A 56087-nucleotide genomic window follows, 5' to 3' on the forward strand; every position below is an offset into this window, starting at 1 on the left:
TGGGAGTACGCACGGCAGGCCGGGCCGCGTCGCGCCCGGATTTCTCCCGCTTGTTCAGGATCCCACCCGGCACTGACAATCCGGCTGCCGACTCATGCGCGGCCTATCAGCACAGCGAGCCGTCAATCCGTAAGCTGTGCCACGTCAGACGGGACCGGGCAGCGGGGATGGACATGGCGATGATGCGGCTCCGGCGCGAGGACCCGCGTGTCGTCGGTTCGTACCGGCTGCACCGGCGGCTCGGCGCGGGCGGGATGGGTGTGGTCTACCTCGGCTCCGACAAGCGCGGGCAGCGGGTGGCCCTGAAGGTCATCCGGCCGGACCTCGCCGAGGACCAGGAATTCCGCTCGCGGTTCGCGCGCGAGGTGTCGGCCGCGCGGCGCATCCGCGGCGGCTGTACGGCGCGGCTGGTGGCCGCCGACCTCGACGCGGACCGGCCGTGGTTCGCCACCCAGTACGTCCCCGGTCCCTCGCTGCACGACAAGGTCAACGACGAAGGCCCCCTCTACCCGGCGCAGGTCGCCTCGATCGGCGCCGCGCTCTCCGAGGGCCTGCTGGCGGTGCACGACGCTGGCGTGGTCCACCGCGACCTGAAGCCGTCCAACATCCTGCTCTCCCCCAAGGGCCCGCGCATCATCGACTTCGGCATCGCGTGGGCCACCGGCGCGAGCACGCTCACGCACGTCGGTACGGCGGTCGGCTCGCCCGGCTTCCTCGCGCCGGAGCAGGTGCGGGGCGCCGCGGTGACACCGGCGACGGACATCTTCGCGCTCGGCGCGACGCTCGCGTACGCCTGTACGGCGGACTCGCCCTTCGGCCAGGGCAGTTCGGAGGTCATGCTCTACCGCGTCGTCCATGAGGAGGCGCACCTGGCCGGGGTACCGGACGCGTTGGCGCCACTGCTGGCGGCGTGCCTGGCGAAGGATCCGGCCGACCGGCCCTCCACGCTGTCGCTGTCGCTGCGGCTGAAGGAGATCGCCGCGCGGGAGGCCCAGGGGCTGTCACTGTCGGGTGGGGCCGGTGGTGAGGCACTGCCGAGCGCCGGTGGGCGCGGGCGGGGCGGGCGTGGGCCGGCGGCCGAGCGGCCGTCCTCCGAGCGGGGGCCGTCCGATCGTGCGGCGTCGTCCGAGCGGAGCACTCCGGCCCGGGGCAGGTCCGTGCGGCCGCAGGCGGACCGGCCGACCGGGAAGCGGGCGGAGGAGTACGCGCGGCAGCGGACGGAGCGGCGGGCGGCCAACACGCCTGCACCGCGGCCGCAGGCGCCGCGGGGGGCTCCGGGGGGCTCGAACGCGGGGGCGCCTGGGGGTGCTGCGCCGAAGCCGCGTGGTGGGCGGCCGTCCGTACCGGGAGCGCGTACCTCGGGACGAAACGGTTCGCGTCCGGTGCGGGGGGCTCGTACGGGACCCCGCACCGGGGCGCGGACGTCGTCCGGGGGGCGGCGGCCCGGGCCTGACCGGCGGTTGCTGCGGCAGCGGATCATCGTGTTCATCACGGTGACGTTGCTGGTCGCGTTGGGGATCGCGGCGGCGCAGGGGTGTCAGGGACCGGCTCGGGGGCTGGGGGCTGAGCCGTCTGTGGTGACGTCGTCGGCTGTGGGGTCGGTGGGCCCGTCCCGCTAGGCGGATTCGTCAGCCCTGCCCCCGGCTGCCTCGGGCAGACCCCGGAGTCTCCCGAGCCCGGACCGTACGCGGCTTTCCCGGCGTCGTGGCCGGGCCGCAGAAGGGGCCTGGGGTCTGTGGTGAAAGCAGATCTTGATCGTGGGTGATCTCTTCCTGCGGTGCATACGGACTGGCGAACAGCCGGCACCGCCACGCGACAGACACCGTCCGAGCCGTCGTGCCGCCGGATACTCCGATTCCCAACGGCATCGGTGCTGTGCGAGGGTCGGCCGGTGTCTGCCTCCCGAAACGAACTCGCCTCGCGGTCCCCGCTCGACCTGCTGCGCTGGCAGTTCGACCTGACTTGGTCGCTGTTCGAGTACCACCTGGAGAGGCTCGAACCCGACGACTTCCTGTGGGAGCCCGCCACGAGCTGCTGGACGATACGCCGGGCCGACGACGGGACGTGGGTGCCGGACTGGGCCGAGAGTGAGCCCGACCCCGTTCCTGTGCCGACTGTCGGCTGGCTGAGCTGGCACATCGGCTGGTGGTGGAGCGTGGCCATCGACCACGCTCAGAGCAGAGCGCCTCGGGAGCGGAGCGACATCACCTGGCCGGGCGCGGGCAAGCCGGCCATTGAGTGGTTGCAGGGTCTACGTGCGGACTGGCTGGAGGCACTGGACCGGTTTACCGGTGCCGACCTGGCCTCGATCACCCCGTTCCCGTGGCAGGACGACCCCCGACACACGGTCGCGCACATGGTCGCCTGGGTGAATGCCGAACTGATGAAGAACGCCGCGGAAATCGGCCAACTCCGCCTCCAGCGGGCTGCCGGCCATCCGTCGGCCATCACGGGCTGATGGCTCAGGGCCTGTGGAAAAGTGCCGGTCATAGTCACTCGTCGAGGACTGCGACCAGCACGGTTGCCTCGTAGCGGACGGCGAGCTTGTCGTACGGGAGCCGGGTGACGGTCCTGGCCCAGGTGCCGTCTCGCTGCCGGCGGCGAAACAGGTCATGAACCCGGTCCCAGGGCCCGTAGCGTTCCGGCACATCGCGCCAGGGAGCACCGGCCCGGGTCCGCCACCGTATGCCGTCCATCCGTTGCCGCCGCGTCCACACTGGTCGACGGCCCGGCTCGATCCCCTTCGGCAGCAACGGCTCCAGTCGGGCCCACTGCCCGTTCGTCAGATCACCACGCCCGACGGGACGTGATCATCCACGACCAAGGCCCACTTTCGCAGCGGACCCCAGGGCGTTTCTGATGGATCTCCGTGGAGGGCACCGAGCGGCGTTCGGTGCGTGCGCTCGGGGGTGCCCCCTGCTCGAAGAGCTTGGGGGAGTGCGGTGTGAAGGGTCATGTGGCGGAGCCACCTGTCCCTTCACACCGTGCGGCGAGGGTGCGTGCCGGGCGTCGCGAGGCCACGGAGATCCATCAGAAGCGCCCTAGTCCCCCCGCCCCGCCGTCACCGCATAGAACGCCACCGCCGCCGCGGCTCCCACGTTGAGGGAGTCGACGTCGTGGGCCATGGGGATGCGGACCCAGGTGTCGGCGGCCCGGAGTGCCTGGGGCGTCAGGCCGTCCCCCTCGGCGCCGAGCATCAGGGCCGCGCGGTCCATGCGGTGGGGAGCCACCCCGTCCAGAGGGGCGGCCTGGGCGTCGGGGGTGAGGGCCAGGAGGGGGAAGCCTGCCTCGCGTACGGTTTCGAGGTCACGGGGCCAGTTTTCCAGGCGGGCGTACGGGACGGCGAAGACGGCGCCCATGGAGACCTTCACCGAGCGGCGGTAGAGGGGGTCGGCGCAGTCCGGGGAGAGCAGGACGGCGTCCATGCCGAGGGCGGCGGCGCTGCGGAAGATGGCGCCGATGTTGGTGTGGTCGTTGACCGCCTCCATCACCGCGATACGACGGGTCCCGGGCCGGGCGAGGATTTCGGCGGCCGTCGGCAGCGGCTTGCGGGCCATCGACGCCAGGGCGCCGCGGTGCACGTGATAGCCCGTCACGCGTTCGGCGAGGGCGGGGTGGACCACGTACACCGGGGCCTCGGCCTCGTCGATGACGTCGCGCATGACGTCGACCCACTTGGCGGACAGGAGCATCGAGCGCATCGCGTAACCGGCCTGCCGGGCGCGCCGGATGACCTTCTCGCCCTCCGCGATGAACAGGCCCTCGGCCGGTTCGCGGCGGCGGCGCAGTTCGACGTCGGTCAGGCCCGTGTAGTCGCTCAGGCGGGGGTCGTCCGGATCGTCGACGGTGATGATGTCAGCCACGGGGTGGGTGCCTTGTCGGTGGTGGTTCGGCGGGGTCAGGGGGTGGGGTGCACGGCTACGACGTCGCCGATGACGATGACGGCGGGCGGGCGGATGCCTTCGGCCCGTACCGTCTCGCCGAGGGTGGCGAGGGTGGCGTCCACGCGGCGCTGGGCGGCGGTGGTGCCTTCCTGGACGACGGCCACGGGGGTGTCGGCGCCACGCCCGTGGGCGATGAGTGTGGCGGCGATGGCGCCGCTGTTCTCGACGCCCATGAGGACGACGAGGGTGCCGCGCAGGCGGGCGAGGGCGGACCAGTCGACGGTGGAGCGCTCGTCGTCGGGGGCGACGTGGCCGCTGACGACGGTGAACTCCTGGGCGACACCGCGGTGGGTGACGGGGATGCCGGCGGCGGAGGGCACGCTGATGGAGCTGGAGATGCCGGGCACGACGGTGCAGGGGATGCCGGCCTCGGCGAGGGCCTGGAGTTCTTCCATGCCGCGGCCGAAGACGTACGGGTCGCCGCCCTTGAGGCGGACCACGGTCTTTCCCGCGCGGGCGTGCTCGATCAGGGCGTTGTTGATGGCTTCCTGGGCCATGAAACGGCCGTACGGGATCTTCGCGGCGTCGATGACCTCGACGTGCGGCGGGAGTTCGGCGAGCAGGTCGCGGGGGCCGAGCCGGTCGGCGATGACCACGTCGGCCTCGGCGAGCAGCCGGCGGCCGCGGACGGTGATCAGGTCGGGGTCGCCGGGGCCGCCGCCGACCAGGGCGACGCCGGTGGCGCGGGCGCGGTGGTGCGGGGCGGCGAGGGTGCCGTCGCGCAGGCCCTCGACGATGGCGTCCCGTACGGCGGCGGAGCGGCGCGGGTCGCGGCCGGTGAGGACCGCGACGGTGACGCCCTCGCTGCGGCCGGTGGCCGGGGTCCAGGCGGTGGCGGCCTCGGCGTCGTCGGAACGTACGCACCACACACGGCGGTCCTCGGCCTCCTGGGAGGCGGCCGCGTTGGCCTCGGGGTCGTCGGTGGAGATCAGCGCGTACCAGGCGTCGGCGAGGTCGCCGGGCACGTACCGGCGGCGTTCCCAGCGGATCTCGCCGGTGTCGGCCATGGCCTCGACGGACGGCTTGGCGGACGGGGAGATCAGCAGGACGTCGGCGCCGGCGGCGACCAGGGAAGGCAGGCGGCGCTGGGCGACCTGACCGCCGCCGAGGACGACCACGCGGCGGCCGGACAGGCGCAGTCCGACGGGGTAGGCGGCGTGTTCGGCGTGCTCGGCCATGGCGGTACGGCTCCTTGTGCGGGTGGCGCTGTGCGTGCGGGCAGCGCTCGCGGGCGGGGGAACGGGGACGCGTTCGCCGCTGCGGCGCTGGAGCGGCTGGTGGGCGGGGCGGCTGCCGCCCCGGGGGCGTACCTGGTGAGAGGGTACGGGCCCGGCCCACAGCCTATGTGGCTGCGGGCCGGGGGTCATGCTCAGGGCCGGTGGCCGGGTGGTCAGCTCTTCTCGGTGACTCCGGCGGAGTCGAAGGTGGCGACCTCGTGCATGGCGCGGGCGGCGCTCTGCACGACGGGCAGCGCCAGCAGGGCGCCGGTGCCCTCGCCGAGCCGCAGGTCCAGGTCGACCAGCGGGCGCAGTCCGAGCTTGTTGAGCGCGGCGACGTGGCCGGGCTCGGCGCTGCGGTGGCCGGCGATGCAGGCGGCCAGCGCCTCGGGGGCGATGGCGCGGGCCACCAGGGCGGAGGCTCCGGCGCTGACGCCGTCCAGGATGACCGGCGTACGCAGCGAGGCGCCGCCGAGGATCAGGCCGGCCATCGCCGCGTGCTCCAGGCCGCCGACCGCGGCGAGGACGCCGATGGGGTCGCCGGGGTCGGGGCGGTGCAGCTCCAGGGCGCGGCGGACGACGTCGACCTTGCGGGCGTGCGTCTCGTCGTTGATGCCGGTGCCGCGGCCGGTGACCTCGCCGGGGTCGGTCTCGGTGTAGACGGAGATCAGGGCGGCCGAGGTGGTGGTGTTGGCGATGCCCATCTCGCCGGTGATCAGCGCCTTGTTGCCGGCGGCCACCAGGTCGCGGGCGGTCTCGATGCCCACTTCGAGGGCGCGCAGCACCTCGTCGTGGCTCATCGCGGGGCCGACGGTGAAGTCGGCGGTGCCCGGCCGGATCTTGCGCGGCAGCAGGCCGGGGGTGGCCGGCAGGTCGGCGGCCACGCCCACGTCCACGACGCAGACCTCGGCGCCCACCTGGTTGGCGAAGGCGTTGCAGACCGCGCCGCCGCCCAGGAAGTTGGCGACCATCTGGGCCGTGACCTCCTGCGGCCAGGGGGTGACGCCCTGGGCGTGCACGCCGTGGTCGCCCGCGAAGACGGCGACGGCGGCCGGCTCCGGGATCGGCGGCGGGCACTTGCGGGACAGCCCGCACAGCTGTGCGGAGATGATCTCCAGCATGCCGAGGGCGCCGGCCGGCTTGGTCATCCGCTTCTGCCGCTCCCACGCCTCGCCGAGCGCCTTGGCGTCCAGCGGGCGGATGCCCTGGAGGGTCTCCTGGAGGAGGTTGGCGGGCGCCTCGCCGGGCAGGGCCCGGCGGCCGTACGTCTCCTCGTGGACGACCCAGGACAGCGGGCGGCGCTTGGCCCAGCCGGCCTGCATCAGCTCGGGCTCGTCGGGGAACTCGTCGACGTACCCGACGCAGAGGTACGCGACGACCTCCAGGTGGTCGGGCAGACCCAGCTCACGGACCATCTCCCGCTCGTCGAAGAAGCTGACCCAGCCGACGCCCAGGCCCTCGGCGCGGGCCGCCAGCCACAGGTTCTCCACCGCGAGGGCGGAGCTGTACGGGGCCATCTGGGGCTGGGTGTGCCGTCCCAGGGTGTGCCGGCCGCCGCGGGTGGAGTCGGCGGTCACCACGATGTTGACCGGCGTCTCCAGGATGGCTTCGATCTTCAGCTCGCGGAACTGCTTGGCGCGGGCCTTGGGCAGCGACTTCGCGTACGCGTCGCGCTGCGCCGCCGCCAGCTGGTGCATCCGCTCGCGGGTCTCCTGCGAGCGGATGACGACGAAGTCCCAGGGCTGGGAGTGGCCGACGCTGGGAGCGGTGTGGGCCGCCTCCAGGACGCGCAGCAGCACCTCGTTGGGGATGGGGTCGGGGCGGAAGCCGTTGCGGATGTCGCGGCGCTCGCGCATGACGCGGTGCACGGCGGCACGCTCGGAGTCGTCGTAGCCGGTGGCGGGAGGGGTGGTCGGGGGGGCCGGTGCGGCCGGGGCGGCTTCCGTGGCGGGCTGCGTGACGGCTTCCGTCACGGGCTCCTCGACGGCGGGCTCGGTCTGCGCGTCCGGGGCCGGGGCCTCGGCAGCGGCAGCCGCGGCGGGCTGCTCCTGGGGGGCTTCGGCCGGGGTGGCTTCGCTCGGGGTGGCCTCGGCGTCCGGGGCGCCCTGGGTCTCCGGTGCGTCCGTGGGGTCCGGGGCGTCGCCGAGCTGGACGAGTTCGGAGGCGTCCTGCTCCGGGACCGGCCGGCCGGCCTCCTCCGGCGCTTCGGCCGGTACGGCCTCGGCGGCGGGGGCCTGGGCCTGGGCGTCCTCGGCCACCGGGGCGGCCTGGGCCGGCTCGCCGTCGGCCTCCGCGGCCTCCTCGGCGCCCGTCTCCGGAGCGGTCTGCTCCGCTTCGGCCGCCTGGGGCTGCGGCTGCCCGGCCTGAGCGGCCGCTTCCTGCGGTACGTCGGTCACGGGCGCGGCGGCCTGATCCTGCTCCGGTACGGGCGTGACGGCCTCGCCCTCCACGGGAGCCGCGGGCTGCTCGGCGTCGGCGGCGGCCTCGGGGACCTCGGCCGGTGCGTCCTGGGCCTCGGCAGCGGCCTCCTCCGGCCCGGCGGCCGGTGCGGCCGCTTCCGGGGTCGCCGCGGGCGCCTCGGCCGGTGCCTCCTCGGCGGGCTGTATGGGCTGCGGTACCTGGGCCGGTTCCACGGGCTGCGCCTGCTGTGCGCCCTCGGCCGTACCCGTGACGTGCGTCGTCTCGCCGGCGCCCGGCTCGTCCTGGGCCGGTTCCACCGGCTGCGTGCCCTCGGCTTCCGGAACCGGCCGGTCGGCCGGTACGGGCTGCTCGGACGCTACGGGCTGGTCAGCAGGCACGGACTCGCCCGCAGCCGGGGCCTGGTCGGCCGGTACAGGCTGCTGTTCGGCTTCCACGGTCTGCTCGGTCTGCTCTGCCTGCTCGGTCTGTACTGGCTGCTCGGTCTGTACCGCCTGCTCGGTCTGTACCGCCTGCTCGGCGCCGTCGCTGACCGGCTGTGGCGCGGCGCCCTCCGGAGCCGCCTCCGGGGCGGGCTCCGGGGCGGCCTCGGCGCCTTCCGGCGCGGGCTCCGGCTGTGCTGCCGGGGCAGCGGCTCCGGGCGTCCCGGCGGTCGGGGCCTCGGCCGTCTCCGTCGTCACATCAGTCACCGCAGCCTCCTCGGCACCGCGATCGACCGTTTCTGCAACCGGAGCGGTGGCAGCCTCGGGGGCGGTGGCAGCCTCGGGAGCGGCCACCGTCCCGGCGGCAGACGCGGCCTCCGGGGAAGTCTGCGTCGCGGCGGCGGTCTGGGCGGCGACCGGCGCCACCGGAGCCGCCTGCGCCGGGGCGCTGTCCCACGACGGCACCTGCGCGGGGATCTCGCCGAGCTGCGGCCCGGGCAGCGGTGCCGCGCCGGAGGCCGCGTACGCCTCGGCGGGCGCCTGCTGCGCGGCGGGAGCGGCGGCGGGAGCTTCCGCCTGCTGCGCGCCCTCCTCGACGTCCAGGTACTCGGGGCCGGTCGTCGGCGGGCCGGGGGTGCCGCGCACCGGGGTGTTCGGCGGCGCGCCGGCCGGGCCGCGGTCGGCGAGCGAGCGGACCACGCCGCCGGTCGCGTCGGGGACCGGCGGGCCCATGTGCAGGGGGCGGCGCGGCGGCGCGGGGGCCTGCTGCGGCGCGGCGGGCGGCGCCGCGCGTACGCCGCCCAGGTCGACGGAGGCCGAGTCGCGGCCGCCGCTCTCGTGGTCGCCGGCCTCCTGCGGCGCGGGCTCGTACGCCAGGGCGCCGTGCGGCGCGGAGTCATACGGGCCCGCCTGCTCGGGCACGGTCTGCTGGGGCTGCGCCTGCGGCGGCTGGGTCTGCTGCGGGAACTGCGGCTGGTGGTGCTGCGGCTCGCTCCCCCACGCGCCCTGTGCCCCCGGCATCAGCAGCAGGTCGTCGTCCTCGGCGCCCGCGTCCGCGGGGTCCGAGAAGGTGTACGCGTCGGGCGCCTGGGGCATCCCCGGCGGCTGCGTCGGGCCGGCATCGGCAGGGGAGGGGACGGCCGCCGACTGCGGCTGTCCGGGCTGTCCGCCTGCGTTCTCCGGCAGTCCCTCGCCCGGGACCTGGCCGGTGTCGGTCATGCGTACCCCTCGCCCATTGGTAGTGCTCCTTCCAACCGCTCGTGCGACGCGCTCCACCGCGGCGCGCCGACCGCCCCTATAGCTAGAACGAGCGAGCGCGCCTCGCGGCACGTCCGCCCTTGAGTGCTTCATTTACGGCCAAAACCACAGCATGTTCCGGATATTGGCGTACGAAACCGAACGTGGGGCGGCGGCGCAACGATCCGCCAGCCTACCCCGCGCCGGTTGCGGGCCCGGTCACGGGTGAGCAACCCGGTAGCCGCTGAGCAGGAAGACGACGGCGCGTTCCCGCTCCACCCAGGCGGAGGTGTCCAGTTCGACGGACTGGAGCAGCACGCACTCGGTCTCGTAGCCCCCGTCGGCCAGCGCGCGGCCGATCGCCTCGGCCTCGTCGCGGGTCGACGCGTGCGTGACGATGCGCTCGGGCCGGCGGGCGGCGCAGGCGGTGACCACGGCCGCTCCCCCGCCGCCGACCCGGACGACGTCCGGTTCCGGCAGGTCCTCCAGCACCTGGGGCGCACGGCCCTGTACGACCTGGAGCTGGACGCCGTACCGGCGGGCGACCGCGGCGGTGCGGTCGCAGGCGTCCGGGTCGGCATCGACGGCGATGACGGCGGCCCCGAAGCGTGCTGCCTCCACTGAGGCGGCGCCGCTGCCTGCGCCGATGTCCCAGACGAGGTCGCCGGGCCGGGGCCCGAGGCGGGCGAGCTGGGCGCTGCGCAGCTGGACGGACTCCCCTTCGTCCAGAACGCCGCCGTACGCCTGGGCGGGCAGCCCCCAGCCGCGCGGCGGCGCGGGGTAGACGACGTCGCGCCCGGCCAGCCAGCCGCTGCCCTGGGTTGCGGCGTTGGCCCCGCCGACGACGATGACGACGTTGGGGTCGCGCCAGACGTGGTCGGCGGCCTTGTCGGAGGTGAGGACCGTCACCTGCTCGCGGGCGGTGCCCAGTTCCTCGCAGATGACGAAGGTGCGGTGGACGCCGTCCAGCAGGAGGGCGAGTTCGGCGGGGCCGGCGCCGGGTGCGGTGAGCACCGCGACCTTGGTGTGCGCGCGGCAGACGTTGACGGCCCGCCGCAGGTCGCGGCTGTGGGCGACGACGATCTGGGCGTCGTCCCAGGGCATCCCGGCGCGGGCGAAGGCGGCCGCGACGGACGAGACGGCGGGTACCACCTCGACCTCCAGGCCGTGCTCGGGTGCCCGCAGGGTCCGTACGACGCCGAAGAACCCGGGGTCGCCGTCGGCGAGCACCACGGCGGTGCCACGGTGCTGGGCGATGCGGCGGGCGGCCAGGCCCACGCTGCCCAGCCGGATGTGTTCGGCGTGCGGGGGGACTTCGGGGAGGGCGAGGTGGTGGGCGGCGCCGGCCACGAGTGTCGCCGCGCCGAGGGCGGAGCGGGCGGCGGCGGTCAACGGCGAACCGTCCCACCCGATCACCGTGACCCGGTCGGCCATCGTCGTCAGTCTCCTGGGCTTCGCTGGACGGAACAGGGCTGGGCAGTACGGGACAGAGCCGGAACGCGCGGGCACGTGCCGGACGGCTCACGCGGCAGCGGTCAGCCGGTCGCGGAGTGCCGCGGGCAGGCCGAGACTACCCCGAGAGGTCCGGACCACAGCGAAGCGGGCCGGTGCTTCCGGCCGGGACCGTCCAGGTCCGGCGCGGTCTCAGTTCCACTCGGGATAGGCGAAGCCGTTGGCGTCGGCCATCCGTCCCGGTACGCCGTCGAGGTCCTCGGGCAGCAGGCTCCAGACGATCAGGTCCGTACGGATGTCCGTCCAGCCGCCGTCCTCGGTGCGTGAGCGGGCTATCCAGGCGTTGCGCAGCACGCCCTCGCTGATGCAGCCGACCTTCTGGGCCACCTGCTGGGCGGCGGTGTTGTCGGCGGCGGTACGCAGCTCGACCCGTTCGAACTTCTGGTCCCTGAAGAGCCACTGCGCGACGGCGAGGACGGATTCGCTGGCGTAGCCCTCGCCGCGGGCCCAGGGGGCGGTGACGTAGGCGGCCTCGGTGCTCAGAATCCGCCAGTCGGTGTGGTCGAGCGTGATGGTGCCGACCAGGCGCTGGGTGAGGAACTCGGTGACGGCGAAGGCGATGCCGCGGCCTTCGGTGCGTACCGCGCCGGCCCGGCGGGTGGCCCACTCGCGGGCGGTGTCGGTGGTGTACGGCTGCGGCAGCGCGGTCCAGGACGCGGTCAGCTCGTCGTTCATCATCTCGGTGAGCGCGGGCACGTCGGCCTCTTCGAACGGGCGAAGCACCAACCGATCCGTGCTGATGGAGATGTCCGGAAAGGTGGATGTCATGCCGCTGCTCCAACGCCGTTGACCGTGCTGCTCCGAAGTTCGGGCCCTGTTGACCGTCTTGAGTGCACCAGGATGCAGCATCCGACCGGGGATGTGCCACGCACGCGGGCCCCGGTGACGCGCGCTGCGCTCCCGGGGCCCGTCGTCCGCCCGGCTGGGCCGTGCGTACGGTGCTGACCTGCGGTGACGGGGATCAGCTCTGCGGGGTGCCGAAGGCGGGGATGACCGAGCCGTCCTGGTACTTGTCCTGGATGAACTTCTTGACCTCGGGCGAGTTCAGCAACTTCGCCAGCTTCTTGACCCGGGGGTCGTCCTCGTTGCCCTTCTTGACGGCCAGGAAGTTGGCGTACGGGTTGTCCGCCGCCTTCTCCAGGGCGAGCGCGTCGGTGGAAGGTTTGAGCTGGGCGCCGATGGCGAAGTTGCCGTTGATCACGGCGGCGTCCACGTCGGCGAGGCGCGGCGCGATCTGGCCGGCCTCCAGCTCGGTGAGCTTGATGCCCTTGTCGTCCTCGACGTCGGTCAGCTTCGCGTCGGAGCCGACGCCCTTCTTGAGGGTGATGACGCCGCTGTCGGCGAGCAGCTTGAGCGCGCGGCCCTCGTTGGACGGGTCGTTGGGCACGGACACGGTGTTGCCGGGCTTCAGCTCGGAGAGCTTGCCGACCTTCTTGGAGTAGACGCCGAGCGGCTCGATGGCGACGTTGACGACCGGCACGATGTGGGTGCCGTTCTTCTTGTTGTACGTGTCCAGGAACGGCTTGTGCTGGAAGAAGTTCGCGTCGACCTGGCCGTCCTCGGTGACCTTGTTCGGCAGGTTGTAGTCGTTGAACTCCTTCACCTCCAGCGTGAGCCCTTCCTTCGCCGCGAGCTTGTCGCGGACGAAGTTGAGGATCGCCCCGTGCGGGGTCGGGCTGGCGGCGACGGTCAGCGGCGCGCTGCTGTCCTCCTTCCCGCCTCCGGAGGAGGAGACGTCGGAGGGCGCGCTGCAGGCGCTCGCGCCGAGGGCGACGGCTGCCGCGGCCACGGCGGCCACGGTGATGTTGCGGGTGGTACGCACGAAGAGTGCCCCTATCTCGGTTTCTCGGACGCCCGGGACCGGCGGTCCCCGGGCGGGTGCGCCCGGCAAAGGGTCCGGGCTCCAGAGGGTCCGCCGAAGGACCCGGTCTCAGGCGCCGACGCTCTCCTTGGGGGCGTCGGTGGTGGCGGCCGCCACGGGCTGCCCGTCAGCAGCGGCGGGGGCGGGCGCCTTGCGCAGTCCGGCCCGTACGGAGGAGGAGCCGCGGCTGCCACGGCCGGCCAGCCGGCGCACGATCAGATCGCCGAGCAGCTGGACGGCGATGACCAGGACGATCAGCAGCACGATCGTGATGATCATCAAGTTGGTCTCGTACTGGAGGTACCCGTAGGTGTACGCCAGGTTGCCCAGGCCGCCGCCGCCCACCGCGCCGGCGATGGCGGAGTAGCCGATCAGCGTGATGACGGTGGTGGTGACGGCCGCGACCAGCGCGGGCAGGGCCTGCGGGAGCAGCACCTTGAAGACGATGGTCCAGGTGCCGCCGCCCATGGACTGGACGGCCTCGACCAGGCCGTGGTCCACCTCGCGCAGTGCGGCCTCGACGAGCCGGGCGAAGAACGGGATGGCGGCGATGACCAGGGGGACGACCGCGCCGGTGGGGCCGATGGAGACGCCGACGACCAGGCGCGTGAAGGGGATCAGCGCGACCATCAGGATCAGGAAGGGGAAGGACCGGCCGATGTTCACCACCGCGCCGATGATCTTGTTGACCACGACGTTCTGCAGGACGCCGCCGCGGTCGGTCAGGATCAGCAGGACACCGAGCGGGATGCCGAACAGGACGGCGTAGAACGTCGACCACCACACCATGAAGAGCGTGTCGAGCGTGTTGTTGTACAGCAGTGGCTGCATCTGTGACCAGGTCACTTGGCACCTTCCTTCACCAGCGCGCCGGCGGGCGCCGTCGTCGCGGTCTCGGCCGGCTCGCCGGCGACGTCGACCTGGAGGCCCTGCTCGCGCAGGAAGCCGATGGGCACGACGTTCTCCTCGAAGCGGCCGGGCAGCTCGATGCGCATCCGGCCGATCTGCTTGCCGCCGACGGTGTCCATGGCGGCGCCGAGGATGGAGATGTCCACGTTGTACGTACGGGACAGCTCGGAGATCACCGGGCGGGTGGCGGCCTCACCGTGGAAGGTGACGTCCACGACCGTGCGGTCCGGGCCTGAGGGCTCGCCGCCGACCGGGAACAGCTCGCGGGCCAGCTCGGAGCCGGGGGTGGCGAGCAGTTCCGAGACGGTGCCCTGCTCGACGACGCGGCCGTTCTTCATCAGCGCGGCCGAGTCGCAGATCGTCTTGACGACGTCCATCTCGTGCGTGATGAGCAGCACGGTCAGGCCGAGCTGGCGGTTGAGGTCGCGCAGCAGCGTCAGGATGGAGCGGGTGGTCTCCGGGTCAAGGGCGCTGGTGGCCTCGTCGGAGAGCAGCACCTTGGGGTCGCCGGCCAGGGCGCGGGCGATGCCGACGCGCTGCTTCTGGCCGCCGGAGAGCTGGGCGGGGTACGCCTTGGCCTTGTCGGCGAGGCCGACCAGGTCGAGCAGTTCCAGCGCCTTGCGGGAGCGTTCGCGGCGGTCGACCTTGAGGATCTCGAGCGGCAGCTCGATGTTGTCCTGGACGGTGCGCGAGGACAGCAGGTTGAAGTGCTGGAAGACCATGCCGATGTGGCTGCGGGCGGCACGCAGCGCGGCGTTGGCGCGCTGTCCCTTGCCGGCCAGCGAGGTCAGCTCCTGCCCGGCGACGGTGACCGTGCCGGAGGTGGGGCGCTCCAGGAGGTTGACGCAGCGGATGAGGGTGGACTTGCCGGCGCCGCTCTGGCCGATGACGCCGTACACCTCGCCCTCGCGGACGTGCAGATCGACGCCGTCCAGGGCGGTGACTTCGCGGTCTCCTGAGCGGTAGACCTTGGTCAGGCCCGTTGTGGTGATCACAGGGAATTCCGTCACTGTCGTGTGCCGGGCGGCTCGCCCGCCGGGCACGGGGCATTCATTGCGGAGTGCGGCATGGGGGACCCGGAGGGCGCGGTGGCCCGGCTTCGGGTTCCGGTGACGCGGGGCGGCCAGGGCCGTGGCGTACGGACGGGCGTACGGCTCGCGCGGCGCAAGGCGGCGGGTCTCGCTTCGGGGCGCGAGGCTCGGCGGGGGCCCTCAGCGGTCACACATTCGACACATGCAACGAGCACCGGGCGTCATGGTCGCCTCGGTCGCAGGGGTGCGGTTGCTCGTCGTGGTCATGTTCGCCAGTAAACCAGACAGGCGTGCGGACCGATCAAGCCTGTCCGTATGGCGGACAGGCCCGACCGAGGGGTGGACGGCGGTCAGTCCGCCGTGCCGATTTCCAGGCCGTCGGCCGTGGCCTGCACGGACACCGCCGACAGGTCCGGTACGAGCACGTCGGCGGACAGCTCGTCGGCCCGGTGCGTTGTGGTCAACGCCACGGTCGTCATGCCGGCCGCACGGCCGGATTCCAGCCCGGCCGGTGCGTCCTCGAAGACCACGCAGCGGGCCGGGTCCACACCCAGCCGACGGGCGGCCAGCAGGAACGGCTCGGGGTCCGGCTTGCCGCGGGTGATGTCGTCGGCGGCTATCAGGGTCTTCGGGCGGATGCCGACCTCGGCGAGCCGGGCCTCCGCCAGGCGGGCCGTGGCGGAGGTGACCACCGCCCAGCGCTCCGGCGGCAGCTGGGACAGCAGCTCCAGGGTGCCGGGCAGCGCCACCACGCCGCCCGGGACGTCCTCGACCTCCAGCTGCTCGATGCGGGCCAGTGCCTCGGGTGTCCGGGCGGCGGGCAGCAGATCGGCGATGATCTCGGCGGCCGGGCGTCCGTGCAGCTCGACGCGGGCGAAGTCCTCGGGCGCGATCCCGTACTCCTCGGCCCACCGGGTCCAGCAGCGGTACACCGATTCCAGGGAGGAGACGAGGGTGCCGTCGTTGTCGAAAAGCAGCGCGGCTGCGGAGATCTTCATGCTGGGCCAGCGTACGTGACAGCGGGTGACCGCCAGGAGCAGCCCCGGGCGTGACCGCCTGGAGCGACGGCCGGTGACCGTACGGAGCGGCGCCGCCGGCCCGGGAGGGCGACCGCGGCGAGCGGCCGCGCACCACCGGCGGGCCCGCGCGCACCCGCGCCCCGGCCGCCGATTAGAGTCACCTCATGCCCCTTTTCTCCACTGCGCGCAGCCGCGCCGCGCGGAGGTCCCGGTGATCGACGCGCTGACGGTCGCCATCGGCGTGACCGCGCTCGCCCTGGCCGCCTGGTGCGGCTTCGCCGCGTACCGCGACGAGCCGACGAAGGACTGGCACTTCATCGGCATGGCCGTGGTCTCGCTGCTCGGTGTGGTCCAACTCGTCGTCGGGCTGGTGCAGTTGGGGGGCGGCCAGACACCGCGGGACGGTACGGCGATCTTCGTCGCCTATCTGATCGGGGCGGCGGCCTGCGTACCGGCCACCGGCTTCATGTCGCTCTCGGAGCGGACGCGCTGGGGCTCGGCGACCGTCGCCGCGGGCGCGGTGGTCCTCGCCGTACTGGAAGTGCGGCTGTTCGACATCTGGGGAGGCGGCCATGGCTGAGACATCCGCGGGAGCCCGGTCCACCGAGGCCGTACCGGAGGGCGCTGCCGGGAAGCGGCGCTCCCTGGGCACCGGACCCGGGCGGCTGCTGGTCGCCCTGTACGGCGTCTTCACCGTCGCCGCCGCGTCGCGCGCGGCCTACCAGCTGATCGCGCAGTTCGACCGGGCGCCGCTGGCGTACATCCTGTCCGCGGTGTCCGCGGTGGTCTACGCCTTCATCCTGTTCTCGCTGGTGCGCGGCGGCGAGGGGGCCCGCAGGGCCGCGGTCGTGTGCTGCGCGCTGGAGCTGATCGGCGTGCTCGGCGTCGGGACGTGGACGCTGGTGGACCGCTCCGCCTTCCCGGACGCGACCGTCTGGTCGGACTTCGGGATGGGATACCTCTTCATCCCGGTCTTCCTGCCGGTGACCGGCCTGCTGTGGCTGCGGCGGGCCCGCCGGGCGTGACGCGTTCCCCGGCGGGCCCCCACTGTGCGGATCCGGCCGGTCAGGCGCTCGCCACGTAGGCCTGCGGCGTGCCGTCCGCGGGGGTCTTGGCGGCGGCCGCTTCCTTCTCCAGGGTGACCAGGCTGAGCCGGGTGCTCAGCTGCTCGGTGCCGACGGACGCGTAGCCGTGGCTGCGGTACAGGCGCAGGTTGCCCTCGCTGCGGTGGCCGGTGGACAGGCGGTAGCGCTTGGCCGAGCGTTCGGCGGTCAGCCGCTCCTCGACGGCGGTGAGCAGCCGCCCGCCGAGGCCGTGGCGCTGCATCCGCGGGTGCACGACGAGCTTGCCGATGGCGGCGGTGCCGTCCGCGTCGACCGTGCCGCGCACCGCCCCGACGACCTCCGTGCCGAGCCGGGCCACCACCACGCAGGCGTCGCTCAGTTCGGCGCGCAGGTCATCCAGGGTCTGGGTGAGCGGCTGGATCGCGTAGTCGTCGTACAGCGCGGCCTCCGGCTGGTAGCAGAGGTACTGGAGTTTGAGGATCTGCTCGGCGTCCTGGTCGGTCGCCTCCGAGATGGTCACGCTCATGCCCATGCGCGTATGCCTCCCCTTATTCGGTTCGGTGCGCCCGGGCGTGCAGAGGGTGAGAGGGTACGCCCGGACCGGTTGCCCTGACTGACGGAGCCGTGTGGTGCACGCCGCCGTCGTGGCGCGGCTGACGCTGCTGCTTCCGGGCTCCCCGGTTTTGCGCAGCGGCAACCTCCGCCGTGAGCATTCTGCGCAGGCATCCCAGGCAACGGGAACGGACCGGCCCCAAGCTCCCCTGTGACATTCCCAACTCAGATGAGAGCTCGCGGTAGGTGAAATCGGAGCGCGACAGCAGGGCGCGCACCAGGGCGGGGCAGCGTCCGGGGAGCCGTTCGACGGCGGCGAGCAGCCTGTGCCGCTCTTCTCTTTCCAGCGCCGCGCGTTCGGCGACGGCCGCGATCAGCGGCTGCGGTCCGGTGGGGTCGTACGGGACCTCCCGCAGTGCCAGCCGCCGAGCGCCGCGGGCTTCGGCGCGGACCGCGCGGCGCAGCCAGCGGGCGGGTTCGGCGGGCGGCCCGGCCGCGCGGGTGTGCTCCAGCAGCCGGGTCCACACGCCCTGTTCGAGGTCCTCGGCGTCGGCTCCCGCGGCGGCCGCCTCGGCCGCGACTTCGGCGGTCAGCAGGGGGCGCAGCGTACGAATGAGGTCGTTGTCCGTGGTGGCGTGCCGCATGGCCTGCGAGACGTGGCGGCGCGGCCGGGTGGTTTCGCCGGTGCCCGGACCTCATTCGTCCGTGGCACCGGCGGTGCCGGGTTGACGCCCTTCGGCGCCGTCCGGTGTACCAGCGGATCAGCGCTCGCGGAACTCCGCCGCGGCCAGCAGCGCGGTGTCGCAGTTGTCGGAGAAGAGGCCGTCGATGCCGGTGGCCAGGCACTTCTTGAAGTAGCCCAGTGCGTCGCCGTACGCCGCCGGGTCGGTGCCGCGGCGGAAGTCGGCGGGCAGGAAGGTGTTCTCGTTGCGCCCGGTGTACGGGTGCAGGACCAGCCCGGCGGCGTGCGCGTCCTTGACGACGGAGCTGGGCTCGCCCAGCTTGTCGTCCTTGGTGCGCGGGAGGATGACGGTCAGGTCCGGGCCGATGCCCTGCGCGAAACCGGAGATCCACTTCAGGCCGGCCGGCTTGACCAGGTCGGCGGTGGTACGCGGGTCACCCGCCACCTCGAAGTCCCAGGGGCGGTCCTTGAGGGTGCCCAGCAGGAGGACCTTGGGGCAGTCGACGAGCTTGTCGAGCCGCTGGAGGCTGCTGGGTTCGAAGGACTGCAGGAAGTTGGGCGCGTGCTTCTTGTGGCGGCCGTACTTGCGCAGCAGCCGGGCGAGACGTTCCTCCAGGCCCAGGCCGAGCTTGCGGAAGTAGGTGGGGTGCTTGGTCTCGATGTGCAGCCAGATGCGGCGGCCACGCTTGCGGCCTTCGCGGTCGGCCCACTTCAGCACCTCTTCGAAGGTGGGTACGTCCCACACGCCGTCATAAAGGGTGTTGTGCTGCCGGGTGCCCGGAATGCGCTCCTTCGCCCGGAGCGTCTTCAGCTCGGCGAGCGTGAAGTCCTCGGTGAACCAGCCGGTGAGCTTGACCCCGTCGACCGTCTTCGTCGTCCTGCGGGCCGCGAACTCCGGGTGCGCCGAGACGTCGGTGGTGGCCGTGATGTCGTTTTCGTGCCGGCAGACGAGGTGGCCGTCCTTGGTGGGTACGACGTCCTGCTCGATGATGTCGGCGCCCATGTCCAGCGCGAGCTGGTACGAGCCGAAGGTGTGCTCGGGGCGGTAGCCGCTGGCGCCGCGGTGGCCCACGATCAGCGGTACGGGCAGCTTGTCGTGCGCGCCGTGGCCGCGCCCGCGGGAACTCGCGGCGCTCGCCGTGCCGGTGCCGCCCCAGACCGCCGCACCCGCGCCGAGGGCCGCCGCGCCCAGTACCGTCCGGCGTCCCGGCTGCTGCCGTTCCTGCATGATCGCGCTCCTCGCTCCACGGCGCCGGTGAGGGTGTCCGGCACCTGACAATGGGGTCGGGGCGATCCTAGGCGCGTACAGCTTTCGAACGGGAGACCTGGCCCCCAACGCGCGGGAAACCCACGTCAACTCTGCGTATCGCTCCCGTGAACCCGATGTGCGATCGAGGCCGGCCGACGAGTATCGTCCTGGGCTGCATACTCTTGCACGCTCGCGGCGGCCGCCGCAGACCACCCACGACCGGAGGGCCCGTTGTCCCGCATTCTGCTGAAGGCGTTTCTCGGATTCGTCATGCGTGTCCTGTTCCGCCCGAAGGTCGAGGGCGCGGAGCGCATTCCCGGCAGCGGACCGGTGATCCTGGCCGGCAACCACGTCACGTTCATCGACTCGCTGTTCCTGACCCTCATCGTCAAGCGGCCGGTGTTCTTCATCGGCAAGGACGAGTACGTCACCGGCAAGGGTCTCAAGGGCCGCCTGATGGCCTGGTTCTTCACCACCGCCGGCATGATCCCGGTGGACCGGGACGGCGGGCACGGCGGCGTCGCCGCGCTGATGACCGGCCGCCGGGTACTGGACGAGGGCCACGCGTTCGGCATCTACCCCGAGGGCACCCGCTCCCCCGACGGCCGCCTGTACCGCGGCCGTACCGGCATCGCCCGCCTCGCCCTGATGACCGGCGCGCCCGTCGTGCCGTTCGCGATGATCGGCACCGACAAGGTGCAGCCCGGCGGCAAGGGCCGCCCGCATCTGGCGCCGGTGACCTGCCGCTTCGGTGAACCGCTGGACTTCTCCCGCTACGAGGGCATGGACCGGGACCGCTACGTGCTGCGCGCCGTCACCGACGAGGTGATGAGCGACGTCATGGAGCTGTCCGGCCAGGAGTACGTGGACATGTACGCCACCAAGGCACGCGCGGCCTGACCGCCGCCGCACCCGCCACGCGCAGGGCCCCGTCCGACTCCGGGCGGGGCCCTGCGCGTCGCCGTGCCACGGCTACGGCTCCGTACCCCCTCAACAGGGCACGCGGAAACCTTCCGCCGTCGGCCGCCCGGCGGCGAGCGCCGCGGCCTCCGCCCGGGGCAGCACCTTGCCGTCCGCACTGCGCAGGCGCGGCGGGACCGTGGTCTCGCCGATCCGCGCCTGCGGGGCACTGCCGTTCTTCACCGTCACCCGGTTCAGCGGCGCGGGCGCGATCTGCTGCCGCTCCTTGATGTACGCGACGAAGCTCTCGAAGTCGCGGTTGTGCCGGAAGGGCCGGGTGAAACCGGTGAACGCCGGATATCCGTCCTGATTGAGCAGCGTGTACGAGGGCGCCGCGACCCGGTACGAGCGGGCCACGTCCAGCGCGGTGCCGTCGATGAACACATCGGCGGGGTCGACCCGGTCGCCCGCCGGGCCCGTCGCGTCGAAGCTGTAGCGGACGTTGGCGGAGACGGCCAGCGGCGCGTACTTCAGACCGCCGCCGGCGGGCACGGTCCACTGCTGCTCCAGCACGTCGTGGAGCTGCTGACCGGTGACCGTTGCGGTGACGATCGGGTCGCCGAAGCCGACCGCGTTCCACGCCTTGCCGAAGGCGACCGTGCCGCCCGTCGCGGAGTCGTACGTGAGGTCCCCGGCGATGATGGCCTGCCCGATGCGCGGCGCGATGGCGATGAGGGCCAGGTCGGCGGGGACGGCAGGGTCGAGGTTGGCGTCGTTCATCGGGCCCTGCGGCTGCCGCCCGGCCCACAGCGCCCAGTCGGCCACCAGATCGCCCATGGTGCTCTCGCCCGCCGCGTTGCGGCTCCGGGTGAAGGAGGCGGTCTGCTTGCCGAGCGGGACGGCGGCGCGCCGGGCACCGTACCCGGCCCAGTACTTGACGACCTCGGCCAGCTCCGGGTGCGGCGCCACGTCGCGGGTGTTGGGGTGGTTGGTGGAAGTGGTCAGCTCGCGGACGACCTTGCCGGTGCCCGGGTCCAGCCGGAGGCTGATCTCGTTGACGATCTGGCCGTGGCAGCCGGCCTCGACGAACGGGCGGGGTACGCCGTCGGGATCGGGCACCATCATGGTGAAGGCGGTGTGCCAGTGGCCGCAGACGATGGCGTCGATGTCCGGCGAGCAGCGCAGCGCCAGCTCGTAGGCGGGCCCCGAGGGGTTGGTCCCGCTGTTGAAGTCGCCGCCGGCCACCGCGCCGTCGTGCATGCTGAGCACGATCGCGTTGACGCCCCGTGACTTGAGTTCGGCCGCGCAGCGGTTGGCGGTGGTCAGCTGGTCGAGGGTGCGCAGCCCCGGCTGGTAGGAGGCGGGCATGGTCTCGGTGCCGATGGCGGTCAGGTGGATGAAGCCGATCGGCAGCCGCCGCCCCTTGCCGGCGTCCACCCACTCGATGTTGTACGGCGGCAGGACCCGCTCCCCGGTGGCGGCCCACACCGTGTTGGCGCCGTAGTACGCGAAGTCGGCGCCGTGGAAGCGCTGTCCGGAGGAGTCGACGAAGGAGTTGTCCCAGTCGACCGTCGGATAGGAGATGCCGTCCACCATGTGCTGGGACAGGAAGGCGGGCGACTTGTCGAACTCGTGGTTGCCGGCCGAGGCGAAGTCCATGCCCATCCGGTTCAGGGCTTCGATGGTCGGTTCGTCGGCGAGCGACTCGGCGGGGAACTCCCAGCCGGAGAAGAGGTCGCCGGGCGCGAAGAAGAGGGAGTTGGCGCGGCCCGCCCGCAGCCGTTCGAGGTGCGCGGCCATGTAGGCCACGCCGCCCACGGTGTACTTCTTGCCACCGGCGCCGGTGATGACCGCGCTGCTGCCCGGCGCAGCCTGGAGGTACCCGTGGAGGTCGGTGATGTTGAGCAGTTGCACGTCCACGTACTCGTCAGCCGACCGCGCGTCGCGCGCGTGTCCGGAAGCGAAGGCGTGGGTGCCGACCGCGGTGGCGGTGGCCAGGGCCCCCGCCGCGGTGAAGAACATGCGTCTGCCGAGCTCTGCCAAGGTCGTCACCCTCCTGAGAGTGCCCGAGTGCGGGGGAACGACTGGAGAGTCAAACGAGCCATGGGAGCCTTCCGGCCCATTTGAGGCGGCCGGAATGTGAACGGGCGGGGGACAACTGCCCTCCCCCGCCCGGTATGACGGATCACCCTGGCCGGTGACGCACGGATTCCGGTTCAGTGGGCGTACGGCCGCGGGCCCAGCGACGTACGCCCGGCGGCTCAGTGGCGTCCAACCGCGGACGCTGCACTGCCACGGGCGCGGTGCCGCACGGCCCCGGATTCACTGCTGCGCGCTCTCCGGTGCGGTCTCCGGCTCGGTCCCCGCCGCGGCCGAGCCGTCCTCCAGCCGCTGGCCGCGCAGCAGGAACCACGCGGCGCAGGCGGCGGCGATCAGGACGGCCGCGCCGACCCCGGCCGCGGTGTCCAGGCCGTCGACGAAGGCGTGCTGGGCCGTCTTCAGCAGGCCGGCCCCGGCGTCGGCCGGGAGGGCGCCGGACGCCTCGACGGCGCCGCCGAGCGACTCCCTGGCGGCGTTCGCGGCCGTCTCGGGCACGCCGTGCGGGGTGGCGAAGTCCCGGTAGATGCCGGTGACGATGGAGCCGAGCAGCGCGATGCCGAGCGCTGCGCCCAGTTCGTACGCCGTCTCCGAGACCGCGGACGCGGCGCCCGCCTGCTCCTTGGGCACGCTGGAGAGGATCACGTCCGCGGTGACGGTGAAGGCGAAGCCCGCGCCGACGCCGACGACGAACAGGATCGTGCCGAGGGTCAGGGTGCTGGTGTCCTGGTCCAGGCCGATGCAGCCGGCCAGGGCCAGGCCGACGACGCCCAGTCCGCCGGCCACGACGAGCCGTACGGACAGCCGCCGGGCGACGTATCCGGCGGCCAGGCCCGCGCCCACCGCGCCGATCGCGGCGGGCAGTTCGACCAGGCCCGCGTTGAGCGGCGAGCGCATCTGCACCATCTGGAGGAACTGCGAGAGGAAGAAGACCAGCCCGGACAGGCCCAGGATGGTCAGCAGGTCGGCCAGTACGGCGCCGGAGAAACCGCGGTGCCGGAAGAGCTTCATGTCCAGCAGCGGTGAGGCCAGGGTCTGCTGCCGCCGGACGAAGGTGACCAGCGCGAGCGCCCCGAGGACGGCGGCCGCCGCGATGTCCCAGCGGAGGCCGTGCGCCGACGCCTCCTTGACCGCGTAGACGATGCCGACCATGCCCACGAGGGACAGGCCGACGCTGGGCAGGTCCCACGGACCCGGGTCCGGGTTGCGGGACTCCGGCAGCACCTTGGCACCGATGATCACCAGCAGGGCCATCACGGGCAGGTTGATCAGGAAGACCGAGCCCCACCAGAAGTGGCCGAGCAGGAAGCCGCCGAGCACCGGGCCGACGGCGGCGCCCGCCGAGGCCATGGCGCCCCAGATGCCGATGGCCAGGCTGCGTTCCTTGGGGTCGTGGAAGAGGTTGCGGATCAGGGCGAGGGTGGACGGCATCAGCGTGGCGCCCGCCACACCCAGCAGCGCCCGCGCCGCGATCATCATGGCCGGTGAGCCCGCGTACGCGGCGAGCACCGACATGGCGCCGAACACGACCGATCCGGTCAGCAGCAGCTTCTTGCGTCCGATGCGGTCGCCGAGGCTGCCCATGGAGACCAGCAGACCGGCGATGACGAACGAGTAGACGTCGCCGATCCACAGCAGCTGCGTGCCGGACGGGCGCAGGTCCTCGCTGAGGAACGGGGTGGCCAGGCCCAGGACGGTGGCGTCCACGCCGACCAGCAGGACGGCGAGGACGAGGACGGCGAGCGCGAGCCAGCGTCCGGGGCGGGGCTGGTCCTCCGCGGTGCAGCCGGTGCGGTCCGCGGTCTCCTTGGCGGGCTTGCTCATTTCTCCATGCTCCGTCGGATGCCGCCGAGCAGCAGCTCGGCGATCGAGTGGTCGAGGTCCCTGCGGGCGACGCGCCCTTCGTGCACGGCCCACGCGCCGGCGCCGATCAGTCCGTACAGCGCTTCGGTGAGCCAGACGGGGGTCAGGTCGATACGGAAGTCGCCCTCCTCCTGGCCGCGCCGGAACAGCGCGTGGATCCGGGCGTCCAGCCGCTCCCAGCCCGTGTTGACCTCCTCGCCCTCGAAGAGCTGGTTCTCGGTGTAGAGGAAGGCGAGGAACCCGGCGACCGGTTCGGTCTCGGCGATCAGCCGGCGCAAGGCCGTGACGGCGTCGTCCTCGTCGAGGCGGGCCGCGTCCAGCGCTCTGCCGAACTGTTCGATGCCCAGCTCCTCCAGCGCCTTGATCAGGGCGTCGCGGCCCGCGAAGTGGCGGTGGAGGGTGGCGCGGCTGATGCCGGCAGCCTTGGCGATCTCGTCCATGCCGGCGGTCGCCCTGCGGGTGAGCAGGCCGGCAGCTTCTTTCAGTACGTGTTCACGGTCAACGGCCATGAGACGGATAGTACCCGGATGAGACGCGAACGTCTCACGAGAAGCGTCCACGTCTCTTCGTCTGGAACGGCCGCGGGGCCCCCCCGCCAAGCCAGAGGGGTGCCGAGCCCCCGGACTACCCCCCCCCCCCACTCACCGCCCACCCACCTCTCCCCCCCCGCACCCCCCCACCCCCCCCCCCCCCCCCCTCTCCCCCCTCCCCCCCCCCCCCCCCCCCCCCCCCCCCCCCCCCCCCCCCCCCCCCCGACCCAGGGGCCGAGCACCGCCGTCCGGCGCTCGCCACCCACCGTCTCCCAGCAGGTATCCGCCGGCTCAGCGCTTGGCGTCCGCCCACGCCCGCTGCGTGGCCAGGTCCGCCTTGACCTCCGCCAGCTGGACGGCGACGGCGGACGGGGCCGTGCCGCCCCGTCCGCTGCGCGAAGCCAGCGCGCCGGGCACGTTCAGGACCGTACGGACCTCAGGGGTCAGGTGCGGCGAGATCGCGGCGAACTGCTCGTCGGTCAGCTCGTCCAGTTCGATGCCGCGCCGCTCGCACTCCTTGACGCACTCCCCGGCGACCTCGTGCGCCACCCGGAACGGCACGCCCTGCCGTACGAGCCACTCGGCGATGTCCGTGGCCAGCGAGAACCCGGCCGGGGCCAGCTCCGCCATCCGCTCCCGGTTGACGGTCAGCGTGGCCATCATCCCGGTGAACGCCGGCAGCAGGACCTCCAGCTGGTCGCAGGAGTCGAAGACCGGCTCCTTGTCCTCCTGGAGGTCGCGGTTGTAGGCCAGCGGCAGCGCCTTGAGCGTGGTCATCAGGCCCGTCAGGTTGCCGACCAGCCGGCCGGACTTGCCGCGCGCCAGCTCGGCGATGTCCGGGTTCTTCTTCTGCGGCATGATCGAGGAGCCGGTGGAGAAGGCGTCGTGCAGGGTCACGAAGGAGAACTCCTTCGTGTTCCAGATGATGATCTCCTCGGCGATCCGGGACAGGTCCACACCGATCATCGCGGTGATGAACGCGAACTCGGCGACGAAGTCCCGCGAGGCGGTGCCGTCGATGGAGTTGGCCGAGCTGCCGTGCTCGAACCCGAGATCGGCGGCGACCGCCTCCGGGTCCAGGCCCAGCGAGGATCCGGCCAGCGCCCCCGATCCGTACGGGGACACGGCCGTCCGTTCGTCCCACTGCCGCAGCCGCTCCGCGTTCCGCGACAGCGCCTGGACGTGCGCGAGAACGTGGTGCGCGAACAGCACCGGCTGCGCGTGCTGAAGATGCGTACGGCCCGGCATGGCCACGTCCGGATGGGCCTCCGCGAGACCGACCAGCGCCTCCTGAAGATCGGCGATCAGCCCACCGATGATCCGGGCGTGGTCCCGCAGATACATCCGGAACAGCGTGGCGACCTGGTCGTTACGGGACCGCCCGGCCCGCAGCTTGCCGCCGAGGTCGGGCCCGAGCCGCTCCAGCAGCCCCCGCTCCAGCGCGGTGTGCACGTCCTCGTCGGCGATGGTGCCGACGAAACCGCCGTCGGCGACATCGGCCTCCAGCTGGTCGAGTCCCCCCAGCATCCGCGCGAGCTCGTCCTCGCTGAGCAGTCCCGCCTTGTGCAGCACGCGCGCGTGGGCACGGGAGCCCGCGATGTCGTACGGCGCCAGCCGCCAGTCGAAGTGGACGGAGGCGGACAGCTTCGCCAGGGCCTCGGCGGGCCCGTCGGCGAACCGGCCGCCCCAGAGCCGGACGTCACCGCTGTTGCTGCTCACTTGCTCAGCTCCTCGTGGATGGTGAGATGTACGGTCCCCGGCGGCCGGACGAACCGGCCACCGGGGACGGAGTCGGGGAAGCGCCCTGACCCGGGACGAATCCCGTCCCTACGCCAGGTCCCGCTTGGCGGCGATCTTCGACGACATCCCGAAGATCTCGATGAAGCCCTTCGACAGCGACTGGTCGAAGGTGTCCCCCGTGTCGTACGTCGCCAGGTTGAAGTCGTACAGCGACTGCTCGGACCGCCGCCCGGTGACCACCGCACGCCCGCCGTGCAACGTCATCCGGATGTCACCGGAGACCGCCTGGTTCGCCTCCTCGACGAACCCGTCCAGGGCCCGCTTCAGCGGCGAGAACCACAGACCGTCGTACACCAGCTCGCCCCACCGCTGCTCGACCTGCCGCTTGTACCGGGCCAGCTCGCGTTCGACGGTGACGCTCTCCAGCTCCTGGTGGGCGGTGATCAGCGCGATCGCGCCGGGCGCCTCGTAGACCTCACGGGACTTGATGCCGACCAGCCGGTCCTCGACCATGTCGATCCGGCCGATGCCCTGCGCGCCGGCCCGCTCGTTCAGCTGCTGGATCGCCTGGAGGACGGAGACGGGCTTGCCGTCGATCGCGACCGGCACGCCCTCCTTGAAGGTGATGACGACCTCGTCGGCCTCGCGCGGGGCGGCGGGGCTGGAGGTGTACTCGTACACGTCCTCGATCGGCGCGTTCCAGATGTCCTCCAGGAAGCCGGTCTCCACAGCCCGCCCGAAGACGTTCTGGTCGATCGAGTACGGCGACTTCTTGGTGGTGGTGATCGGCAGGTTCTTGCTCTCGCAGAACGCGATCGCCTTGTCCCGCGTCATCGCGTAGTCCCGGACCGGGGCGATGCACTGCAGATCGGGGGCGAGGGAGGAGATGCCGGCCTCGAACCGCACCTGGTCGTTGCCCTTGCCGGTGCAGCCGTGCGCGACGGTGCTCGCGCCGTGCTTCTTGGCGGCGGCGACCAGGTGCTTGACGATCGTCGGCCGGGACAGCGCGGAGACCAGCGGGTACCGGTCCATGTACAGCGCGTTGGCCTTGATCGCCGGGAGGCAGTACTCGTCCGCGAATTCGTCCTTGGCATCCGCGACCTCGGCCTCGACCGCCCCGCAGGCGAGCGCGCGCTTACGGATGACATCCAGGTCTTCACCGCCCTGGCCGACATCCACAGCCACGGCGATGACCTCGGCGCCCGTCTCCTCGGCGATCCAGCCGATGGCGACGGAGGTGTCCAGGCCGCCCGAGTAGGCGAGTACGACGCGCTCGGTCACGGGTTTCTCCTTACGGTGCATTCGCTGATGGGTATAACTATGCACTCCACCGCATGATTCGTCAACGCGCACCACCCGAATGGCGCAGCCACCGTGGCGACACAAGCCGTCCGCGCAGGTCAGGCGCCCCTCAAGAGGCTTCGCCCCCTACTCCCCCAGAACCTCCACGAGCACCGTCACATGGCTCAGCTCCAGGTCCTTGGTCGCGGTCAGCAGCGTCAGCGGCCCCGCCGCCACCCGCTCCCGCAGCCCGTCGAGCGCCTCGACGGCCGGCGAAGCGGCCAGCTCCTGCCGGTACCGCTCGGCGAACTCCTCGTACCGCTCGGCCCGGTGCCCATACCAGACACGCAGCTCCCTCGAAGGCGCCACGTCCTTGCACCACTCATCCAGTCGCGCGGCCTCCTTCGACAGCCCCCGCGGCCACAACCGGTCGACCAGGACCCGCGCCCCGTCCCCGGCCCCGGGCGCCTCATACACCCGGCCCTGCCGGATCTCTCCACGCTGATCACTCATGGCGCCATGCAACCACTCCCCCACGGGCGCCGCGCGGCACTTTCCCGCCCCTTTTCGACCGTTCTGCACTCCCGCAGGGACCCCGCTTTGGATTCAGAGGCCAGTACAGGGTATTTTTCTTGTGCACGCCGCGACCGGGGAAACCCGGCCGAAGCGAGCACCGGGACGTGGCGCAGCTTGGTAGCGCACTTGACTGGGGGTCAAGGGGTCGCAGGTTCAAATCCTGTCGTCCCGACTCGTGAGAGTCGCAGGTCAGGGCCTTGTTTCACTTCGGTGGGACAGGGCCCTCGATCGTTTTCCCGTTTATGGCGGGAGGCGGCCGTGGCGTGCAGCTCGTTCCATGAGTGCGGGCGGCCGACCGTGGCGGCGTCGGGGACGAGCGGGAGCGCTACGGCCAGAGCCGCGGCGGCCTCTCCCGTACCGGCGTACGCAGATGCCCGACGGCGCCGTCCCGGTCCCCGTGGGTGGGCGACCTCGTTCATGACGAGGAGGCCCACCGGCGCGGAATCGTCACAGACGTGCGGGGCGGGACCCTGTGGGTGCTGCGACCGGAATGGGGACAGGGCCGGCGGCCCGAGCGGCTGACCGTGGTGATCCCGCGCGAGCACATGCGGGGCCGGTTGCAGCGGCGTACTGCGGCGGTCCCTCACGCGTACGCGGCGTCGTCACCCCACCCTCGCTCCGCCCCGGATCACCGCGACCACGTCGTGCACCGCCTTGATGTCCGTCAGCGGATCACCTCCCACCGCGACCAGGTCCGCGTCGTACCCCGCTGCGACGCGGCCCTTGCGGTCGCCCACGCCGCATACCCGTGCCGCCGTCGAGGTCGCCGCCCGCAGGGCCTGTACGGGATGGAAGCCGAAGTCGGCCATGGCGGTGATGCCGTACGGGTGGCTGCCGTGGGCCTTGACCGGGAAGATGCCGGAGTCGCTGCCCAGGGCCATGGTCACGCCGGCCTCGCGGAGGGCGGCGAGGCCGGTGATGAGGGACGGGATGCGGCGGGCGATGTGGGCCGGTGGGGGCGGGCCGCCGGGGAGGGCGCCGAGGGTGAGGGAGGCGGTGACGCCGCGGCGGGTCATCTCCTCGATCACCTGGCGGTCGAAGTCGACGCCGGTCTCGGTGAGGAAGAAGCAGTGTTCGATGGTGTCGAAGCCGGTTGCGACCGCTTCGCGGATGCCGGAGACGGCGTGGGCGTGGGCGGTGACGGGCAGGCCGTGGCGGTGGGCCTCGTCGACGATGGCGCACAGTTCGTCGCGTCCGTACTGCACGCTGTACGGGTCCGAGCCGGGGGTGAGGTCACCGCCGGTCACCATGACCTTGACGAGGTCGGCGCCGCGTTCGGCCCGTTCCCGTACGGCCGCGCGGACGCCGTCCAGGCCCTCCGCCTGGCCGCCGAGGAACCAGCAGTGGCCGCGAGTGGTGGTGAGGGGCGGGCCGGAGGCGACCACGTGCGGGCCCGCCGCCGGGTCGCGGGCGGTCTCCGCGCGCAGGCGCAGGGTGAGGTAGCCGCGGTCGCCGAGGTCTCGTACGGTCGTCACCCCGGCGGACAGGGAGGCTCGCGCGGCGGCCCGGATGCGTTGCAGGAGGGTGGCGTCGTCGGCGGCGGTGAGCCGGCCGATGACGTCGTCGCTCGCGTCGAAGGTGAGATGGGTGTGGGTGTCGATGAGACCGGGGAGGAGGATGGCGGCGCCCAGGTCGAGGATTTCGGTGCCGAGGAGCGGTGGCCCGCCGGGGTGGACGGCGGCGATCCGGCCGTTCTCGATCAGTACGGTGGGCCGTTCGATCAGTCCCGGGCCCACCCCGTCGAACAGTGCTCGTGCGCGTACCGCCAGCATCCGTCCTCCCGTGCCGCCCGGCCGCCGCGGCCGGGACGGGGTCCCAGTACAGCCGCCGGACGGCGGGAGGTCCAGGGCGGCTCAGCGTGCCTTCTGCGCCAGGTTGAGCAGGTGGTCGGCGAGCGCCTGGCCGCCGGCCGGGTCGCGGCTGATGAGCATCAGGGTGTCGTCGCCGGCGATGGTGCCGAGGATGTCGTGCAGTTCGGCCTGGTCGATGGCGGAGGCGAGGAACTGGGCGGCGCCGGGCGGGGTGCGCAGGACCACGAGGTTGGCGGATGCCTCGGCGGAGATGAGGAGTTCGCCGGAGAGCCGGCGCATCCGCTCCTCCTTGGCGGACTCCCCCAGCGGCGCCCGCGGTTTGCGGTCGCCGCCCTCGCTCGGTACCGCGTAGATCAGCTCACCGCCGGTGTTGCGGATCTTCACCGCGCCCAGTTCGTCCAGGTCGCGGGAGAGGGTGGCCTGGGTGACGGACAGGCCGTCGTCGGCGAGCAGCTTGGCGAGCTGGCTCTGGGAGCGGACGGCCTGCCGGTTGAGGATGTCCACGATCCGGCGGTGGCGGGCGGTGCGGGTCTGCGGTACGGCAGGCCCCCCGTGCAGCGTCTCGTTGTCCTGCGCCTCGGTCATCGTTGTCGTCAGTCTCCGGATCGTTGTACCCCGTGTGCCCCCGCGAGGGCCGCGTCGAGGACGGCGGGGAGCTTCCGGAGGAACGTATCCGCTTCGTCGTCCGAGACGATCAGCGGCGGGGCGAGCCGGATGACGTCCGGCGCGACCGCGTTCACCAGGAGGCCCGCGTCCTGAGCCGCTCGCTGCACCTGCGGTGCGACGGGCTCGGACAAGACGATACCCAGGAGAAGTCCCGCGCCGCGGACCTGGCCGACGAGCGGGTGCGCCGACGCCTCGATCCCGCCACGCAGCCGCTCGCCCACCCGCTTGACGTGGTCGAGGAGTCCGTCGGCCGCGATCGTGTCCAGTACGGCGAGCGCGCCCGCGCACACGACGGGGTTGCCGCTGAACGTCGAGCCGTGCGTTCCGGGGGTGAGCAGGCCGGCGGCCGGGCCGAAGGCGAGGGTGGCGCCGATGGGCAGGCCGCCGCCGAGGCCCTTGGCGAGCGTGATCACGTCCGCCTCGACGCCCTGGGCCTGCGACGCCAGCCAGTGGCCCGTACGGCCGATGCCGGTCTGGATCTCGTCCAGGACGAGCAGGGTGCCGGTGGCCTCGGTGATCTCGCGGGCGGCGGCGAGGTAGCCGTCCGGGGGCACGACGACACCGTTCTCGCCCTGGACGGGCTCGATGATCACCAGGGCGGTGTCGGTGGTGACGGCGGCGCGCAGGGCTTCGACGTCCCCGTACGGGACGAAGTCGACGTCCCCGGGGAGCGGCCGGAACGGGTCCTGCTTGGCGGGCTGGCCGGTGAGCGCGAGGGCGCCCATGGTGCGGCCGTGGAAACCGCCGGCCGTGGCGACCATGCGCGGGCGCCCGGTCAGCCGGCCGATCTTGAAGGCGGCCTCGTTGGCCTCCGCGCCCGAGTTGGAGAAGTAGACCCTTCCGGGGCGGCCGGCGATCCGCAGCAGCCGTTCGGCCAGCGCGACGGTCGGTTCGGCGACGAAGAAGTTGGAGACGTGCCCGAGCGTGGCGATCTGCTCGGAGACGGCGCGTACGACGGCGGGGTGCGCGTGGCCGAGGGCGTTGACGGCGATGCCGCCGAGGAAGTCGAGGTAGCCGTTGCCGTCGGCGTCCCAGACCTGGACGCCTTCGCCGCGTACGAGGGGGACGCGCGGCGTGCCGAAGTTGTCCATCATCGAGCCCTGCCAGCGCTCGGTGAGTGCGGTGTTGGACACCGCCGATCCGGTCGTGGTGCAGGTCGTCGTCCCCGTGGCCGCGCCGCTCATGCCGCTCCCGCCTTCTCGCTCTCGCCGCTGCCCGCGGCGTCGATGATGCTCGTGTTGCGGATGACGCCTGTGGTGTGCGTGATGTCTGTCTGCTCGTCCGGCACGACCATCGTGCCGATGCCCTCGTCGGTGAAGATCTCCAGCAGGATCGAGTGCTGGACCCGGCCGTCGATGACCCGGGCGGTGTGCACCCCGTTGCGTACGGCGTGCAGGCAGCCCCGCATCTTCGGCACCATGCCGCTGGCCAGGTCGGGCAGCAGCTTCTCCAGCTCGGTGGCGGTGAGCCGGGAGATCACCTCGTCGCTGTGCGGCCAGTCCTCGTACAGGCCCTCCACATCGGTCAGGACCATCAGCGTCTCGGCGCCGAGGGCCGCGGCCAGGGCCGCCGCCGCGGTGTCGGCGTTGACGTTGAAGACGCCGGTTTCGTCGCCCTCGTCGGCGCTGCGGGCGACGGAGGAGATGACCGGGATGCGGCCGTCGTCCAGCAGGGCCTGTACGGCGCCGGGGTCGATCGCGGTGACCTCGCCGACCCGCCCGATGTCCACCCGCTCCCCGTCGACCTCGGCGTAGTGCCGGGTGGCGGTCATCAGATGGGCGTCCTCGCCGGTCATGCCGACGGCGAGCGGGCCGTGCTGGTTGAGCAGCCCGACGAGTTCGCGCTGCACCTGCCCGGCGAGGACCATGCGTACGACGTCCATCGCCTCGGGCGTGGTGACCCGCAGGCCGGCCTTGAACTCCGACTTCAGGCCCAGCCGGTCCAGCTGGGCGCTGATCTGCGGACCGCCGCCGTGCACGACGACCGGGCGCAGTCCGGCGTGCCGCAGGAAGACCACGTCCTGCGCGAAGGCGGCCTTCAGCTCCTCGTCGACCATGGCGTTGCCGCCGAACTTGATGACGACGGTCCTGCCGTGGTGGCGGGTCAGCCAGGGCAGCGCCTCGATGAGGGTGCGGGCCTTGGGCAGCGCGGTGTGCTTGCGGGTGCTCATGACGAGTACGCGCTGTTCTCGTGGACGTAATCGGCGGTCAGGTCGTTGGCCCAGATCACCGCGGACTCGGTGCCCGCGCTGAGGTCGGCGGTGATCCGTACCTCCCGGTAGCGCATGTCGACCTGGTCCCGGTCCTCGCCCACCGAGCCGTTCCGGCAGACCCATACGTCGTTGATGGCGACGTTCAGCCGGTCCGGGTCGAAGACGGCGGAGGTGGTGCCGATGGCGGACAGCACCCGCCCCCAGTTCGGGTCCTCACCGTGGATGGCGCACTTGAGCAGGTTGTTCCGGGCGATGGACCGGCCCACCTCGACCGCGTCGTCCTCGCTCGCCGCGCCGACGACCTCGATCCGGATGTCCTTGCTGGCGCCCTCCGCGTCCCCGATGAGCTGCCGCGCCAGGTCGTCGCAGACCGTGCGGACCGCGTCGGCGAACGCCTCGTACTGCGGGACCTCGCCGGACGCGCCCGAGGCGAGCAGCAGCACCGTGTCGTTGGTGGACATGCAGCCGTCCGAGTCGACCCGGTCGAAGGTGGTCCGCGTCGCGTCGCGCAGCGCCCGGTCCAGGACCGGCGGCTCCAGGTCGGCGTCGGTGGTCAGGACGACGAGCATGGTGGCCAGTCCCGGCGCGAGCATGCCCGCGCCCTTGGCCATGCCGCCGACCGTCCACCCGTCCCCGCTGACCACCGCGGTCTTGTGCACGCTGTCCGTGGTCTTGATCGCGATGGCGGCCTTCTCCCCACCGTGCACGCTCAGCTCGACGGCGGCCTTCTCCACGCCCGGCAGCAGCTTGTCCATCGGCAGTCGCACGCCGATCAGTCCCGTGGAGGCGATGGCGACCTCGCCCGCGCTGTGCCCCTTGAGGACCTCGGCGGCCTTCTCCGCGGTGGCGTGGGTGTCCTGGAAGCCCTCGGGGCCCGTGCAGGCGTTGGCGCCGCCGGAGTTGAGGACGACGGCGGAGACCCGGCCGCCCTTGAGGACCTGCTCGGACCAGAGCACGGGGGCGGCCTTGACGCGGTTGCTGGTGAAGACGCCGGCGGCGGCCAGTCGCGGACCGTTGTTCACCACCAGGGCGAGGTCCGGGTTTCCGTTCTCCTTGATCCCGGCGGCGATGCCCGCCGCCGAGAAACCCTTGGCTGCCGTGACGCTCACGGTGCGACTCCGATCGTAGAGAGCCCGGTGGCCTCGTCGAGGCCCAGGGCGATGTTCATGCTCTGCACCGCGCCGCCGGCGGTGCCCTTCGTCAGGTTGTCGATGGCGCTGACCACGACGATCCGGCCGGCCGCCGCGTCGTGGGCGACCTGCACCAGCACGGTGTTCGACCCGTACACGGCCGCGGTGGACGGCCACTGCCCCTCCGGGAGCAGCTGGACGAACGGCTCGTCGCCCAGCGCCTTGTCGTAAACGGCCCGCAGGCCGGCGCTGTCCACGCCGGGCCGGGCCTTGGCGGAACAGGTGGCGAGGATGCCGCGGGACATGGGCGCGAGCGTCGGCGTGAAGGAGACCGTGACCGGCTCCCCCGCCGCGGCACTCAGGTTCTGCGCCATCTCCGGCGTGTGCCGGTGCACCCCGCCCACGCCGTACGGGCTCATCGAGCCCATCACCTCGCTGCCCAGCAGGTGCGGCTTGGGCGCCTTGCCCGCGCCGGAGGCGCCCGAGGCGGCGACCACGACGGCCTCCGGCTCGGCGAGCCCCGCCGCGTACGCAGGGAAGAGGGCCAGCGAGACGGCCGTCGGGTAGCAGCCCGGGACCGCGATCCGCCGGGCCCCGCGCAGGGCCGCACGGGCGCCGGGCAGCTCGGGGAGCCCGTACGGCCAGGTGCCGGCGTGCGGCGAACCGTAGAACTTCTCCCAGTCCGCGGCGTCCGCCAGCCGGAAGTCCGCGCCGCAGTCCACGACGAGCACCTCGGGCCCCAGCGCCTCGGCCACCGCGGCGGACTGCCCGTGCGGCAACGCGAGGAAGACGACGTCGTGCCCGGCCAGCGCCTCGGCCGTGGTGGCCACCAGCTCCCGCCCGGCCAACGGCACCAGATGCGGCTGGACCGCCCCGAGCCGCTGCCCCGCGTTGCCGTGCGCGGTCACCGCGCCGACCTCGACCTCCGGATGCCCCAGAAGCAGCCGCAGAACCTCTCCCCCGGCATAGCCACTCGCTCCGGCCACTGCTGCCCGTACTGACATGGACCCTCCTCCTCGAGGGCATGACTATACGGGCGTCGGCAGAGTTATGCAATGGTGGGGAGGGTGAACCTGGGTGTGACTGAGCGCTTGAGTCGGCTCCTTAGCGCTCCAGCCGGACCGGCCGAGCGTCGCAGTTGGCCCCTTGCCGCCCTTTCTGAAGCAGTGACGCCAGGTGACGGGCCGCCCCGGGAGCCGGCGGCGGCTGATCGCTCCAGTGGACACCAGTGAGCACGATGTCGCCGGCCCCTGTGAGATTCAGTCCGGCGGTCGCCGGTGGCCTGGCCGACTGCGGGGAGCCGCCTCGGTGAAGACGCAGAGCGGCGGGCCGTGGGGTCAGCCCCACGGCCCGCCGCGTGACGCCCTGTTTACGCTTCCGACCACCAGTTGACCCACAGCTCGGAGTCGTCGGTGATGACGAACGCGTACGGCCGCTGCTTCGCGTCCGGAGTGTCCTGAAGCGTGACTGCTTCACCGGGCCGCTCGACGATGCGGCCGGACGGTGTGTCCTGCGCGGCCCAGTGCCACGCCGAACCGTCCCACCAGTTCACGTACAGCTTCGAGTCGTCACCGATGACGAAGGCGTACGGGCGGGTGAAGGCGTTGGGGTCGTTCTGCCTCAGGACCACGCCCACGGAGTCGAGGATGAGCCGCCCGGAGGGCGCGCCCTGCGCGCTCCAGTTCCACTTGCCGCCGTCCCACCAGTTCACGTACAACTTCGAGTCGTAGCCCTGCACGAAGGCGTAGGGCCGCTCCGGGGCGTTCCGGTCGTTCCGGGCGCTGATGACGCCCGCGCCCTTCTTCACCGGCTGCCCGGACGGCGTGCCCTGGTCGCTCCAATTCCACTTGCCGCCGTCCCACCAGTTGACCCAGACGCGGGAGTCGTCGGTGATGACGAAGGCGTACGGGCGGGTGAAGGCGTTCGGGTTGTCGCGCACGGTGGTGACGCCCAGGGGGCGGAAGATGGCGCGGCTCGGCGGCGCGCCCTGGTCGCTCCAGTTCCACTTGCTGCCGTCCCACCAGTTGACCCACATCCGGAAGTCGTCGGTGAGGACGAACACGTACGGGCGCTGCGCCGCGTTCGGGTCGTTCCGCACGGAGACGACCCCGACGCCCTCACGGACCAGACGCCCGCTGGGCGCGCCCTGCGCGCTCCAGTTCCACTTGTTGCCGTCCCACCAGTTCACGTACAGCTTCGAGTCGTCGCCGATGACGAAGACGTACGGGCGCTGTGCCGCGCTCGCATTGTCCTGGACCGTGACTGCGCCGATCTTCTCAAGGACGGTACGGCCGGGCGGGGTTCCCTGGTCACTCCAGTGCCAGGCCTTGCCGTCCCACCAGTTGACGTGCAGCCGTGAGTCGTAGCCGCGGACGAAGACGTAGGGCCGCTGTGCGGCCTGCGGGTCGTCCTTCATGGTGACGGCGCCTGCGGTGGCCCGGACCCCGATGGTGCCGGTGGGCTTCTGCTGGTCGCTCCAGTGCCATGAACCCATGTCATTCCTCTCCGGCCCTCGAACCCGACACGTCGCGGGCAGGGCATACTGAGGTGAGATGTGCTCCGAGCGCCTGGCGCCGCACGAGGCAGCTGCCAGGACGTAGGGACAGGGTCCGGCCGGAGCCCCGCCAGGTGCTGCGGCGGACACTCTGGCACCGCACCTGCTGACTGTCACCGGCGCAGTGAGGAGAGCGACATTCCAGGGGCGCGATCCGGACACCGCTGACGAGATGGTGCATTTCCGTCGGTGAACCCTTCGTGACGATGAGCCCAGTGGCCCTCCGGCGCGAGGAAGCCGACGCGGCTGCACTCGACAAGCACACGACCCAAAGATCGGCCACACTCCTCTGCCCAAGACCGAACGTCACACCACACCACCAGCGGCGCATAGGGCAGTTGCTCCCTCCGGCCCACTGCGGCCGCTCAGCCGGGCCTCAGCTGGAGCGCTACAGGGCCGGCTCAAGCGCTCAGTCACACCAGGATCGCCGGCATGGCGCTGCGACCCGTGCAGGTGAACTTGAAGGCCCTGGATGACTCGGCGGTCGGCCGGTTACGGGCGGAAGCGCTCGGCCGGAGTGTTTTCCGGCCCGGCGCGACCACCTGCGTCGGACCCGCCGGCGATTTCGTCTGGCCGGATCCGGTCGCGCCCGGCCGACCCGGAGGGCCACGAGTTCTGCGTCCTCGCCCTTCCTGGCGTGGAGCCGGCCACAACGGCCGGACGGTGACCGGTCCGCTCCCCGTCCGCCCCGCGGGCCGGGTAGGCCGTCCCCCGGGAGCGATCCGTCACCGTACGCCCCGTAGCTGGAGAAGGTACGCCGCGGTCAGCGCGACGGCACGGTCGCCGTCCTGCGTCAGCTCCGTGAGGGCGTGTGTCGCCGTCGTTCCTGGGATGCCCGCCAGCGCCTGGGTCAGCCGTCCGCGTGCCGGCGCTTCGGTCGTGTCGTGGGCGAGGCGGTCGACGAGCCTGCTCGCGATCCGGTCCGCCGTCGCGGTGTCGCTCGCCAGCACGCTCAGTGCGTCGGCCGCATCGGTGTCGTTCCTTCCCGCCACGATCATGTCGATGAGCGCGGGGACCGCGTCGGCCAGTCCACGTGCCCCGAGCGCCAGAGCCGCGTGCCCGCGGACCACGGCGTCGGGGTGGGCGAGAGCGTTGCGCAGCTGCGCGGTGGCCTCGTCACCGGGCATCTCGGCGAGGGACTGAACGGCACGTTCGCGCACCGCGGCCACCCGTGAGCCTAGGCCCTCCGCCAGCAGGGCCGGGCCGCCGTCGTCCGAGCGCGCCAGCGCCCAGCGAAGGGCTCCGGCGACGTTCGGCTCCGTCTCGCTCAGTGCCGCCTCGACCAGGGCCTCCACCGGCACCGGAACCTCGTCGGCCGAGGAGAGGGCCGCGCGCTGGCGCACGTCGGCGCTCTTGGACCCCAGCGCCTGGAGGAGCGCGACGACTTGGAGGACGTCCTCCCAGCCGTCGGGGTCCGCGGCATCGATCCGGCGCAGCCGTGTGAGCAGTTCGGTCTCCGCCGCGATGCGTTCGCGTGTCTGACGGATGAGGTCGTCGACGAGCGCCGAGGGCGTGAAGCCGGGGTCGTCGAGCGCGCGCCCGATCTCCCGCAGCGACAGCCCCAGCGACCGCAGGCTCTCGATGTGGAAGATCCGCCGGACGTCCTCGCCGGAGTACTCCCGGTAGCCGGAGCCCGTACGTCCCGAAGGGCGCACCAGGCCGAGCGACTCGTAATGCCGCAGCATGCGGGCACTGACCCCGGACCGTCGCGCCACCTCACCGATCAACACGCCCTATTGTCCCCCGTGGCCGGACGCGCCGAGGGCCACGACGCGCTTCGCCTCCTCGATCGCGAACTCGAATCCGGCAGCCGGGTCGCGCAGCAGCCGTTGGGTGGCGAGCGCGTGCGCGCGCACGTGCGGGTCGGGGGCCGTCGTCGCGTCACGCAGCGCCGGCACCATCACTTCGCCCAGCGCGATCAGCGCCCGGCTGAGGCTCAGCTGCGTCTCCCGCCCGCCGCGCCCGAGCTGCGCCGCCAGTGCGGTGGCCAGGGCGGGCTCCTCGCCTTCCGGTACGAGCACGACCGCGGCCCGCCAGGCGCTCCGCGCGACCTCGTCGTCGGCGTCGGACAGCAGCGCCGGGGTGATCGCCGGCCACGCCTGCCGGTCCCCGATCTTGGACAGCGTGTGCAGTGCCTGGCTCCGTGCCTGCGGGCGCTCCGAGCGCACTTCGCGGACCAGCACGGGGAGCGTCATGGACACCGGGTGGCGGGCGAGTGCCCAGGTCAGCATGTCGCGGACGAAGAACTCGGGTTCGATCGCGCATCGCTCGACGAGCTTGTCGACGAAGCGCGGGCCGGGCATCGCGCCGGCCGCCAGAGCGGCCCGCAGCCGCACGGACGAACGGCGGTCCTCCAGCCCTTGGAGCACGCGCAGCGCGTCCGTGTCCTGCCTCGTGATCGTCATCGAGACCACCTCCTCGGCAAGCAGTGAAGGCCTTGTCACTGTGTCAAGGTCAAACGGGGCCTGCTGCGGCTCGGGCACTTCCGTGTCCGGCGGGGATCGACGTTCGCGGGTGATGTCCACGCGCGGGCGCTGTGGCGGTACGCCGGGATGGTGTGGGCCCGACGTCAAAAAAGGGGCGGGCCGCACCCGTGAAGAGGACGGATGCGACCCGTACAGCCCCGGCACCGGCCTCGGTGGCACTTACCGTACGAGCACGACCGAGTTGATCGGCGTCATGTTGTACGGCGCGGACTCGCCCACGCCGCGCATCACGACGGAGCAGCCGCCCGTGCCGTTGTACCCGTAGCAGAACTGGAACCCGGCGCCGCCCGTCTGGTTGTTGACGATCACCCGGTTACCGGTGACGTTCGACAGGTTGTGGGCGCCGTAGCTGTAGAAGATGTTCTTGCTCAGGATGCTGCCGTTCGTCTCGCGGATGCAGACCGCTCCGGACGGACAGGGCGTCGCCGCGGTGGCGGCGGGAGCCATGGTGAGCCCGAGAGCTCCCACGGCGAGAGACACACTTGCGGCGGATACAGCGAGCTTGCGCATTCTTCCCCCTGTGTTCCGGTGCCCCGGTGGGGCCACCTCTCTGCCGAAAGTTACCGGTGTCAACGAAGGGGCACCAGAGTTCCGGCGCACTTCGTGGATTCCCGGTTCGCTTCCGGGGCCGGCGAGGCCTACGGGGTGGGCGCGTGACCGGGCGTGCGGGCCCGTGGCGGAGCAGAGTGTGCGGGGCCGCCCGTCCGCCCCGGCCCCGGCACTGCGGCCCGGCGGGAGGTTACCGGTCCCGCGCCGTCAGGCGCCCTGCTGCTCGCGCTTCGCCTGCTCCGCCTTGTGCTTCTCCTTGATCCGCACAGTCTCCTTGCGGACCTCGGCCTGGGTGGCGCGCTCCTTCTGCAGCCACTCGGGGGACTCCGCCTTCAGCGCGTCGATCTGCTCCGTGGTCAGTGCCTCGGTGATTCCGCCGCGGGCGAGGCCCGAGATGGAGACGCCCAGCTTGGCCGCCACGACGGGGCGCGGGTGCGGGCCGTCGCGCCGCAGGTCCCGGAGCCACTCGGGCGGATCGGTCTGCAGCGCGTTCAGCTCGGCGCGCGAGACGACACCCTCCTGGAATGCGGCGGGGGTGGCTTCGAGGTACACACCCAGCTTCTTGGCCGCGGTCGCGGGTTTCATCGTCTGGGTGTTCTGGTGCGACGTCATGATGTCAAGGGTATCGATCGTGTGCGCCACCTCTGACCACGACCGGTAACCTGGCGGAGTGACAGGCTCGGAAGAAACCCTCTCGTTCCGGCTCGCGTACGTCCCGGGGGTGACGCCCACCAAGTGGGTGCGTATCTGGAACGAGCGGCTGCCCGACGTCCCGCTGGAGCTGGTCGCGACGCCCCCCGCCGAGGCGTGCGACGTGCTGCGGGACGGCGGCGCCGACGCGGGTTTCGTACGGCTGCCGGTCGACCGGACGTTCTTCAGCGCGATTCCGCTCTATACGGAGACGACGGTGGTCGTGGTCCCGAAGGACCACCTCTTCACGGCGGCCGACGAGGTCTCCACCGAGGATCTGGCCGACGAGATCGTGCTGCATCCCCTGGACGACACCCTCGGCTGGGAGCGTCCGCCGGGGCAGCCCGCGTTCGAGCGGCCCGCGACGACGGCGGACGCGATCGAGCTGGTGGCGGCGGGCATCGGCCTGCTGGTCGTTCCGCAGTCGCTGGCCCGGCTGCACCACCGCAAGGATCTCAAGTACCGGACGCTGACGGACGCCCCTCAGTCCCAGGTCGCGCTGGCGTGGCCGGAGGAGCGGACCACCGACCTGGTCGAGGACTTCATCGGCATCGTCCGCGGCCGGACCGTCAACAGCACCCGTGGCCGCAGCCGGCCCCAGGAGCAGGCTGATAGCAAGGCCCGGGCTCAGGCCCGGCCGAAGTCCGGGAACGCGGGCAAGTCCGGTGCCCGGCAGAAGCCCACGGCCGGCAAACCGGCCGGGAAGGGCACGAGGAGTCCGCGCGGCGGCTCGGGGGCCGCGAAGGGCGCCCGGCGCGGGAAGCCCGGCCGCCGGTCGTAATCAGCGCCGGCCCGGGCGGGACGCCGGCTCGCGGCTCCGCCGCGGCGTGCCGTCAGCCTCCCGGGCGGACCGCCTCCCACCCCCGCTCCAGCAGGGCGAAGATTTCTTCGGTGGCCCGGCGGGGCGCGGGACGCTGGTCGGTGAGGGTGCGGGAGGCGAGGGCGAAGTGGGCCAGGGCGGCGCAGGTGACGTCGTCCTCGGGGGCGCCGACCTCCTGGGCGATGGCGCGGGCCAGGGCTGTTTCGTGGCGCATCCACATGCGCTGGGCGTACTCGCGTAGCGCCGGGGTGTCGGCCACCATGCGGCTGAAGGCGGAGAAGTCGTGGTGCGCGGCGTGTTCCTCGGTGAGCAGGACGTATTCGCGCAGGGCCTGGAGGACCGACTGGCCGGGGGCCCGGTCGCGTACGGCGGCGACGAGGGCGGCCTCGATGTCGTCGTCCTGGTCGAAGACGAGCGCTTCCTTGCCGGCGAAGTGTTTGAACAGGGTCGTCACCGAGACGTCGGCGGCGTCGGCGATCTCCTTGACGCCGACCTGCTCGTAGCCGCGTTCCAGGAAGAGCCGCAGGGCGGCGTCGGCCAGCGCCTTGCGTGTCTGGGCCTTCTTGCGTTCGCGGCGGCCGACGGGGGCGTCGGCCCTCGGGGGCGCGGGGGGCTCGATGCGGGGAGCGGGTTCGGTCACGGGTGCAGCCTACCTTGCGGTGTATCGAGTTCGAAGGTTTAGTCGTTGCGCTTTTTTAGTGGGTGTGCTTTTTTTGGTGTGGCGCCGGGCGTTCGGTCCGGCGTTCCGTGCACCCCTGGAGGGGGACCCATGAACCTCACCCGTGCGGCCCGTGTCGCGATCGTCGGCGCGGGCCCCGGCGGCCTGGTCTGTGCCCGTGTGCTACAGCTCCACGGCGTTTCCGTCACCGTCTTCGAGCGCGAAGCGGCCTTCGGCGCCCGCCCGCAGGGCGGCTCGCTCGACCTGCACCCGGACACGGGCCAGGCGGCTCTGCGCGCGGCGGGACTGCTCGACCGGTTCCACACCCTGTCCCGCCCCGAGGGCCAGGAGTGGCGGAAGGTGGACCACGCCACCGCGGCCGCCATGGCACAGGAGTGGCCCCCCGGGGACGAGGGCGCGGCCGAGGAGGACCGGCCGGAGATCGACCGGGGGCAGCTGCGGGGGCTGCTGCTGGACTCGCTCGCACCGGGGACGGTCCGCTGGGGGCACGCCGTCAGCAGCGCCCGGCCGCTCGGCGACGGCGCCTGCCGCCTGGTGTTCGCGGACGGCACCACCGAGGACTTCGACCTGGTCGTCGGTGCCGACGGCGCCTGGTCACGGGTCCGCCCGGCCGTCTCGGACGCCCTGCCCGCGTACACGGGTGTCACGTTCGTCGAGACCGGCTTCGACGACAGCGACGTACGCCATCCCGGCCTGGCGGAGCTGGTCGGTCCGGGCACGCTGGTGGCGGGGTCCGACTCGACGCACCTGTTCGCCCAGCGGAACAGCAACGGTCACATCCGTACGTACGTGGCGTTCCGGGCTCCGCAGGACTGGCACACGGCCGCCGGGCTGGACCCCGACGATTCGGCGGCGACGCGTGCGTACCTCTCCCGGAGGCTCGACGGGTGGGCCGAGGGCCTGCGGTACGCCGTGCTGAACGGTGATCACGATTTCGCCCGCCGGCCGCTGTTCGCGCTGCCCGTACCGCACGTCTGGGAGCACGTTCCGGGCGTCACGTTGCTGGGTGACGCCGCGCACCTGATGCCGCCTCTCGGCGTGGGCGTCAACCACGCGTTGCTCGACGGCGCCGACCTGGCGCAGGCGCTGGTCGGCGAGGAGCGGGTGGATGACGCCGTGCGTGCCTACGAGGAACTGATGCTGCCCCGGTCCTCCGAGTTGGCCAAGAGGTGCGCGGAGGGGCTGAAGCACCTGGTGCCGTAGGTGATGCCCGGGACCGGGGGCAGCGGGCGTCCGGCCGGGAGCTGTCGAGGTCTGCCGGTGGCTTCGGCGGCCGGCCGCGGCCGTCAGTACCCCGTCGGCCGGATCAGCCCCGTCTCGTCCGCGAAGACCGCCGCCTGCGTACGGTCGCGCAGCCCGAGTTTGACCAGGACGCGGCTGACATGGGCCTTCACAGTCTGTTCGGCGACCACCAGGCGGTCCGCGATCTCCGCGTTCGACAGGCCCTGGGCGACCGGGGAGAGGACTTCGGTCTCGCGTTCCGTCAGGTCGCCGACGCGGTCCTTGAGGGGCACGCGGGGCGGGCCGGCCATGCGGGAGAACTCGGCTATCAGGCGTTCGGTGATGTTCGGCGCGAGCAGCGCGTCGCCGGCCGCCACCACGCGGACGGCCTGGGCGAGTTCGGCGGCCGAGGCGTCCTTGAGCAGGAAGCCGGACGCGCCGGCGCGCAGCGCCTCGTACACGTACTCGTCGAGGCCGTCCACCGCCTGGCCGGCGACCTCGATGACGGGTTCGGCGTCGAGCAGCACCGTGAGTCCCTGACGGACCATGACCCGGTCGTCGGCGATGAGCACGCGGATGGTCGTCATGGGGTGGCCTCGGCGGGGCCGGGGGAAGCTGCGGGGCGGTGGGGCGGGCCGGCGGTTCAGCCGGTTCGGTGGGCAGGACGGCGGTCACTTCGTACCCCATGGCGAGGTGGTAATCCGGGGCGAAGGCGAGGTGGTTGATGCCGAACACACTGAAGATCACCGCGCAGTACAGCAGCAGGACCACGATGAGCGGCTGCCGGATCAGCCAGCCCGGCCGCTCCCCCGGTGGCAGCGGCCGGACGGCTCCCCTCACCAGGTCGTCACACAGCGCGCGTGACGCCGCCCGTACGGCCGTCAGCAGCCGCTTCTTGAGCCCCGTTCGTCCTGTTCGGGCACCGCCCCGTCGTCCCCCACACGCTGAACCTTGAGCACCGTGCACGGTCTCCTCCCGGGGGCCTTCCGTTCTGAGCGCAGCGCGCGCTTCACCACGGAAGGGACGGACCGTGTCACGTGGTCGGCGTCCCGCCGGGGAGGGCATCTGCCGCGTAGCTCCGAAGTACTACGGGTAGGGGCCGCCGGGAAATGCCGTACGGACACGGGTGCGCCCCGGCCGGGCGGAAGTGCCAGCCGGGGCGCACCCGTCGCTGACGGCGCAGGGCATCGGCGGACGGAACGCCTGTCCGCCGGTGCCGTATCAGCTGCCGAGGGTGGCGAGTGCCTGGTTGAACGTCTGCGACGGGCGCATGACGGCCGCGGCCTTGGCCACCGCGGGCTGGTAGTAACCGCCGATGTCGGCCGGCTTGCCCTGGACGGCGATCAGCTCGTCGACGATGGTCTGCTCCTGCTCGGCCAGCGTCGCCGCGAGGGCCGCGAAGGACTGCGCGAGCTGCGCGTCCTCGGTCTGCCGGGCCAGCTCCTGGGCCCAGTACAGGGCCAGGTAGAAGTGGCTGCCGCGGTTGTCGATACCGCCCAGCTTGCGGCTGGGCGACTTGTTCTCGGCGAGGAACGTGCCGGTTGCGCGGTCCAGGGTGTCCGCGAGGATCTGGGCGCGCGCGTTGCCGGTCTTCTGCGCGAGGTGCTCGAAGCTCACCGCGAGCGCGAGGAACTCGCCCAGGCTGTCCCAGCGCAGGTAGTTCTCCTTGACCAGCTGCTGGACGTGCTTGGGCGCGGAGCCGCCGGCGCCGGTCTCGAAGAGGCCGCCGCCGTTGATGAGCGGCACCACCGAGAGCATCTTGGCGCTGGTGCCGAGCTCCAGGATCGGGAACAGGTCGGTGAGGTAGTCACGCAGCACGTTGCCGGTGACGGAGATGGTGTTCTCGCCGCGGCGGATGCGCTCGACCGAGAACTTGGTCGCCTCGACCGGGGACATGATCTCGATCCGCAGGCCCTCGGTGTCGTGCTCCGGGAGGTACTGCTTGACCTTGGCGATGAGGTTGGCGTCGTGCGCGCGGCCCTCGTCCAGCCAGAACACGGCCGGGTCGCCGGTCGCACGGGCGCGGGTGACGGCCAGCTTCACCCAGTCGCGGATCGGCACGTCCTTGGTCTGGCACATGCGGAAGATGTCGCCGGTGGCGACCGTCTGCTCCAGGACCGCGTTGCCGTCCTGGTCGAGGACCCGCACCGTGCCGGTGGTGGCGATCTCGAAGGTCTTGTCGTGGCTGCCGTACTCCTCGGCCTTCTGCGCCATCAGGCCGACGTTCGGCACCGAGCCCATGGTCGACGGGTCGTACGCGCCGTTGGCCTTGCAGTCGTCGATGACGGCCTGGTAGATGCCGGCGTAGCTGCTGTCCGGGATGACGGCCAGGGCGTCCTGCTCCTGGTCGTCCTTGTTCCACATGTGGCCCGAAGTGCGGATCATGGCCGGCATGGAGGCGTCCACGATGACGTCGCTCGGGACGTGCAGGTTGGTGATGCCCCGGTGGGAGTCGACCATCGCCAGGTCGGGGCCCTCGGCCAGCTCCGCGTCGAAGGACGCCTTGATCTCCTCGCCCTGGGGCAGCGACTCCAGGCCCTTCCAGATGCCGCCCAGACCGTCGTTCGGGGTCAGGCCGGCCTTGGCGAGCACGTCACCGTACTGGGCGAAGGTCTTCGGGAAGAAGGCGCGCACCACGTGACCGAAGATGATCGGGTCGGAGACCTTCATCATCGTGGCCTTGAGGTGCACCGAGAACAGCACGCCCTCGGCCTTGGCGCGCGCGACCTGCTCCTTCAGGAACTCGCGCAGCACCGCGACGCGCATGACCGACGCGTCCACGACCTCGCCCGCGAGGACCGGTACCGACTCGCGCAGGACGGTGGTCGAGCCGTCGTCGCCAGCCAGCTCGATGCGCAGCGTGCCGTCCTCGGCGATGACCGTGGACTTCTCGGTGGAGCGGAAGTCGTCGCCGGTCATGTGCGCGACGTTGGTCTTCGAGTCGGCCGACCAGGCTCCCATCCGGTGCGGGTTGGCCTTGGCGTAGTTCTTGACCGAGGCGGGGGCGCGGCGGTCGGAGTTGCCCTCGCGCAGCACCGGGTTGACGGCGCTGCCCTTGACCTTGTCGTAGCGGGCGCGGATGTCGCGCTCCTCGTCGGTCTTCGGGTCGTCCGGGTAGTCCGGCAGCGCGTAACCCTGCTCCTGCAGCTCGGCGACGGCCGCCTTCAGCTGCGGGATGGATGCCGAGATGTTCGGCAGCTTGATGATGTTGGCCTCGGGCGTCTTCGCCAGCTCGCCGAGTTCGGCGAGGGCGTCGTCGATGCGCTGGTCCTCCTGGAGCCACTCCGGGAAGCCGGCGATGATGCGGCCCGCCAGCGAGATGTCACGGCTCTGCACCGCGACCCCGGCCGTCGAGGCGTAGGCCTCGATCACCGGCAGGAACGAATACGTCGCCAGGGCCGGGGCCTCGTCAGTGTGTGTGTAGATGATGGTCGAGTCAGTCACCGGGTGCTCCGCTCCACGTCTGCAACATTGCTCGACATCAAGATATCTCGTGATCGGGTCCTCTCAGGAAGGGCCCTGGTCCGTCGGGGGCGCTTGTCGGTGTTGTCGGCCGGGATTGCCTGTCGGCATTGCCTCTCGGCACGACCTGCCCCTTCCCCGGCCGGCTTCCGGCCGCTGCGTCGCCCCTCTCCATCACTTCCCGGTTTGCGGCGACGCGTACGTACCATCCCGACGAACAGCCCGCTTGTCGGCTCCCCACAAACTCATCCCATCCAACTCCGTGGAAGCAGTCACCTGTCACTCCGGTAACCACCTGGCAGGGTGGGCAACAAGTTGATCACTCCCCCGCCGGACCCGGCCCGGGGAGTTGTCTCCATCCGACAAAGGGGGTTCGTCTCATGCGTACTGTCACCGAGGACGTGGTGGTCACCGGCATCGGAGCCACCACGCCGCTGGGCGGCGACGCCGCCTCGACCTGGGACGCCATGCTGGCCGGGCGGTCCGGCATCAGCGCCGTCGAGGAGGAGTGGGCGGCCGGTCTGCCCGTACGGATCGCGGGCCGGCTCGCGGTCGAGCCGGGCACGGTCCTGGACCGTGTGCAGGCCCGGCGTATGGACCGGTGCGAGCAGGTCGCGCTCGTCGCGGCCCGCGAGGCGTGGGCGGACGCGGGCGCGCCGGCCGTCGATCCGGAGCGGCTGGCCGTGGTGATCGGTACGGGTACGGGCGGCGCGCTCACCCTGCTCGGCCAGGACGACGTGCTGGAGACCTCCGGCGTACGGAAGGTGTCCCCGCACACCGTTCCGATGCTGATGGCGAACGGCCCCGCCGCCTGGGTCAGCATCGAACTGGGAGCGCGCGGCGGCGCGCACACCCCGGTGAGCGCCTGCGCCTCGGGGGCCGAGGCCATCGCCATGGGCCTGGACCTGATCCGTCTCGGCCGGGCCGACGTGGTCGTGGCGGGCGGTGCCGAAGCCTGTGTCCACCCCCTGCCGATGGCAGGGTTCGCCCAGGCCAGGGCGCACTCGACGCGCAACGACGAGCCTCATCTGGCGTCCCGCCCGTTCGATGCCGACCGGGACGGCTTCGTGATCGGCGAGGGGTCGGCCGTGATCGTCCTGGAGCGTGCCGGGTTCGCCGCCGCCCGCGCGGCCCGCGCGCACGCCACCCTCGCGGGCGCGGGCGTCACCTCGGACGCCCACCACATCACGGCCGCCCACCCCGAGGGCCAGGTCCGCGCGATGCGGCTGGCCCTGTCCGCCGCCGGACTGTCCCCGCGCGACATCAGTCATGTGCACGCCCATGCGACGTCCACGCCCAAGGGAGACCTCGCGGAGGCCCAATCGATCACCGAGGCCGTCGGCACCCACCCGTCCGTCACCGCGACCAAGTCGATGACCGGCCATCTCTTCGGGGCGGCCGGCGCGACCGGCGCGCTGGCCGCGATCCTCGCCGTACGTGACGGGATCGTCCCCGCGACACGGAATGTCGACACCCTCGACCCCGAGGTGGGCCTCGATGTCGTCACGGGCGAGCCGCGGAAGGGTGCCCTGTCCTCCGCCCTGACCAACGCGTTCGGGTTCGGCGGGCACAACGCGTGTCTGGTGTTCACGACGGCACCCTGAGGGCGGGGTTCTTCTCGGGGGCTTCGCAGGGGGCGCGTGGTGCTTCGCTGCCGGAGCGAGCCCCGGCGTCCGCCGGTTCCGCCCTCCCCTCGCCGGGCCCGTCCTCGTAGAGTGCCGTCCATGCTCCTGTGGATCAACGGCCCTTTCGGCGGCGGCAAGACGCAGACCGCGCACGAGATCCAGCGCCGGCTGCCCGGCAGCGTCATCTGCGACCCCGAGCACGTCGGCTTCGGACTGCGGCGGATGACGCCGCCGGCCCTGCGCGGCGACTTCCAGGACCTGCCGGCCTGGCGGCAGGGCGTCCACGAGGTGCTCGACCTGGCCCTGACCGAGCACCCCGGCACGGTGATCGCCCCGATGACGCTCGTGGAACCCGCGTACTTCCACGAGATCGTCGGCCGACTGCGGGACCGCGGCCACGACGTCCGGCACTTCGCGCTGCTCGCCGACCGGCGGACCGTGCTGCGACGGCTGCGGGAGCGCGGCTTCGGGCACTTCGTGGGGTTCGTCGCCGGCAAGGACACCCCGTTGCGGCGGGAGAGTTTCGCCGTGGCGAAGCTGGACCACTGTCTGGAGCGGCTGCGCGGGCCGGAGTTCGCCGATCACGTGTGGACCGACCGGCGTACGGTCGCGCAGGTCGCCGACCACATCGCCGCTTCGGCCGGACTGGAACTGGCCCCCGACACCGACGGTGCGCTGCGGGGGCGGCTGCGCCGTACGTGGACGAGTCTCAAGCACATCCGCTTCGACTGACTGACGGGGCGGGCTCGGGAACCTGCGCTTGCGCGCGCCCGGTGTGCCGCCCGTCGGGGCGGCACACCGGGCGCCGTCACCAGGCCGTGCCCGCTACCTGCCGGGTGGTGACGTTGACGCGGTTGAAGAAGTTCGTCATGCCGATCATGAGGACCAGGGCGGCGAGCTGCCGCTCGTCGTAGTGCGCCGCGGCCTGGTTCCAGACCGCGTCCGGTACCGGGTCGGTACGGTCGCCGAGCCGGGTGACGGCCTCGGTGAGCCCCAGCGCGGCGCGCTCGGCCGGGGTGAAGAAGGGGGTGTCGGCCCAGGCCGCCACGGTGTGCAGCCGCTCGTCGCGTTCACCGGCCTTCTGGGCCTGGAGCGTGCCACCGTGCATGCAGAAGCTGCATCCGTTGATCTGGCTCGCCCGCAGGTGGACCAGATCGAGCGTCGTCTGCGGGACACCGGCCTTCTTCACCGCCTTCAGGATGGCGAGGACCGGGTCCATGACACCGGGGAGGAGCAGCGCCGGGTTCGGGATCCGTGCCTGTACGGACGCCTGCGGGGCCTGGGTGTTGTCCATGTGCTGTGCTTCCTGCACGGTGGGCTCCTGTCCTTCTCTCGCGCCGATCCGGCACACCGGCCGGTACGGCGGTCTGTCACATCGAGGCGCATCGGTTCGTCATCGCTCTGACGGAACACGACGGGAGAATGTGACAGGTGGACGAGAAGGATGTTCTGGCGGAGCGCTTCGAGGAGCACCGGGCGCACCTGCGGGCGGTGGCGTACCGGATGCTCGGTTCGCTGAGCGAGGCGGACGACGCCGTGCAGGAGGCCTGGTTGCGGCTCAGCCGCTCCGACGTCAGCGGCGTGGCGAATCTCGGCGGGTGGCTGACGACCGTCGTCGGCCGGGTGTGCCTGGATCTGCTGCGGACGCGTACGGCGCGTGGCGAGGAGCCGTTCGACGTACGGGTGCCCGACCCCGTCATCGGCGGCGTCACCAGCGGCGGCAGCGGCACGGACGGGGCCGACCCGGAGCACCAGGCGCTGCTGGCCGACGCGGTCGGGCTCGCCCTGCTGGTGGTGCTCCAGGCGCTGGCCCCCGCCGAACGTCTCGCGTTCGTCCTGCACGACATGTTTGCGGTGCCCTTCGACGAGATCGGGCCCGTCGTCGGGCGCACCCCGGCCGCGGCCCGGCAGCTCGCCAGCCGGGCCCGCCGCCGGGTACGGAGCGCGGCCGCCGCGCCGGACGCCGACCTCGCCCGGCAGCGTGAGGTGGTCGACGCCTTCCTCGCCGCCGCACGCGACGGTGACTTCGAGGGGCTGCTCGCGGTCCTCGATCCGGACGTGGTGCTCCGCGCCGACACGGGTGCCGGCTTCCCGGGGCTGACCAGGACGGTCCGCGGAGCGCGGGAGGTGGCCGGCCGGGCGCTCGCCTTCCAGCGGTCCGCGCACGGGGCGCGGCACGCGCTGGTGAACGGCGCCGCGGGCGTCGTGACGGTCGCGGACGGGGTGCCGGTGTCGGTGATGGGCCTGACGGTCGCGGGCGGGAAGGTCGTCGCGATCGACATTCTGGCCGATCCGGAGCGGCTGCGGGGGCTGGATCTGACGGAATTCGGGGCGTGAGGGGTTGAGGAAGGCGTGGCGCGCTTCCGGCCCGGCTCCGGCGACGAGGAGACCTGGCTCGTCGGCCGGGGGCCGGGGACCGGGTGGCGACTCTTCGCAACTTCCGGAGAGCGGCGGGACCTTACCGCCTGGAGACGGCAGCCTGGCAGCTCAGCGACACGATATCCGGTTGCCTGTCGGCGATGGTGGTGGATGCAATGCCCGGCAGGGTCGCCCACGTACGCCCGCCACGGTGCGGTGAGACGCACGCGTACTGCCGGGCGGCCTCGCCCCACCGCGATACGGGCAGACCGCGACCGCACCGTCACACGGGAGACGCCACCGCATGAATACGCCACCAACGCCGCTTGGAGCGGAGCGGACCGACGGGGCACCCGTGCGGATCGGTGTTCTCGTTCCGCTGTCGCAGCCTGGCTGGGTCGGTGCGGGCCGGCACTTGCTCGCCGGGTTCGAGCTGGCCGTTCGCGAGGTCAACGACGCCGGCGGGATCGTCGGACGGCCGCTTGAGCTGGTGGTCCGGGACACCGCGGCTGATCCGCAGAGGGCCGCGGCGGCCGTGGAGGAATGGGCTCGCCAGGGCGTGGCCGCCGTGGCGGGTGAGTACCACAGCGTCGTCGCCCGCGCCGCCGCCACCAGGGCCGATGCCCTCGGTGTGCCGTTCCTCTGCTCGTCGGCGGTACTCGACGAGCTCACCGGACAGCCGACGGAGTGGGTCGCACGCCTCGCCCCGGCGCAGTCCCGCGGCTGGCGGATCTTCGCGGACTTCCTCCTCGGCGCGGGCCACCGCCGCATCGCCGTGGCAACCCAGCCGAGCGTCTACTGGGCATCCGGGACCCGCATTCTGCGCGAGCACCTCGCTCCACGCGGCGGCACCGTCATCGAACTCGACATGAGCGCGCTCACCCCCACGGCCGTGTGCGACGCACTCGCCGGCCATCGCGCGACAGCCCTCCTTCTCCTGGTCGGCCACCCGGAGCCGGCCGTGTCGGTCGTCAGGTCCGTCCGCCGCGACCCGCACCTCGCCGGGGTCATGATCGGTGCTCCGGCCGGGCAACCGGAGTTCGCCGAATGGGCGGCGTCGCTGGGCGACGACAGCGCCGGGATTCCGTTCTTGCGCTACCTGCCCGAGCGCCTCGGCCCACTCGGCGTGCGAGTCGAGGCGGCCCTCCGCGAACGGCTGGCCGAAGCGCCCTCCTTCGTCGCCTTCGAGGGCTACGACACGATCACCGTCCTCGCCGATGTCCTGCGGTCCCACGGCACGGACCGGGCGCGCATCGCCGGATCCTGGCCGCGCGTCGCGGTCGAAGGCACCCGCGGGCGGATCCGGTTCTCCCGCACGTCGGGCATCACCGTTCGGCAGTGGGCCTGGCCGCCGGTCCAAGTCGTCGACCGGGACCCGGCGGATCCCGATCGCTTCCGGGTCCTGCACGCCGGCTGAGACGGCGCGCGGCGGCCCGGGCCCGAATGCCCCGGGTCCGCTGCGCTCTTGCGGCGGGCTGCCGTTGTGTTGGCACTGTGGAGTTCCGCAGGTGGAACCTGGGGTTTTCCCCATGTTCGCGGCAGTGGGTGCCGCTCTAACCTGAAGATCACCGCGCTGGGAGGCGCGGCGATCCGCATCGCACACGCGGCCTGTGTGCGGCGCACCATGCACTGCACCAGGGGGAAACCGTGCGTTGTCATCTCCGTGTCCTCGCGGCCGTTGCGCTGACCGGTGTCGCTGTGAGCGCATTGGGCGCGTGCGGGCTCATGGACCGCTCCACGTACGAGGACGACACCAAGCTCTCCGCCGACATCACGTCCGTACGTCTGGACAGCGGTTCCGGTGGCCTCACCCTGCGCGGCAAGAAGTCCCTCGGCACGGTGTCCGTCCACCGTGAGCTCCGGTACCGGGGCGACCGGCCCGAGCAGGCGAGCCACCGCGTGGAGAACGGTGTGCTGGTGCTCGGCGGTTGCGGGGACGACTGCTCGGTCCACTACACGGTCGACGTGCCGGCGGGCCTCGCGGTGACGGGCAAGACCTCGGCCGGCGCGGTGGACCTCGCGGAGGTCGGTTCGGTACGGGTGACCACCAGCTCCGGCGCGGTGAATCTGAACGGGGTGAGCGGCGCGGTGGACGTCCGTACGTCCAACGGGCGGATCCACGGGCGCGGTCTGAAGGGGGACGGGATACGGGCACGGACCAGCAACGGCGCGATCGACCTCGTCGCGCAGACGCCGCAGAACGTGCAGGCCGAGACGTCGAACGGAGCGATCAGCCTCACCGTGCCGACCGGTCGGCGCGACCGCTACCGAATAACCGCCGAAACCGACAACGGCGACAAGACCCTGGGCGTACCCAACGACCCGGCCGGCGCGTACCGGCTCGACCTCACCACGGCCAACGGCGCCATCACGGTCGAGGAGGGGTGAGTCGGGGCTCGGCGTGACATCTGCGGGGGGGCGGGGACGGAGTGCGGGGTGCAGGGGGAGGCGCGGGTCGGGGGGCGTGCGGGCGCCCGGGGTCGCTGAAGCGCGGGCGCCCGCCCCCGTTATGGGGTCAGGTGCCGGGACGGTCGGTGTCCCGGCTGGGCTTGGGGTGGAGTGATCAGGTGGACGGGGGCGCTTCCGCGTCGCCTGACGCCTTTTCGAGGTCGCCTCATGGCGCTTCCGGGTCGCCGTTTCCGTACGGGCGGGTGATGATCTCCATCGCGTGGCCCGCAGGGTCGAAGAAGTAGACCCCGCGTCCGCCGTCGTTGTGGTTGATCTCTCCCGGCTGCTTTCCGTGCGGGTCGGCGTAATAGGTGAGGCCGGTCTGCTGGATCCGCGCGAAGGCGGTGTCGAATTCGGCTTCGCCGACGAGGAACGCGTAGTGCTGCATGACGATCGACTCCGCCGGGATCGTGGCGAAGTCCAGGGTGACGCCGTTGGCGGTGTCCACCGGGATGAACGGGCCCCATTCCGGGCCGGTTTCGAGTCCGAGGAGGTACGCCAGGAAGGTGGCGGATTCCCGGTTGTCCCGGGAGTGGATGATGATGTGGTTCAACTGCACTGACACTGTGGAATGCCTCCGTAAGGCAAACTCACGGGCACCTCCATGCCTCACCCGGTCGGTGACCGACACGCGATGCCGTCGCGGCTGATGGTAAGCGGCGCCCGCGGTGTGGTCGAGCCGATTCCCGGGACAGCCGGTGGCTGCGAGGGGGCCGGTGGTTCGGGAAGCTCCGGCAGCTCCGGTTCGTTTCGCGGCTTCCGGGTCATCTGCCGGGGCGTTTGACCGCGTGGCCGACGATGACGGTCTCGACGCCGGCGATGCCCAGGCCGGTCAGGTCCTCGGTGATCAGCCGGTACAGGGCGGCCAGGTCCCGTACCCAGACGGCGGCGTGCACGTTGGCGGTGCCGCTGGTGGCGAACGCGCCGTGTACGGCGGGGTGCCGGGCCAGCGTGCGGCCCACGATGTCCAGGTGGTCCGGGGGCACCTGCATCATCAGGTTGGCGTCGATCAACAGGCCCAGCCGTCGGGGATCGACGACCACCTGTGTGCTGAGCCGGCCGTCGGCCACCAGGCGGGCGAGGCGGCGCCGGACGGTGGAGGCGGGGTGCCCGGTACGGGCGGCGATCGCCGCGGCCGGAGTGCGGGCGTCGTCCCGCAGGGCGGTCAGGATGTCGGCGTCGACGGCGTCAGGCGTGCGTGCGGGAGCGGCGGACGTGGCCCCGGAACCTGCGAGCGTGGGTCCGGGGGCGGCGAGCGGTACGGATGGTACGGAGGTGTCGCGGGCCGGGTCGCGGGCCGGGGTCAGGGCGGCGCGTTCCTCGGTGGTCAGGACGTCATGGCGCCAGTCGGATGCCTCGGAGAAGACGTGCAGCACGGTGGCGGCGGAGACGGACGCCACCGCGGGTGTGGCCGGCAACTGCCGGAAGACCAGGTGGTCGCGGGAGCCCGGTTCGGTGAAGGAGACCGCGGAGATCTCGTCGCCCGTGGCGGACAGGTCGATGAACGGGATGTCCGGGCGGGCGGCCAGGGCTGCGGTGAGGGCGTCCAGCTTGCCCTTGAGCACCTTGATGCGCAGCAGCAGCGCGCCGACCGAGTCGGGGCGCGCGGGCCGGGCGATCACCTTCACCGTGCCGTCGCCGGTCAGTGCCTGCCAGCGGCGGTGCACGGTACGGGGATTCTCACCCAGCACCTCGGCGGCCCGCTCGGCGCTCAGCCGCCCGTCGCACTGCAACGCGGCGATCAGGCGCTGGTCACGGAGCCCGAGGACGGGCGAGGGGGTGGGGGACGGGGACGGGGGTGGGAAGGGCACGGCGGGGCCGGCGGAGACGGGAACGCTCGGATCTTTGGGCATGGGTGACAGTTTTGCTCACTTCGAGCCCGCGGAGAGTCCGGGGCGGGCCGTCGCGGTACAGGATCGACGGCATCAGCCACTTCCGGCACCAGAGGACGGCACCAGGCACGCCAGCCAGGCCAGGCACGTCGGGCAGGTCAGGCACGCCAGGCCCCCGGACGTCCCCTCCATGCCGCCCTCTGCGCCGGGGAAGTACACGGAGAAGTTCATGACGTACGCATCCCTGCTCGCCCCGATGGCAGCCGCCGCTCATGAAGTCGGCGCGCTCCTGGTGAAGACCCCGCGCCGCACCGCCGCGCCCGCCGACACGATGGCGGAACTGGCCGCCGTATACCTGGACTTGGAGGCTCCGGCCGTCGCCGTCATGCGCCGGCACCTGGACGCGCTGCTGCCCGGCGTGCCCTGGGCGGAGGAACTGCACGGCGGGAGAAGTGCGAGTGCCGAGCCGGGCACCACGCCTGTCACCGCCCCGGCCCCGGGGCTGCCGGCCGTGGGGGACGTGTGGCTGGTGGATGTGATCGACGGCGCAGTGCAGTTGATGCAGGATCTGCCGTACTTCTGTGTCAGTCTCGCGCTGGTGCGGGACGGCGAGCCGGTGGCCGCGGCACTGCACGCGCCGCTGCTCGGCGAGACGTACCTCGCCGCGGCCGGGCAGGGCGCCACCCGTAACGGCGAGACGATCGTGCCGTCGGCCAGGACCCGGCTGGAAGCGGCCCTCGTGGGCACCAGCCAGCCGCCGTTCGTCGCGGGGCAGCCCGCGGCCGTGGCGGCGGCCGGCCGGTCGCTCGCCGCTGTGCTGCCCGCCGTGGGGGCCGTACGGAATCTCGGCCCCACCTCGTGGCAGATCGCCGACACGGCGGCGGGGCGGCTGGACGCGTTCTGGGAGTACGGCCGGGACGACGCCAATCTCTTGCCCGGCGCCCTCGTGGCCCGCGAAGCGGGAGCCGTCGTCTCCGACACCGCGGGCCGTCCGTGGCGGGCCGGGGCGTCCGGCTTCCTCGCCGCGCCGCGCGGGCTGCACGGCGCGCTGCTGGACCTGCTGGAACCGGTGGAGCAGCCGGCGCCGTGATCAGCCGGCCGGGCGGGGCGTGAACTCCATGCCGACCGAGACGGGGGCGGTCTCGGTGAAGCCGAACTTGGCGTAGAGGTGGCGGGCGTCGCCGTCGGCGATCAGGGAGACGTGGGCGCCGGCCGGTGCGCGGCGCTCCAGTTCGGCGTTGAGCGCCGTCATGATGCGCTTGCCCAGGCCGTGGCCCTGGTGCTGAGGCAGTACGCAGATGTCGACGATCCGGAAGAAGCAGCCGCCGTCGCCGATGATCCGGCGCAGCCGCCGGTATGCGTCGGCCGTCGGGACGCCGGGCCTGACCTCGTAGCCGTCGGTGTGTGCCGCCGGAGCGCCGGCCCGTTCGCTCCGGCTTCC

At 72.3% G+C, this 56087-nt stretch carries 51 protein-coding genes, 1 tRNA gene and 1 pseudogene (1 of these 53 cut by a window edge); 15 read left to right on the plus strand and 38 right to left on the minus strand.

Annotated elements, in window-relative coordinates; genetic code table 11:
* Window positions 1-173 precede the first annotated feature (173 nt).
* Both ACZ4Z1_RS01750 and ACZ4Z1_RS01755 read left to right on the plus strand, forming a co-directional pair.
* A complete protein-coding gene (locus ACZ4Z1_RS01750; RefSeq protein WP_468484579.1) occupies window positions 174-1619 on the plus strand; it encodes a serine/threonine-protein kinase in 1446 nt (481 codons plus the stop codon).
* 272 nt (window positions 1620-1891) lie between these two features.
* Window positions 1892-2458 (plus strand): DinB family protein, encoded by a 567-nt coding sequence (locus ACZ4Z1_RS01755; protein WP_468484580.1) that lies wholly within the window; start codon window positions 1892-1894, stop codon window positions 2456-2458.
* A 34-nt stretch (window positions 2459-2492) separates the two neighbouring features.
* Here the strand turns inward: ACZ4Z1_RS01755 and ACZ4Z1_RS01760 are convergent, their stop codons facing one another.
* The 10 genes from ACZ4Z1_RS01760 to ACZ4Z1_RS01805 form a co-directional block, all read right to left on the minus strand.
* Window positions 2493-2786 (minus strand): transposase, encoded by a 294-nt coding sequence (locus ACZ4Z1_RS01760; RefSeq protein ID WP_468484851.1) that lies wholly within the window; start codon window positions 2784-2786, stop codon window positions 2493-2495.
* A 255-nt stretch (window positions 2787-3041) separates the two neighbouring features.
* Entirely contained in the window at window positions 3042-3863 is an 822-nt protein-coding gene (locus ACZ4Z1_RS01765; RefSeq protein ID WP_468484581.1) for a TrmH family RNA methyltransferase, read from the minus strand.
* Between the two features lie 35 nt (window positions 3864-3898).
* Window positions 3899-5122 carry a uroporphyrinogen-III C-methyltransferase gene (cobA, locus tag ACZ4Z1_RS01770; RefSeq protein ID WP_468484582.1) on the minus strand — a complete coding sequence of 408 codons (1224 nt, stop codon included), beginning with the start codon at window positions 5120-5122 and terminating at the stop codon, window positions 3899-3901.
* A gap of 212 nt (window positions 5123-5334) precedes the next feature.
* Window positions 5335-9219 carry a nicotinate-nucleotide--dimethylbenzimidazole phosphoribosyltransferase gene (gene cobT / locus ACZ4Z1_RS01775; protein WP_468484583.1) on the minus strand — a complete coding sequence of 1295 codons (3885 nt, stop codon included), beginning with the start codon at window positions 9217-9219 and terminating at the stop codon, window positions 5335-5337.
* Between the two features lie 237 nt (window positions 9220-9456).
* Window positions 9457-10671, minus strand: coding sequence for a precorrin-6y C5,15-methyltransferase (decarboxylating) subunit CbiE (cbiE, locus tag ACZ4Z1_RS01780; RefSeq protein WP_468484584.1), 1215 nt, complete (start codon window positions 10669-10671; stop codon window positions 9457-9459).
* Between the two features lie 210 nt (window positions 10672-10881).
* Window positions 10882-11517, minus strand: coding sequence for a GNAT family N-acetyltransferase (locus ACZ4Z1_RS01785; RefSeq protein WP_468484585.1), 636 nt, complete (start codon window positions 11515-11517; stop codon window positions 10882-10884).
* A 193-nt stretch (window positions 11518-11710) separates the two neighbouring features.
* Window positions 11711-12571, minus strand: coding sequence for a MetQ/NlpA family ABC transporter substrate-binding protein (locus ACZ4Z1_RS01790; protein WP_468484586.1), 861 nt, complete (start codon window positions 12569-12571; stop codon window positions 11711-11713).
* A gap of 108 nt (window positions 12572-12679) precedes the next feature.
* Window positions 12680-13456, minus strand: coding sequence for a methionine ABC transporter permease (locus ACZ4Z1_RS01795; RefSeq protein WP_468484587.1), 777 nt, complete (start codon window positions 13454-13456; stop codon window positions 12680-12682).
* On the minus strand, window positions 13453-14514 hold the full coding sequence (locus ACZ4Z1_RS01800) for a methionine ABC transporter ATP-binding protein (protein ID WP_468484588.1): 1062 nt from the start codon (window positions 14512-14514) through the stop codon (window positions 13453-13455). Before ACZ4Z1_RS01800 ends, ACZ4Z1_RS01795 begins: the two co-directional genes overlap by 4 nt.
* Before the next feature lie 386 nt (window positions 14515-14900).
* Entirely contained in the window at window positions 14901-15548 is a 648-nt protein-coding gene (locus tag ACZ4Z1_RS01805) for an HAD family hydrolase (protein ID WP_468484589.1), read from the minus strand.
* 232 nt (window positions 15549-15780) lie between these two features.
* Between ACZ4Z1_RS01805 and ACZ4Z1_RS01810 the strand changes: the two genes are divergently transcribed.
* Window positions 15781-16149 carry a hypothetical protein gene (locus ACZ4Z1_RS01810; RefSeq protein ID WP_468484590.1) on the plus strand — a complete coding sequence of 123 codons (369 nt, stop codon included), beginning with the start codon at window positions 15781-15783 and terminating at the stop codon, window positions 16147-16149.
* Window positions 16142-16594, plus strand: a complete 453-nt coding sequence (locus ACZ4Z1_RS01815) for a hypothetical protein (protein ID WP_468484591.1) — start codon at window positions 16142-16144, stop codon at window positions 16592-16594. The genes ACZ4Z1_RS01810 and ACZ4Z1_RS01815 overlap by 8 nt, the downstream gene beginning before the upstream one ends.
* 40 nt (window positions 16595-16634) lie before the next feature.
* On the opposite strand, the gene ACZ4Z1_RS01820 is transcribed toward ACZ4Z1_RS01815, so the two are convergent.
* From ACZ4Z1_RS01820 to ACZ4Z1_RS01830, 3 genes are all read right to left on the minus strand, one after another.
* Window positions 16635-17165, minus strand: coding sequence for a GNAT family N-acetyltransferase (locus tag ACZ4Z1_RS01820; RefSeq protein ID WP_468484592.1), 531 nt, complete (start codon window positions 17163-17165; stop codon window positions 16635-16637).
* A 16-nt stretch (window positions 17166-17181) separates the two neighbouring features.
* Window positions 17182-17829, minus strand: a complete 648-nt coding sequence (locus ACZ4Z1_RS01825; RefSeq protein WP_468484593.1) for an RNA polymerase sigma factor — start codon at window positions 17827-17829, stop codon at window positions 17182-17184.
* 117 nt (window positions 17830-17946) lie between these two features.
* Window positions 17947-19095, minus strand: coding sequence for a glycerophosphodiester phosphodiesterase (locus ACZ4Z1_RS01830; protein ID WP_468484594.1), 1149 nt, complete (start codon window positions 19093-19095; stop codon window positions 17947-17949).
* A 252-nt stretch (window positions 19096-19347) separates the two neighbouring features.
* Here ACZ4Z1_RS01830 and ACZ4Z1_RS01835 point away from each other — a divergent pair, with 252 nt between their 5' ends.
* A complete protein-coding gene (locus ACZ4Z1_RS01835; RefSeq protein ID WP_468484595.1) occupies window positions 19348-20016 on the plus strand; it encodes a lysophospholipid acyltransferase family protein in 669 nt (222 codons plus the stop codon).
* A 90-nt stretch (window positions 20017-20106) separates the two neighbouring features.
* On the opposite strand, the gene ACZ4Z1_RS01840 is transcribed toward ACZ4Z1_RS01835, so the two are convergent.
* The 6 genes from ACZ4Z1_RS01840 to ACZ4Z1_RS01865 form a co-directional block, all read right to left on the minus strand.
* Entirely contained in the window at window positions 20107-22038 is a 1932-nt protein-coding gene (locus ACZ4Z1_RS01840; RefSeq protein ID WP_468484852.1) for a bifunctional metallophosphatase/5'-nucleotidase, read from the minus strand.
* Window positions 22039-22338: 300 nt separating this feature from the next.
* Entirely contained in the window at window positions 22339-23937 is a 1599-nt protein-coding gene (locus tag ACZ4Z1_RS01845; protein WP_468484596.1) for an MFS transporter, read from the minus strand.
* Window positions 23934-24485, minus strand: coding sequence for a TetR/AcrR family transcriptional regulator (locus ACZ4Z1_RS01850; protein WP_468484597.1), 552 nt, complete (start codon window positions 24483-24485; stop codon window positions 23934-23936). The genes ACZ4Z1_RS01845 and ACZ4Z1_RS01850 overlap by 4 nt, the downstream gene beginning before the upstream one ends.
* Before the next feature lie 312 nt (window positions 24486-24797).
* Window positions 24798-26225 (minus strand): argininosuccinate lyase, encoded by a 1428-nt coding sequence (gene argH, locus ACZ4Z1_RS01855; protein ID WP_468484598.1) that lies wholly within the window; start codon window positions 26223-26225, stop codon window positions 24798-24800.
* A 108-nt stretch (window positions 26226-26333) separates the two neighbouring features.
* Window positions 26334-27527 (minus strand): argininosuccinate synthase, encoded by a 1194-nt coding sequence (locus tag ACZ4Z1_RS01860; protein WP_468484599.1) that lies wholly within the window; start codon window positions 27525-27527, stop codon window positions 26334-26336.
* 147 nt (window positions 27528-27674) lie between these two features.
* A complete protein-coding gene (locus tag ACZ4Z1_RS01865; RefSeq protein WP_468484600.1) occupies window positions 27675-28040 on the minus strand; it encodes a DUF488 domain-containing protein in 366 nt (121 codons plus the stop codon).
* A gap of 161 nt (window positions 28041-28201) precedes the next feature.
* On the opposite strand from ACZ4Z1_RS01865, the gene ACZ4Z1_RS01870 reads away from it, so the two are divergent.
* Window positions 28202-28275: transfer RNA gene (locus ACZ4Z1_RS01870), tRNA-Pro, on the plus strand.
* 430 nt (window positions 28276-28705) lie between these two features.
* On the opposite strand, the gene ACZ4Z1_RS01875 is transcribed toward ACZ4Z1_RS01870, so the two are convergent.
* The 7 genes from ACZ4Z1_RS01875 to ACZ4Z1_RS01905 all read right to left on the minus strand — a co-directional run bounded on the left by ACZ4Z1_RS01875 (window position 28706) and on the right by ACZ4Z1_RS01905 (window position 36416).
* The gene (locus tag ACZ4Z1_RS01875) at window positions 28706-29875 is read right to left on the minus strand and encodes a metal-dependent hydrolase family protein (RefSeq protein ID WP_468484601.1); all 1170 of its coding nucleotides are present in this window, start codon (window positions 29873-29875) and stop codon (window positions 28706-28708) included.
* 81 nt (window positions 29876-29956) lie between these two features.
* Window positions 29957-30499 (minus strand): arginine repressor, encoded by a 543-nt coding sequence (locus ACZ4Z1_RS01880; protein ID WP_030999552.1) that lies wholly within the window; start codon window positions 30497-30499, stop codon window positions 29957-29959.
* An 8-nt stretch (window positions 30500-30507) separates the two neighbouring features.
* A complete protein-coding gene (locus tag ACZ4Z1_RS01885) occupies window positions 30508-31764 on the minus strand; it encodes an acetylornithine transaminase (protein WP_468484602.1) in 1257 nt (418 codons plus the stop codon).
* Window positions 31761-32750, minus strand: a complete 990-nt coding sequence (gene argB, locus ACZ4Z1_RS01890; protein WP_468484603.1) for an acetylglutamate kinase — start codon at window positions 32748-32750, stop codon at window positions 31761-31763. Before argB ends, ACZ4Z1_RS01885 begins: the two co-directional genes overlap by 4 nt.
* Window positions 32747-33901 carry a bifunctional glutamate N-acetyltransferase/amino-acid acetyltransferase ArgJ gene (gene argJ, locus ACZ4Z1_RS01895; RefSeq protein ID WP_468484604.1) on the minus strand — a complete coding sequence of 385 codons (1155 nt, stop codon included), beginning with the start codon at window positions 33899-33901 and terminating at the stop codon, window positions 32747-32749. The genes argB and argJ overlap by 4 nt, the downstream gene beginning before the upstream one ends.
* The gene (argC, locus tag ACZ4Z1_RS01900) at window positions 33898-34926 is read right to left on the minus strand and encodes an N-acetyl-gamma-glutamyl-phosphate reductase (protein ID WP_468484605.1); all 1029 of its coding nucleotides are present in this window, start codon (window positions 34924-34926) and stop codon (window positions 33898-33900) included. Before argC ends, argJ begins: the two co-directional genes overlap by 4 nt.
* 365 nt (window positions 34927-35291) lie before the next feature.
* Entirely contained in the window at window positions 35292-36416 is a 1125-nt protein-coding gene (locus tag ACZ4Z1_RS01905; protein ID WP_468484606.1) for a PLL family lectin, read from the minus strand.
* A 492-nt stretch (window positions 36417-36908) separates the two neighbouring features.
* On the opposite strand from ACZ4Z1_RS01905, the pseudogene ACZ4Z1_RS01910 reads away from it, so the two are divergent.
* Window positions 36909-37070 (plus strand): annotated as a pseudogene (locus ACZ4Z1_RS01910) (VOC family protein); the annotation flags it as partial.
* Between the two features lie 131 nt (window positions 37071-37201).
* On the opposite strand, the gene ACZ4Z1_RS01915 reads toward ACZ4Z1_RS01910, so the two are convergent.
* The 4 genes from ACZ4Z1_RS01915 to ACZ4Z1_RS01930 all read right to left on the minus strand — a co-directional run bounded on the left by ACZ4Z1_RS01915 (window position 37202) and on the right by ACZ4Z1_RS01930 (window position 40123).
* Entirely contained in the window at window positions 37202-38206 is a 1005-nt protein-coding gene (locus tag ACZ4Z1_RS01915) for a MerR family transcriptional regulator (protein ID WP_468484607.1), read from the minus strand.
* A gap of 3 nt (window positions 38207-38209) precedes the next feature.
* The gene (locus ACZ4Z1_RS01920) at window positions 38210-38881 is read right to left on the minus strand and encodes a HEAT repeat domain-containing protein (RefSeq protein WP_468484608.1); all 672 of its coding nucleotides are present in this window, start codon (window positions 38879-38881) and stop codon (window positions 38210-38212) included.
* Between the two features lie 240 nt (window positions 38882-39121).
* Entirely contained in the window at window positions 39122-39442 is a 321-nt protein-coding gene (locus ACZ4Z1_RS01925; protein WP_468484609.1) for a hypothetical protein, read from the minus strand.
* Between the two features lie 276 nt (window positions 39443-39718).
* Window positions 39719-40123 carry a DUF5997 family protein gene (locus ACZ4Z1_RS01930; protein ID WP_468484610.1) on the minus strand — a complete coding sequence of 135 codons (405 nt, stop codon included), beginning with the start codon at window positions 40121-40123 and terminating at the stop codon, window positions 39719-39721.
* Window positions 40124-40181: 58 nt separating this feature from the next.
* On the opposite strand from ACZ4Z1_RS01930, the gene ACZ4Z1_RS01935 reads away from it, so the two are divergent.
* A complete protein-coding gene (locus ACZ4Z1_RS01935; protein WP_468484611.1) occupies window positions 40182-40982 on the plus strand; it encodes a LysR family substrate-binding domain-containing protein in 801 nt (266 codons plus the stop codon).
* Window positions 40983-41034: 52 nt separating this feature from the next.
* On the opposite strand, the gene ACZ4Z1_RS01940 is transcribed toward ACZ4Z1_RS01935, so the two are convergent.
* Window positions 41035-41661, minus strand: coding sequence for a TetR/AcrR family transcriptional regulator (locus ACZ4Z1_RS01940; protein ID WP_468484612.1), 627 nt, complete (start codon window positions 41659-41661; stop codon window positions 41035-41037).
* A 129-nt stretch (window positions 41662-41790) separates the two neighbouring features.
* Between ACZ4Z1_RS01940 and ACZ4Z1_RS01945 the strand changes: the two genes are divergently transcribed.
* Window positions 41791-42903, plus strand: coding sequence for an FAD-dependent oxidoreductase (locus tag ACZ4Z1_RS01945; RefSeq protein WP_468484613.1), 1113 nt, complete (start codon window positions 41791-41793; stop codon window positions 42901-42903).
* An 83-nt stretch (window positions 42904-42986) separates the two neighbouring features.
* On the opposite strand, the gene ACZ4Z1_RS01950 is transcribed toward ACZ4Z1_RS01945, so the two are convergent.
* Together ACZ4Z1_RS01950 and ACZ4Z1_RS01955 are read right to left on the minus strand one after the other, a co-directional pair.
* A complete protein-coding gene (locus ACZ4Z1_RS01950) occupies window positions 42987-43508 on the minus strand; it encodes a response regulator transcription factor (RefSeq protein ID WP_468484614.1) in 522 nt (173 codons plus the stop codon).
* Between the two features lie 634 nt (window positions 43509-44142).
* Window positions 44143-46365, minus strand: coding sequence for an NADP-dependent isocitrate dehydrogenase (locus ACZ4Z1_RS01955; RefSeq protein ID WP_468484615.1), 2223 nt, complete (start codon window positions 46363-46365; stop codon window positions 44143-44145).
* Between the two features lie 398 nt (window positions 46366-46763).
* On the opposite strand from ACZ4Z1_RS01955, the gene ACZ4Z1_RS01960 reads away from it, so the two are divergent.
* Window positions 46764-47987, plus strand: coding sequence for a beta-ketoacyl-[acyl-carrier-protein] synthase family protein (locus ACZ4Z1_RS01960; protein WP_468484616.1), 1224 nt, complete (start codon window positions 46764-46766; stop codon window positions 47985-47987).
* A 120-nt stretch (window positions 47988-48107) separates the two neighbouring features.
* A complete protein-coding gene (locus tag ACZ4Z1_RS01965) occupies window positions 48108-48740 on the plus strand; it encodes an AAA family ATPase (RefSeq protein ID WP_468484617.1) in 633 nt (210 codons plus the stop codon).
* 76 nt (window positions 48741-48816) lie between these two features.
* Here the strand turns inward: ACZ4Z1_RS01965 and ACZ4Z1_RS01970 are convergent, their stop codons facing one another.
* Complete coding sequence (locus ACZ4Z1_RS01970; RefSeq protein WP_468484853.1) at window positions 48817-49302, minus strand: carboxymuconolactone decarboxylase family protein; 486 nt, start codon at window positions 49300-49302, stop codon at window positions 48817-48819.
* Between the two features lie 137 nt (window positions 49303-49439).
* Here ACZ4Z1_RS01970 and ACZ4Z1_RS01975 point away from each other — a divergent pair, with 137 nt between their 5' ends.
* From ACZ4Z1_RS01975 to ACZ4Z1_RS01985, 3 genes are all read left to right on the plus strand, one after another.
* Window positions 49440-50345 (plus strand): sigma-70 family RNA polymerase sigma factor, encoded by a 906-nt coding sequence (locus ACZ4Z1_RS01975; protein WP_468484618.1) that lies wholly within the window; start codon window positions 49440-49442, stop codon window positions 50343-50345.
* Window positions 50346-50670: 325 nt separating this feature from the next.
* The gene (locus ACZ4Z1_RS01980) at window positions 50671-51783 is read left to right on the plus strand and encodes an ABC transporter substrate-binding protein (RefSeq protein WP_468484619.1); all 1113 of its coding nucleotides are present in this window, start codon (window positions 50671-50673) and stop codon (window positions 51781-51783) included.
* A gap of 230 nt (window positions 51784-52013) precedes the next feature.
* Window positions 52014-52754, plus strand: coding sequence for a DUF4097 family beta strand repeat-containing protein (locus tag ACZ4Z1_RS01985; RefSeq protein ID WP_468484620.1), 741 nt, complete (start codon window positions 52014-52016; stop codon window positions 52752-52754).
* 226 nt (window positions 52755-52980) lie between these two features.
* Here the strand turns inward: ACZ4Z1_RS01985 and ACZ4Z1_RS01990 are convergent, their stop codons facing one another.
* From ACZ4Z1_RS01990 to ACZ4Z1_RS02000, 3 genes are all read right to left on the minus strand, one after another.
* Window positions 52981-53379: a VOC family protein gene (locus tag ACZ4Z1_RS01990; protein ID WP_468484621.1), complete on the minus strand. Its 399-nt coding sequence runs from the start codon at window positions 53377-53379 to the stop codon at window positions 52981-52983.
* 199 nt (window positions 53380-53578) lie between these two features.
* Window positions 53579-54667, minus strand: coding sequence for an AsnC family transcriptional regulator (locus tag ACZ4Z1_RS01995; RefSeq protein WP_468484622.1), 1089 nt, complete (start codon window positions 54665-54667; stop codon window positions 53579-53581).
* 72 nt (window positions 54668-54739) lie between these two features.
* Window positions 54740-54877: a hypothetical protein gene (locus ACZ4Z1_RS02000; protein WP_468484623.1), complete on the minus strand. Its 138-nt coding sequence runs from the start codon at window positions 54875-54877 to the stop codon at window positions 54740-54742.
* On the opposite strand from ACZ4Z1_RS02000, the gene ACZ4Z1_RS02005 reads away from it, so the two are divergent.
* Complete coding sequence (locus tag ACZ4Z1_RS02005; RefSeq protein ID WP_468484624.1) at window positions 54876-55736, plus strand: inositol monophosphatase family protein; 861 nt, start codon at window positions 54876-54878, stop codon at window positions 55734-55736. The genes ACZ4Z1_RS02000 and ACZ4Z1_RS02005 overlap by 2 nt on opposite strands.
* On the opposite strand, the gene ACZ4Z1_RS02010 is transcribed toward ACZ4Z1_RS02005, so the two are convergent.
* Window positions 55737-56087: the 3' portion of a GNAT family N-acetyltransferase gene (locus ACZ4Z1_RS02010; RefSeq protein ID WP_468484625.1), read on the minus strand. It continues 117 nt past the right edge of the window; 351 of the gene's 468 nt are visible here — the last part of the coding sequence; the start codon falls outside the window, past its right edge; it ends in the stop codon at window positions 55737-55739.

The sequence above is a fragment of the Streptomyces sp. NPDC030165 genome, from assembly GCF_055573595.1.

Coding starts and splice junctions, on each gene's coding strand:
- ACZ4Z1_RS01750 (WP_468484579.1), top strand. CDS start 174: ATGGCGATGATGCGGCTCCGGCGCGAGGACCCGCGTGTCGTCGGTTCG.
- cobA (WP_468484582.1), bottom strand. CDS start 5,122: ATGGCCGAGCACGCCGAACACGCCGCCTACCCCGTCGGACTGCGCCTG.
- cobT (WP_468484583.1), bottom strand. CDS start 9,219: ATGACCGACACCGGCCAGGTCCCGGGCGAGGGACTGCCGGAGAACGCA.
- cbiE (WP_468484584.1), bottom strand. CDS start 10,671: ATGGCCGACCGGGTCACGGTGATCGGGTGGGACGGTTCGCCGTTGACC.
- ACZ4Z1_RS01785 (WP_468484585.1), bottom strand. CDS start 11,517: ATGACATCCACCTTTCCGGACATCTCCATCAGCACGGATCGGTTGGTG.
- ACZ4Z1_RS01805 (WP_468484589.1), bottom strand. CDS start 15,548: ATGAAGATCTCCGCAGCCGCGCTGCTTTTCGACAACGACGGCACCCTC.
- ACZ4Z1_RS01815 (WP_468484591.1), top strand. CDS start 16,142: ATGGCTGAGACATCCGCGGGAGCCCGGTCCACCGAGGCCGTACCGGAG.
- ACZ4Z1_RS01820 (WP_468484592.1), bottom strand. CDS start 17,165: ATGGGCATGAGCGTGACCATCTCGGAGGCGACCGACCAGGACGCCGAG.
- ACZ4Z1_RS01825 (WP_468484593.1), bottom strand. CDS start 17,829: ATGCGGCACGCCACCACGGACAACGACCTCATTCGTACGCTGCGCCCC.
- ACZ4Z1_RS01830 (WP_468484594.1), bottom strand. CDS start 19,095: ATGCAGGAACGGCAGCAGCCGGGACGCCGGACGGTACTGGGCGCGGCG.
- ACZ4Z1_RS01840 (WP_468484852.1), bottom strand. CDS start 22,038: ATGTTCTTCACCGCGGCGGGGGCCCTGGCCACCGCCACCGCGGTCGGC.
- ACZ4Z1_RS01845 (WP_468484596.1), bottom strand. CDS start 23,937: ATGAGCAAGCCCGCCAAGGAGACCGCGGACCGCACCGGCTGCACCGCG.
- ACZ4Z1_RS01850 (WP_468484597.1), bottom strand. CDS start 24,485: ATGGCCGTTGACCGTGAACACGTACTGAAAGAAGCTGCCGGCCTGCTC.
- ACZ4Z1_RS01865 (WP_468484600.1), bottom strand. CDS start 28,040: ATGAGTGATCAGCGTGGAGAGATCCGGCAGGGCCGGGTGTATGAGGCG.
- ACZ4Z1_RS01875 (WP_468484601.1), bottom strand. CDS start 29,875: ATGCTGGCGGTACGCGCACGAGCACTGTTCGACGGGGTGGGCCCGGGA.
- ACZ4Z1_RS01880 (WP_030999552.1), bottom strand. CDS start 30,499: ATGACCGAGGCGCAGGACAACGAGACGCTGCACGGGGGGCCTGCCGTA.
- ACZ4Z1_RS01885 (WP_468484602.1), bottom strand. CDS start 31,764: ATGAGCGGCGCGGCCACGGGGACGACGACCTGCACCACGACCGGATCG.
- argB (WP_468484603.1), bottom strand. CDS start 32,750: ATGAGCACCCGCAAGCACACCGCGCTGCCCAAGGCCCGCACCCTCATC.
- argC (WP_468484605.1), bottom strand. CDS start 34,926: ATGTCAGTACGGGCAGCAGTGGCCGGAGCGAGTGGCTATGCCGGGGGA.
- ACZ4Z1_RS01905 (WP_468484606.1), bottom strand. CDS start 36,416: ATGGGTTCATGGCACTGGAGCGACCAGCAGAAGCCCACCGGCACCATC.
- ACZ4Z1_RS01920 (WP_468484608.1), bottom strand. CDS start 38,881: ATGACGATCACGAGGCAGGACACGGACGCGCTGCGCGTGCTCCAAGGG.
- ACZ4Z1_RS01930 (WP_468484610.1), bottom strand. CDS start 40,123: ATGACGTCGCACCAGAACACCCAGACGATGAAACCCGCGACCGCGGCC.
- ACZ4Z1_RS01945 (WP_468484613.1), top strand. CDS start 41,791: ATGAACCTCACCCGTGCGGCCCGTGTCGCGATCGTCGGCGCGGGCCCC.
- ACZ4Z1_RS01950 (WP_468484614.1), bottom strand. CDS start 43,508: ATGACGACCATCCGCGTGCTCATCGCCGACGACCGGGTCATGGTCCGT.
- ACZ4Z1_RS01960 (WP_468484616.1), top strand. CDS start 46,764: ATGCGTACTGTCACCGAGGACGTGGTGGTCACCGGCATCGGAGCCACC.
- ACZ4Z1_RS01965 (WP_468484617.1), top strand. CDS start 48,108: ATGCTCCTGTGGATCAACGGCCCTTTCGGCGGCGGCAAGACGCAGACC.
- ACZ4Z1_RS01970 (WP_468484853.1), bottom strand. CDS start 49,302: ATGGACAACACCCAGGCCCCGCAGGCGTCCGTACAGGCACGGATCCCG.
- ACZ4Z1_RS01980 (WP_468484619.1), top strand. CDS start 50,671: ATGAATACGCCACCAACGCCGCTTGGAGCGGAGCGGACCGACGGGGCA.
- ACZ4Z1_RS01995 (WP_468484622.1), bottom strand. CDS start 54,667: ATGCCCAAAGATCCGAGCGTTCCCGTCTCCGCCGGCCCCGCCGTGCCC.
- ACZ4Z1_RS02005 (WP_468484624.1), top strand. CDS start 54,876: ATGACGTACGCATCCCTGCTCGCCCCGATGGCAGCCGCCGCTCATGAA.
- ACZ4Z1_RS02000 (WP_468484623.1), bottom strand. CDS start 54,877: ATGAACTTCTCCGTGTACTTCCCCGGCGCAGAGGGCGGCATGGAGGGG.